Annotated in this window: 42 protein-coding genes and 2 pseudogenes; 11 read left to right on the top strand and 33 right to left on the bottom strand. The window is 62.7% G+C overall.

Features of this window, described 5'->3' with window-relative positions; all coding sequences use genetic code 11:
• Positions 1–156: 156 nt before the first annotated feature.
• From uraD to BGP02_RS01610, 8 genes are all read right to left on the bottom strand, one after another.
• Positions 157–678, bottom strand: a complete 522-nt coding sequence (uraD, locus tag BGP02_RS01575; RefSeq protein ID WP_026131624.1) for a 2-oxo-4-hydroxy-4-carboxy-5-ureidoimidazoline decarboxylase — start codon at positions 676–678, stop codon at positions 157–159.
• Between the two features lie 146 nt (positions 679–824).
• Positions 825–1769 carry an allantoinase PuuE gene (gene puuE / locus BGP02_RS01580; RefSeq protein ID WP_039829837.1) on the bottom strand — a complete coding sequence of 315 codons (945 nt, stop codon included), beginning with the start codon at positions 1767–1769 and terminating at the stop codon, positions 825–827.
• A 367-nt stretch (positions 1770–2136) separates the two neighbouring features.
• The gene (gene ldcA, locus BGP02_RS01585) at positions 2137–3069 is read right to left on the bottom strand and encodes a muramoyltetrapeptide carboxypeptidase (protein ID WP_268567671.1); all 933 of its coding nucleotides are present in this window, start codon (positions 3067–3069) and stop codon (positions 2137–2139) included.
• Complete coding sequence (tadA, locus tag BGP02_RS01590; RefSeq protein WP_261938675.1) at positions 3066–3611, bottom strand: tRNA adenosine(34) deaminase TadA; 546 nt, start codon at positions 3609–3611, stop codon at positions 3066–3068. The genes ldcA and tadA overlap by 4 nt, the downstream gene beginning before the upstream one ends.
• A gap of 177 nt (positions 3612–3788) precedes the next feature.
• Positions 3789–4592, bottom strand: a complete 804-nt coding sequence (gene dkgB / locus BGP02_RS01595) for a 2,5-didehydrogluconate reductase DkgB (protein ID WP_150564798.1) — start codon at positions 4590–4592, stop codon at positions 3789–3791.
• 186 nt (positions 4593–4778) lie between these two features.
• Positions 4779–5450 (bottom strand): GntR family transcriptional regulator, encoded by a 672-nt coding sequence (locus tag BGP02_RS01600; RefSeq protein ID WP_026131622.1) that lies wholly within the window; start codon positions 5448–5450, stop codon positions 4779–4781.
• A 2-nt stretch (positions 5451–5452) separates the two neighbouring features.
• On the bottom strand, positions 5453–6322 hold the full coding sequence (locus BGP02_RS01605) for a ParB N-terminal domain-containing protein (protein WP_026131621.1): 870 nt from the start codon (positions 6320–6322) through the stop codon (positions 5453–5455).
• A 147-nt stretch (positions 6323–6469) separates the two neighbouring features.
• Complete coding sequence (locus tag BGP02_RS01610; RefSeq protein ID WP_286797461.1) at positions 6470–7084, bottom strand: LON peptidase substrate-binding domain-containing protein; 615 nt, start codon at positions 7082–7084, stop codon at positions 6470–6472.
• A 254-nt stretch (positions 7085–7338) separates the two neighbouring features.
• On the opposite strand from BGP02_RS01610, the gene BGP02_RS01615 reads away from it, so the two are divergent.
• Positions 7339–8043, top strand: a complete 705-nt coding sequence (locus tag BGP02_RS01615) for an SDR family oxidoreductase (protein WP_026131619.1) — start codon at positions 7339–7341, stop codon at positions 8041–8043.
• Between the two features lie 193 nt (positions 8044–8236).
• Here BGP02_RS01615 and BGP02_RS01620 read toward each other — a convergent pair whose 3' ends face one another.
• Positions 8237–9109, bottom strand: coding sequence for a LysR family transcriptional regulator (locus BGP02_RS01620; RefSeq protein ID WP_286797463.1), 873 nt, complete (start codon positions 9107–9109; stop codon positions 8237–8239).
• Between the two features lie 169 nt (positions 9110–9278).
• On the opposite strand from BGP02_RS01620, the gene BGP02_RS01625 reads away from it, so the two are divergent.
• The 4 genes from BGP02_RS01625 to BGP02_RS01640 all read left to right on the top strand — a co-directional run bounded on the left by BGP02_RS01625 (position 9279) and on the right by BGP02_RS01640 (position 13517).
• Positions 9279–10604 (top strand): MFS transporter, encoded by a 1326-nt coding sequence (locus BGP02_RS01625; RefSeq protein WP_017232069.1) that lies wholly within the window; start codon positions 9279–9281, stop codon positions 10602–10604.
• A gap of 156 nt (positions 10605–10760) precedes the next feature.
• Positions 10761–11951, top strand: a complete 1191-nt coding sequence (locus BGP02_RS01630; protein ID WP_286797466.1) for a M20 aminoacylase family protein — start codon at positions 10761–10763, stop codon at positions 11949–11951.
• Between the two features lie 6 nt (positions 11952–11957).
• Positions 11958–13052 carry a M14 family metallopeptidase gene (locus tag BGP02_RS01635; protein WP_286797468.1) on the top strand — a complete coding sequence of 365 codons (1095 nt, stop codon included), beginning with the start codon at positions 11958–11960 and terminating at the stop codon, positions 13050–13052.
• Between the two features lie 234 nt (positions 13053–13286).
• Positions 13287–13517 (top strand): PhzF family phenazine biosynthesis protein, encoded by a 231-nt coding sequence (locus BGP02_RS01640; protein WP_286797618.1) that lies wholly within the window; start codon positions 13287–13289, stop codon positions 13515–13517.
• A 122-nt stretch (positions 13518–13639) separates the two neighbouring features.
• Here BGP02_RS01640 and guaA read toward each other — a convergent pair whose 3' ends face one another.
• From guaA to guaB, 3 genes are read right to left on the bottom strand one after another with little or no spacing between them, the layout of a single operon-like run.
• Entirely contained in the window at positions 13640–15223 is a 1584-nt protein-coding gene (gene guaA, locus BGP02_RS01645; protein ID WP_261938679.1) for a glutamine-hydrolyzing GMP synthase, read from the bottom strand.
• Positions 15198–15890, bottom strand: coding sequence for a hypothetical protein (locus tag BGP02_RS01650; RefSeq protein WP_017234117.1), 693 nt, complete (start codon positions 15888–15890; stop codon positions 15198–15200). The genes guaA and BGP02_RS01650 overlap by 26 nt, the downstream gene beginning before the upstream one ends.
• A gap of 6 nt (positions 15891–15896) precedes the next feature.
• Positions 15897–17357, bottom strand: coding sequence for an IMP dehydrogenase (guaB, locus tag BGP02_RS01655; RefSeq protein WP_017234118.1), 1461 nt, complete (start codon positions 17355–17357; stop codon positions 15897–15899).
• A 286-nt stretch (positions 17358–17643) separates the two neighbouring features.
• Here guaB and BGP02_RS01660 point away from each other — a divergent pair, with 286 nt between their 5' ends.
• Positions 17644–18573, top strand: a complete 930-nt coding sequence (locus BGP02_RS01660) for a DMT family transporter (RefSeq protein ID WP_017234119.1) — start codon at positions 17644–17646, stop codon at positions 18571–18573.
• Between the two features lie 139 nt (positions 18574–18712).
• Here BGP02_RS01660 and BGP02_RS01665 read toward each other — a convergent pair whose 3' ends face one another.
• Together BGP02_RS01665 and BGP02_RS01670 are read right to left on the bottom strand one after the other, a co-directional pair.
• Positions 18713–19048 (bottom strand): RnfH family protein, encoded by a 336-nt coding sequence (locus BGP02_RS01665; protein ID WP_150564788.1) that lies wholly within the window; start codon positions 19046–19048, stop codon positions 18713–18715.
• A complete protein-coding gene (locus BGP02_RS01670) occupies positions 19038–19472 on the bottom strand; it encodes a type II toxin-antitoxin system RatA family toxin (protein ID WP_026131979.1) in 435 nt (144 codons plus the stop codon). Before BGP02_RS01670 ends, BGP02_RS01665 begins: the two co-directional genes overlap by 11 nt.
• Positions 19473–19626: 154 nt before the next feature.
• Here BGP02_RS01670 and smpB point away from each other — a divergent pair.
• Positions 19627–20076, top strand: a pseudogene (gene smpB, locus BGP02_RS01675) (SsrA-binding protein SmpB); the annotation flags it as partial.
• A gap of 140 nt (positions 20077–20216) precedes the next feature.
• Here smpB and BGP02_RS01680 read toward each other — a convergent pair.
• The 3 genes from BGP02_RS01680 to ppsA form a co-directional block, all read right to left on the bottom strand.
• Positions 20217–21203: an SPFH domain-containing protein gene (locus BGP02_RS01680; RefSeq protein WP_017234123.1), complete on the bottom strand. Its 987-nt coding sequence runs from the start codon at positions 21201–21203 to the stop codon at positions 20217–20219.
• Between the two features lie 138 nt (positions 21204–21341).
• Positions 21342–21776, bottom strand: a complete 435-nt coding sequence (locus BGP02_RS01685) for an NfeD family protein (protein ID WP_017234124.1) — start codon at positions 21774–21776, stop codon at positions 21342–21344.
• Between the two features lie 166 nt (positions 21777–21942).
• Positions 21943–24333 (bottom strand): phosphoenolpyruvate synthase, encoded by a 2391-nt coding sequence (ppsA, locus tag BGP02_RS01690; RefSeq protein WP_017234125.1) that lies wholly within the window; start codon positions 24331–24333, stop codon positions 21943–21945.
• A 265-nt stretch (positions 24334–24598) separates the two neighbouring features.
• Here ppsA and ppsR point away from each other — a divergent pair, with 265 nt between their 5' ends.
• The gene (gene ppsR, locus BGP02_RS01695; protein WP_150564786.1) at positions 24599–25477 is read left to right on the top strand and encodes a posphoenolpyruvate synthetase regulatory kinase/phosphorylase PpsR; all 879 of its coding nucleotides are present in this window, start codon (positions 24599–24601) and stop codon (positions 25475–25477) included.
• Between the two features lie 109 nt (positions 25478–25586).
• Here the strand turns inward: ppsR and BGP02_RS01700 are convergent, their stop codons facing one another.
• From BGP02_RS01700 to rpsB, 16 genes are all read right to left on the bottom strand, one after another.
• Complete coding sequence (locus BGP02_RS01700; RefSeq protein ID WP_017234126.1) at positions 25587–26366, bottom strand: TrmH family RNA methyltransferase; 780 nt, start codon at positions 26364–26366, stop codon at positions 25587–25589.
• On the bottom strand, positions 26363–26998 hold the full coding sequence (rnhB, locus tag BGP02_RS01705; protein WP_051060196.1) for a ribonuclease HII: 636 nt from the start codon (positions 26996–26998) through the stop codon (positions 26363–26365). Before rnhB ends, BGP02_RS01700 begins: the two co-directional genes overlap by 4 nt.
• Positions 26999–27102: 104 nt before the next feature.
• Entirely contained in the window at positions 27103–28278 is a 1176-nt protein-coding gene (lpxB, locus tag BGP02_RS01710) for a lipid-A-disaccharide synthase (RefSeq protein ID WP_026131980.1), read from the bottom strand.
• 3 nt (positions 28279–28281) lie between these two features.
• Entirely contained in the window at positions 28282–29073 is a 792-nt protein-coding gene (gene lpxA, locus BGP02_RS01715) for an acyl-ACP--UDP-N-acetylglucosamine O-acyltransferase (RefSeq protein ID WP_017234129.1), read from the bottom strand.
• 17 nt (positions 29074–29090) lie between these two features.
• Complete coding sequence (gene fabZ / locus BGP02_RS01720; RefSeq protein ID WP_017234130.1) at positions 29091–29549, bottom strand: 3-hydroxyacyl-ACP dehydratase FabZ; 459 nt, start codon at positions 29547–29549, stop codon at positions 29091–29093.
• Positions 29546–30616, bottom strand: coding sequence for a UDP-3-O-(3-hydroxymyristoyl)glucosamine N-acyltransferase (lpxD, locus tag BGP02_RS01725; RefSeq protein ID WP_017234131.1), 1071 nt, complete (start codon positions 30614–30616; stop codon positions 29546–29548). The genes fabZ and lpxD overlap by 4 nt, the downstream gene beginning before the upstream one ends.
• 14 nt (positions 30617–30630) lie before the next feature.
• Positions 30631–31173 (bottom strand): OmpH/Skp family outer membrane protein, encoded by a 543-nt coding sequence (locus BGP02_RS01730; protein WP_017234132.1) that lies wholly within the window; start codon positions 31171–31173, stop codon positions 30631–30633.
• A 47-nt stretch (positions 31174–31220) separates the two neighbouring features.
• Positions 31221–33524 (bottom strand): outer membrane protein assembly factor BamA, encoded by a 2304-nt coding sequence (gene bamA, locus BGP02_RS01735; protein ID WP_026131982.1) that lies wholly within the window; start codon positions 33522–33524, stop codon positions 31221–31223.
• A gap of 71 nt (positions 33525–33595) precedes the next feature.
• Positions 33596–34987, bottom strand: coding sequence for an RIP metalloprotease RseP (gene rseP, locus BGP02_RS01740; protein WP_286797476.1), 1392 nt, complete (start codon positions 34985–34987; stop codon positions 33596–33598).
• Between the two features lie 43 nt (positions 34988–35030).
• Positions 35031–36230, bottom strand: coding sequence for a 1-deoxy-D-xylulose-5-phosphate reductoisomerase (gene ispC, locus BGP02_RS01745; RefSeq protein ID WP_017234134.1), 1200 nt, complete (start codon positions 36228–36230; stop codon positions 35031–35033).
• Positions 36231–36232: 2 nt separating this feature from the next.
• A complete protein-coding gene (locus BGP02_RS01750; protein WP_286797480.1) occupies positions 36233–37042 on the bottom strand; it encodes a phosphatidate cytidylyltransferase in 810 nt (269 codons plus the stop codon).
• Positions 37042–37824, bottom strand: a complete 783-nt coding sequence (gene uppS, locus BGP02_RS01755; protein ID WP_150553422.1) for a polyprenyl diphosphate synthase — start codon at positions 37822–37824, stop codon at positions 37042–37044. Before uppS ends, BGP02_RS01750 begins: the two co-directional genes overlap by 1 nt.
• 64 nt (positions 37825–37888) lie before the next feature.
• The gene (gene frr, locus BGP02_RS01760) at positions 37889–38449 is read right to left on the bottom strand and encodes a ribosome recycling factor (protein WP_017234137.1); all 561 of its coding nucleotides are present in this window, start codon (positions 38447–38449) and stop codon (positions 37889–37891) included.
• An 85-nt stretch (positions 38450–38534) separates the two neighbouring features.
• Complete coding sequence (gene pyrH / locus BGP02_RS01765; RefSeq protein WP_026131984.1) at positions 38535–39248, bottom strand: UMP kinase; 714 nt, start codon at positions 39246–39248, stop codon at positions 38535–38537.
• Between the two features lie 97 nt (positions 39249–39345).
• Positions 39346–40227, bottom strand: a complete 882-nt coding sequence (tsf, locus tag BGP02_RS01770; protein ID WP_026131985.1) for a translation elongation factor Ts — start codon at positions 40225–40227, stop codon at positions 39346–39348.
• Positions 40228–40382: 155 nt separating this feature from the next.
• Positions 40383–41135, bottom strand: a complete 753-nt coding sequence (gene rpsB, locus BGP02_RS01775) for a 30S ribosomal protein S2 (protein WP_020372913.1) — start codon at positions 41133–41135, stop codon at positions 40383–40385.
• A gap of 484 nt (positions 41136–41619) precedes the next feature.
• Between rpsB and map the strand changes: the two genes are divergently transcribed.
• The 3 genes and pseudogenes from map to BGP02_RS01790 all read left to right on the top strand — a co-directional run.
• Positions 41620–42483, top strand: coding sequence for a type I methionyl aminopeptidase (map, locus tag BGP02_RS01780; protein ID WP_150563521.1), 864 nt, complete (start codon positions 41620–41622; stop codon positions 42481–42483).
• 76 nt (positions 42484–42559) lie between these two features.
• A complete protein-coding gene (locus tag BGP02_RS01785; RefSeq protein ID WP_017234142.1) occupies positions 42560–45124 on the top strand; it encodes a [protein-PII] uridylyltransferase in 2565 nt (854 codons plus the stop codon).
• Positions 45121–45568: pseudogene (locus BGP02_RS01790) on the top strand (hypothetical protein); the annotation flags it as partial. The gene BGP02_RS01785 and the pseudogene BGP02_RS01790, both read left to right, overlap by 4 nt.

Below are 45568 nucleotides of genomic sequence, written 5' to 3' on the forward strand. Positions count from 1 at the left end.
TGACGTAACGGCGCACAAATTCCGGTGCGTTCGGGTCTTGCGGGGCGAGGGCCATGCCAACTCCTTGATGCTGGGTAATGTCTGAAACGGGACGAATCGGGTTGCAACGGACGGAATCCACTCGGGCCGACACTATCCGCCCAGTCTCCTTACGGTTCAGTCGCGAACCAGATCCTGCAGACGGAATCCGGCGATACGGAAGATCTGTCGCAAGCATTCGTCGATCTCGTCCGCCCGGCTGTTTGCAACGCGCGCCGCGAAGTTTTCGATGATGCTGGCACGCGTATGCCCACGCACCGCCAGGATGTAAGGGAACCCGAACTTGGCTTTGTACGCATCGTTGAGTTCGGTCAGCCGCGCAAATTCATCGGCACTGCACTGGTCCAGCCCCGCCCCCGCTTGCTCACGCGTGGACTCGGCCGTCAGTTCGCCTCGCACGGCCGCTTTGCCCGCCAATTCGGGGTGAGCACGGATGAGGTCGAGCTGAGGGCCTTCGCCAGCATCGATGACGGCCTGACACATGGCGTCCTGCAACGCCTCGACGGTGGCAAACGGACGGTCGTCCCAAGCCGCTTCGGCCACCCAAGGCGAATGCTCGAAGATGCCGTCGAGCGCCGCAACGAACTCGGCACGGGGCAACGCCGACAGTTCGGCAACGGTACGTTGGGTCATAGACAACGGGGCGTTCATTCACTGCTCTCCCGGAGAACAAAGGTGGCGCCCCGCCATGCTTTTCGCACAGCCGAGTGACGCCTTTCGGATTCAAATTTCTACCAGTGACCACGCCGGTTCCCAACGTAGCCGCCTCACCCAAATCTGCTCGCTCACGCCGCCACGTACGGATGGCGCGTCTGCCAGTGACGTGCCACGTCGATACGACGACACACCCACACACGATCATGTTTCTCAATGTGATCGAGGAATCGCTGCAACGCCGCAAATCGCCCTGGGCGACCCAGCAAGCGGCAATGCATGCCCACCGACAACATCTTCGGTGCCTCGTCCCCTTCCGCATACAAGACGTCAAACGCATCGCGCAGATAATGGAAGAAGTGATCCGCCGTATTGAAGCCCTGCGGTGCCGCGAAGCGCATGTCGTTGGAATCGAGGGTGTAAGGCACGACAAGGTGAGGCTTGACGTCGCCCGTGCCGGTCCGCACCTGTGTCCAGAATGGCAGGTCGTCGCCATAGTTGTCGGAGTCGTACACGAACCCGCCCTGCTCGACCACCAGACGCCGCGTATTCGGGCTGTCACGACCCGTGTACCAGCCAAGCGGCGCGCTACCCGTCATTGCCTTGAAGAGGTCGATCGCGATGCGCATGTGCTCGCGCTCGGTCGCCTCGTCCATGTTCTGGTAGTGAATCCAGCGCCACCCGTGACACGCGATTTCATGCCCCAATTCCTGAAAAGCGGCTGTCACCTCAGGATGACGCTGCATGGCCATCGCCACGCCAAACACGGTCAACGGAAGCCCGCGGCGCTCGAATTCGCGCAAGATGCGCCACACGCCCGCCCGCGACCCATATTCGTAAATAGACTCCATGCTCATGTGACGCGCTTCGTACGCCGCCGCGCCAATGATCTCGGACAGGAATTGCTCGGACGCGCGATCGCCGTGCAATACACAGTTCTCGCCGCCTTCTTCGTAATTCAGAACGAACTGAACGGCAATGCGCGCACGCCCCGGCCAGTCGGCAAACGGTACGTGACGGCCATAACCGATGAGGTCGCGCGGATAGTCGCTGGAACTTGCAATGTGGCTGGCCATGGTGTCCTGGCATTCGGGGAATGGCGAAATGATCGAAGCAGTGTAGCCAAATCCATCCCGCGGAAACATAGCCAGATTCGGATATTCAGGCTGTGCTTAAACGTATAGTCGCCCCCGCACGGCCCCGCCCGTTCACGCGCGCTCCTTCGCCCGCGCTCATTCGGCACCCTCCCCGCCCGTGGATCTTGGTTGTCGACAAATCCACCAAAAACACCCTCAAATAACGCAAAAAATCACGCAACCTCGCCCAATAGACGTCAATCGACGCAACAACAAAAAAGCACGCCGGGCCGTTGTTTCGACCCGGCGTGCTTTCGCTTGCCGCTATGCCGCTTTACCGAACGCTCAGTCGGCGCTCGCTTGGAAATTACGCGTACAGATAGGGATATCCCGTAAGCGTCAGCGTGACCTGCGCCCCGGATGTCTGCAGTCTGGCCTGTCCGCCCACCGGCAAGGTCAGTTTGTCGGGACAGTGACCAAACGGCATATCGGTCACGATCGGAATGCCGATCACTTTACGCACGCTTTCGATCATCGCCGGCATGTCGTATCCGTTGTCATATTCGGTCACTCGGTACTGTGAGAAATCCCCAAGCACCAACGCACGTTGACGCGCCAGAATGCCGGACTGATGCAACTGGTACAGCATCCGCTCAACGCGATACGGCGGCTCGTTGACATCTTCGACGAACAACACGCCCCCCTCGATCTGCGGCAGGTACCGGGTACCGATCAGGCTGCAGACCATCGCCAGGTTGCCGCCCCACAAGGTGCCCGACACGTCGATATCGCCGCTCGCCCCATCCCCCAGCCACTGGGCCACGTGACTCGGCGAACGCAATACGGATTGGAATTGCGTCAGGGTGAAATCGCTCAGCGGATCGGCCCCGAAGTCCGCCAGCAACATCGGCCCCGCAAACGTGGTGAGCTGGGCCTGCGCCAACAGTGCCAACTGCACGGCCGTGAAGTCGCTATGACCGATGATGGCGACCGGTGCTCCCGATAACCGGCGATGCAGGCCTTCGTAGTCAAGCTGGTCGAGCAGATGCACGGCGCCATATCCGCCACGCACCGCGAGCACGATCTCGGGCACGGGATGCTCACGCCCCGCCAGCTGGTTGATTTCGGCAACGCGCTCGGCATCGGTTCCCGCAAAGCGCAAGTACCGACGCGCAAGCGCCTCGCGATTGCTGACGGTGTAGCCGAGTCGCTCCAATGTCTCGATGCCGCGCAAGGCGACGTCGGGGTCGGGGGCGTAGCCCGACGGGGCAATCAGTTCGAGAAGCCTGGTCTGCGTCAATTGAGGGATCCCGGTGTTGGGGTTGGGGTCTCGCCCACCGCCTCGGCGGACGCCGACGAGCGACGCGCCTTCGCAGCGGCACGTCGTTCACTGAAGAAGGTCTGGAGAATGTCGACGCACTCGTCGCGCATGACGCCGCCGAGCACTTCGGCATGATGATTGAGCCGAGGTTCCGCGAACAGGTCGACCACGCTGCCGCACGCCCCGGTCTTGGGATCCGCTGCCCCATAAACGACGCGCTTCACGCGCGCATGCATGATCGCACCCGCACACATGACGCACGGCTCGAGCGTCACATACAGTTCGCATTCCGGCAGACGATAGTTGCCCAACGCCTGTGCCGCCGCGCGCAGCGCCTGCATTTCGGCATGAGCCGACGGGTCGTGGCCGCCGACTGGACAGTTGTGCCCAACGGCAATCACCTGTCCGTCGCAAACGACGACGGCACCCACCGGCACCTCTCCCTGCACCATCGCGGCACGGGCCTGCTGCAGCGCCAGGCCCATGTAGGTCTCGTCGGTGGCGGGTAAATCTCGATTCATGAAACGTTGACGAAAAGCCGCCGCACGTCGCCCGCCCCATTTCGGACGCGCTACGCACAGCGCAATTGGCCGCTATCGGCAATGCGCTATTCTCGCACACGCCCCGCCACCGTCACACATCGGGCGCGCGCTCCGCAAGCCCCCGCCGCACCCGCAATCCCCCGACTCGCGCGTATTTCAGTCCCAAGCGGGCGCGAGCGACGCCGGATTGGCCTGACGCTCGTTGCGATCGAGCGTGGCGATCCGTGCCATGTCGTCATTGCTTAGCCTCAGGTCGCACGCCTTCATGTTGCTCGCCAGATTCTCGCGCTTGGTGGACGACGGAATGACGGCGTATCCCTGCTGCATCGCCCAGGCAAGCGCGACTTGCGCCGTGGTAGCCTCGTGCGCCTCGGCAATTTTCACGAGCACCGGATCGTTCAAAACTTTTCCGTACGCCAGCGTCATGTATGACGTGACGTGAACGCCCTGCGAACGCGCAAATTCCGCCAGTTTGCGGTTCTGCAAGTATGGACTCAGCTCGATCTGCAAGGTCGCCAACTCGCCCGGCCCAACAATGCCAATGGCCTGCTGCAGCAGCGCAATGGTGAAGTTGGACACGCCGATGGCACGGGTCAAGCCCTGCTCGCGGGCTTCGCGCAACGCGCCAAGATATTCCGCCATCGGCACTGCATTGGCCGGCGACGGCCAGTGAATCAGCGTGAGATCGACCCGGTCGGTGCCGAGCTTCGAGAGACTGTCCTTCAGGCTCGGAATCAACTTGTCACGGGAAAAGTTGTCGACCCAGATCTTGGTGGTCAGATGCAACGCGTCACGCTTGACGCCCGATGCCGTCAGTGCGTGCCCGATGTCGGCTTCGTTCTCGTAGATCTGCGCGGTGTCGATCGCGCGGTATCCCAGCGCGAGCGCCTGGGTAACGGTATCGACGACGGTTTGCCCCTTCAAACGGAACGTGCCGAGGCCAAAGGCGGGAAGACTCATGAGTGCAACTCCTGTCAGATGCGTCGCGCCAAGGAAATCAACGCCCGTTGAACGGCGCGACGGAAGCGCACAGTGTCCCGGATTCGCGCACGCACAAGAAGCCCCCTCAGACGAACAAGATTCGTGCACTGAATTCACAAATAAGCGCGAATCGGGGCGTCGACCGCTGTGATCGACAGGGGCGACTCAGACAGCAGCCTGCGGGAGGAAGCTGGCGTCTTCGCGCGCCATCGCCTTGATTTCGTTACGGGTGGCGAGGATATGCGCCTCGAGCAGGGACACGACTGCCCCCACGTCGCGACGCCGGCATGCCGCGAGAATTTCGTAGTGATCGTGCTGCGGGTTCTCTTTGCCGGTCGCCTGCGACATCGCCAGATGCGAGTAGCGGTCGGTGTTCAGGCAGTAGGCTTCGACGAGCATCCGCAAACGGCGGTTGTTGGCGGGCGCCGACAGCGCAAGATGGAAACGTCGGTTGTATTCGGCCCATTCCGAGACGGCTTCGGACGCCGAGTAGTCCGCCAGGATCTGTTCCATCCCCTGGAAGTCGCGCTCCGCCATGTTGGGCACGGCAAGCTTCGCGGCATGGCATTCGAGCGCGACACGAATGTCGAGCAACTCGCACAATAGCTCGAGGTTCATGCTCGTCACGGTCGCGCCACGGTTCAGAGGGTGGGTAACCAACCCCTCCGCTTCCAATTGCCGCAACGCTTCGCGCACCGGCACCCGGCTTGCGTTGAAACGCTCAGCCAGGGCTTCCTGACGCAGTTGATACCCACCCGGGAGCACGCCGCGCAAGATTTCGTCTCGCAGCGTGTCGCGGATGGCCTCATGAAGGGCTTGGGATCTGGGTGTTCGCATACTTACTTGCCCGCTCGCGCCTCCGCCAGCGCAATGGTCAGATGGGCCACCCGCTTCTTGAGCGCATCGCGCTCGGCGGTCATGGCTTTGAGTTCCTTTGACAGACGCGTGAGTTCGTCGGTCGGCTCCGCAGTGGTATCCCACGGCGGCGTGCCGTCGTCTTCGTCAGCGATCTCGTCGTCCTTCCGCTTGCGTGGCTTGACGGGACGCGCCTCACGCACCTGACGCGCCAGCTCACGCAACTCCTGCTTGCCAGCGACCACCGCGGCCACCTGTGCCGCCTGCGGCAAGGTCGAGACGGCCGCGGCCGCGTTGATCGACACCTCCCCACGTTTGACGGCATCCACCAGCTCCGGCGCCGCCGCCGTGTGGATCTGCTCGATCTGCCCCAGCGTATTGCTCGACAATCGCGCCGCACGCGCCAACGCCGCGCGCGTGAGCGCCATCGTATGCGCGGGGATCGACGCATTGGTCCCCATTGCCTCAGCCGCATCGCTCGCCGAAGCGGCCGGCGGCGCCTCGGCTTGCGCCGGATTGTCGCTACCGGTGCGGGCTTCGAGAATGGTCTTCTTGCGCAACGCCAGCACGCCGCGCTGGTAATCGGACACGCTGCGCCGGCCCAGGTGATTGTCAATCATCCACAGGCGCACGTCGTCCATGGACTTGAACGAGAGGTTCTGCACCGTACGGAATTCGATGTTGTGCTTGCGGCAAATCGCGTAGCGATTGTGGCCGTCGACCAGCACGTCGCCCCACAGTACAAGGGCGTCGCGGCATCCCTCGGCCAGCAGGCTCTGTTCGAGCGCCGCATATTCATCAGGCGTGAGCGGATCGATGTACGCCTTGAGTTCTTCGTTGATCTGGACTGTCATGGATTTCTGTGACGATGCCGCCGCCCCCGGCGCCGCTGGCTGCGGCACGACGCGGAACGTCGGCATGGAAAGACGTTGCAGGCGGCATTATCGCCTGTCTGGCCGGCTTTGACGAAACGAACGCCCGGACCCTGCCCGGGTCGGCGCTCAGGACAGCACGCCGTGATCGGTCAGGAACGCCTGAATGCGCGACAGACGCGCCGCCGGATCGACGATGCCCAGCAGGGCCTCTTTCTCGTGCGGCGGCAGCGGCAACAACTCGGCCCATCGATCCGCGACCCAGCCGCACTCGTCCAGACGGTACGGCAGTGCGAGCGGCAATTTTGCCGCGCGTGCCGGGTCGCGCTGCAAACCGGCAATCAGCTTGCCCAGTGTGTCGGCACTGATCTGCAAGTTATCGGGGATGGCGATGTTGACATCGTCCGGCAGCATTTGCGCTTCGCCCGTCCAAAGCCCGTACTTCCCCTGCTCGACGGACGCGAGCCGAAACTTGGTCGTGCCACGGCACACGAGCTCGAGCAGCGACGGCATGGTCGCGCGCCAGTCGTCGATGCGCGCCATCGTGCCGATCATGGCGGGCTCCTCGACGCCGTCGGGCAAGCGTACCTCGCTGCCCTTGCGCAGGACGACCACACCAAATTCGGTGCCATCGGCGAGACATCGCTTGATCATGTCGAGATAGCGCACCTCGAAGATGCGCAGATGCAACACCCCAGCAGGAAACAGGGCGTTGCCAAGCGGGAAGAGTGGGATCTGGACCATGCCATATGATGACACGAAGTCACTCGCGGTATGCGCCATTGTCTTGCCAGGGCGCATAGCGCCTACCCGCTCGCAAGCGACGCAACACGATGACCGTTTGTCGCAATCCCCTGTGGCCGAGCGCGCGGCCAGCGCCTCATCGAACTAGCGAGACGGTGTGTCATCGGGGATGCGCCGAGATGTTACGCTTTCAGACGCGAATCGTAATGCGGGCTGCCGTTGTGGGCATGCCGGCGTCTCTGGAGGTTATCGGTATGACAGTGGAAAAAGTGGCGTTGATTACGGCGGGCGGCAGTGGCATGGGCGCTGCCGCGGCGCGGCGTCTCGCGGCAGATGGCTTCAAAGTCGGCATCCTGTCGTCGTCGGGCAAGGGCGAGGCCCTGGCCACGGCGCTGGGTGGCGTGGGCGTGACGGGGTCGAATCAATCGAACGAAGCGCTGGCGACGCTGGTCGAGTTGGCCGTCGAACGCTGGGGACGTATCGATGTGCTGGTCAATAGCGCAGGTCACGGTCCGAGAGCGCCGATTCTGGAGATTACCGACGACGACTGGCATCGCGGCATGGACACCTATCTGATGAACGTGATCCGCCCGACGCGGCTGGTGACACCGATCATGCAGAAGCAAGGCGCGGGCGCGATCATCAACATCTCGACAGCGTGGGCGTTCGAGCCGAGCGACATGTTTCCGACTTCCGCGGTGTTTCGCGCCGGTCTGGCATCGTTCACGAAGCTGTTTGCGGACAAGTACGCGAAGGACAACGTCCGAATGAACAATGTGCTGCCGGGCTGGATCGACAGTCTGCCGCAGCAAGAAACACGCCGTGAGAGCGTGCCGATGCAGCGCTACGGCACGGCGGAAGAGATCGCTGCGACCGTGGCGTTCCTCGCGTCGGAAGGCGGTGGGTATATCACCGGCCAGAACATTCGCGTTGATGGCGGACTGACGCGCTCGGTGTGAGCGTCGCGCGCCTGCCTTCACCGGACCCATTCGGTCTGGCCGCCTCCCTCACCCATCGCGCACAAGATTGGAGCGGCCCTCCCCCTCGGGTCCTATCGGTTCAGGCACGGCCACGATCATCAGGCCGACATTCCGATCGATGCCCCTTCGTCCGGGGCTTGCTTGACAACGCGACTCGTGGTCGCCCGCAAACTCACGCCTGTGCGAGAACCTGCTGGGCGATGACGCTCGTAATACCGGTCTTGTCGTCGCGGGCGCGCGCCAGCAGACCAATGCTACGTTGCTCGGCCACGTCGGGCAGCGCGACGACGCGCAGGGTGTCTTCTTGCGCCCACGTGGCGTTGCGCAGCATTGGCACGACGGTGACGCCGAGCCCCTGGCGCACCAGTCCCACAATGCCTTCAATGGAACTCAACTCCAGGAATTCATTGACCTTGATGCGCTGACGCCGCAAAGCGCGATCGATCAGCGCCCCCGTGCGTTGTGTGTGGTCGAATCGCAGGAAGGGTTCCGTCGCCAGCAGCCGCGCGCTCAACGCCTGCTTCATCCCGGAAGGGGCAAGCATCACCAGAGGCTCGCGATACAGGGGCGTCCAGCGCACCCCAGCGGACCGACGCCCCGGCGGCTCGACCAGCACCGCGCAATCAATATCACCGGCGTCGAGCTGGGCCGTCAGTTCCATCGAGCGCGCGGTCACGATCGAGACCTCCAGGCCCGGGCGCGCCTGCTTGATTTGCAGCACGGCGGGCGCCAACGCGCTCACCGCAGACTCGATCGCACCAATCGCGACAGGGCCGACGGGCGACTCGATGCCGGACGCCAATATGCGCATGTTCTGGTATTGCGCCAGCAACAACTGCGCGTGCGGCAGCAACGCCCGGCCCATGGCGTTGAGTGCAATCGAACGCCCCACCCGATCGAATATTGCGTGACCGAACTCCTCTTCCAGCGCGCGCATTTGCATGCTCACCGCCGACTGCGTCATCGCCAGACGTTCGGCCGCCGAAGCGAACGAGCCGTACCGCGCCACCGCTATGAAAGTGCGCATGAATCGCAGGTTGCTCACGGGTTTCCTCGCAGGTCGTGTCGAGATCCCGTCGACCGCGAATTCATCAAAATATTTGCGATGACGGATCACAAATTCTAGCTTTTATTGCTTTTTTTACACAAGCAGAATCAGCCGGAGCAAGTAAATCCGGCTTGCCACGGTCAAACTTCGAAACAGGAGCCTCTCCATGGAAGTTTCAGTTGAGCGCGACAGCGCCGCTACCCCGACAGCCCCGGAACGATCGGGCAAACGTATCGACGTAGGCGTGATTGCGGTATCTACGATCGGCAATGCGCTCGAATGGTTCGATTTCACTGTTTTCACGTTTTTCGCGGCGAACATCGCCCGCCAGTTCTTTCCCAGCGATAACCCGACCGCCGCCTTGCTCGCCACCTGGACGACGTTTGGCGTGGGGTTCCTCACGCGGCCGCTGGGCGGCATCGTTTTGGGTAACGTCGCCGACAGGCATGGCCGCAAGTCAGCCCTGCTGCTGACCATCTCTGTCATGGCGGTCGGTGTCGCGGTCATCGCCTTTGCGCCAACCTATGCGTCAATCGGCATGGCCGCGCCGGTACTGATGTTGATCGGCCGTTTCCTGCAAGGCTTTTCCGCCGGCGGCGAAGTGGGCAGCGCCACCGCCTTCCTGGTCGAGCATGCCCCTGTCGAACGACGCGGCGTGTACGGCAGCTTCCAGATGATCGCTCAGGCCTGCAGCATGTTGCTCGGGGCCATCGTATCGGTAGGTATCACCCAAACCCTGACCCCGGAGCAGATCGACGCATTCGGATGGCGCATTCCCTTCGCGATCGGCCTGCTGATCGTGCCAGTCGGCCTGTATGTGCGCTCGCGCCTGGACGAATCCCCGGTATTCAAGCACGCCACCCAGCATGCCGAGCCCCGGCGCTCGCCTTTCATCGAATCGGTGACCACGCACTGGCGACAGGTGCTGGCCGGCTTCGGCCTGACGGTGTACGGCACCATTGGCACGTACATCTTTTATTACTACATGCCGAGTTACGCCACGAAGTCGCTGGGCATTCCGTTCAAGAGCAGCGTGATCGCGTCGCTGTGCGCGGCCGTCGCGTACATCGTCGGCACCTTTGCATCGGGCCGGATTTCAGACGTCATCGGCCGCAAGAAGCCAATGGTAGCGTCCGGCGTGATCAGCCTGGTCATCACGTATCCGCTGTTCCTGGCCGTGAGTCACACGCCGACACTGCCGATGCTGATCCTCGTGCAGTGTTGCCTGATGCTCTCGCTGGGCTTGTTCCAGGGCTCGTATTGCGCCTTCGTCTGTGAACTCTTCCCATCGCGGGTACGTGCCACGTCGATGGCGATTGGCTATAACTTCGCGGTCATGATCTTCGGCGGCTTCGCCGGCGCCATTGCCACGCTACTCATCAGCTGGACGGGGGACAAGCTCGCTGTCGTGTACTACGGAATGTTTGGCGCGGCGGTGGGCCTCATCACGATCCTGATGCTGCAAGACCGCTCGCGCATGCCGCTGCAGTAACAATTCGCGCATCGCTCCCCATGCGCGGGACGTCTTCTCGCGCATGTCTAACTCACTTCAGTCCCACAACACGCCCCATGGCCAATGTCGCGCCCCGGCTTTCTTGACGATCGCCGGCGGCGGCGCCATCGGGGCCTCCATGGAGAACCCGCTTACATGTCCATCATTCCCGAAATCGCTGAACGCACCACCGAGTTGCAGGCCATTCGCCGCGACCTCCACGCCCACCCGGAGCTGCGTTATGAGGAAGCGCGAACGTCCGACATCGTTGCGCGTCTGCTCGAATCCTGGGGTATCGAGGTCACCCGCGGCCTCGGCAAGACAGGGGTCGTCGGCGTGTTGCGCAACGGCACCGGCAAGAAGACCATCGGTCTGCGTGCCGACATGGATGCCCTGCCCATCCAGGAACTCAACAGCTTTGCGCACGCCTCGCAATATGCCGGCAAGATGCATGCGTGCGGTCACGATGGTCATACCGCCATGCTGCTGGGCGCTGCGCAGCAACTTGCCACGCATCGCACGTTCGACGGCACGATCGTGTTCATCTTCCAGCCCGCGGAAGAAGGCGGTGGCGGCGCCAAGGCCATGCTTCAGGACGGCCTGTTCGAGCAATTCCCGGTCGACGCAGTGTTCGCGCTGCACAACTGGCCGGGACTCGCCGCAGGTAGTTTCGGTGCGCGCGTGGGTGCGACGCAGGCGTCGAGCAATGAGTTCCGGATCGTCGTCAAGGGGACGGGGGCGCACGCCGCCATGCCGCACGATGGCATCGACCCGGTCCTGACGGCCATGCAGATCGGTACCGGCTTGCAGAGCATCATGACGCGCAACAAACGTCCGATCGACGCCGCCGTGCTATCCATCACACAAATGCAGGCCGGCGAAGCGATCAACGTCATCCCCAACACCGCCACGTTGGCCGGCACCGTGCGTACGTTCTCGATCGAAGTGCTCGATCTGGTGGAGACTCGCATGCGCGAGTTCTGCACATCCACGGCGGCCGCCTATGGCTGTACGGCGGAATTCACATTCGTGCGCAATTACCCACCGACCGTCAACACGGCGACCGAGACGCAGTTCGCCGTCGATGTCATGCGAGAGATCGTCGGGCGCGACCACGTTGTCTACCCGATCGACCCGACCATGGGGGCGGAGGACTTTTCATTTTTCCTGCAGGAACGTCCGGGATGCTATGCGTATATCGGCAACGGACTGGGCGATCACCGCGCACACGGACACGGGCTCGGCCCGTGCATGCTGCACAACACGAGCTATGACTTCAACGACGATGTGCTGACGCTGGGCGCCACGTATTGGGTTCGTCTGGCTGAGGCCTTCCTGGTCGCGTAACGCATCATGGCCAACAAGTTCTTTTCCGCGACCTATGCCCAGGCACGCGCGCGCTTTGCCGCCGCTGCGCGGGCTGCTGGGGCCGCCGTGACAAGCCATCTCCTTCCCGGCATCGCGGGGCGTGAAGGCGAGGAGCTGGCGACCGACGTTGTGCGGCTCGGGGCACCGCGCACCCGTCGGCTATTGATCCTGACGTCGGGCACCCATGGCGTGGAGGGCTTTTGCGGCAGTGCGGCGCAAGTCGCACTGCTGGGCGATGCAGGGCTACAGGCACGCCTGGCGGCGGCTGATGTGGCGATCCTTGTCGTGCATGCCATCAATCCTTACGGCTTCTCGTGGCTGTCGCGAACCAACGAGGACAACGTGGACTTGAACCGCAACAGCATCGACTTCACGCAACCGCTGCCGGCCAACGATGCCTATGCCGATCTGCACGCCTTGCTGGTGCCACCGACGTGGCCGCCCTCGGACGACAATGTCGCGGCGATCACGCACTATATCGCCGCGCACGGTGAACCCGCGTATCAGCGCGCGCTGACCCTTGGGCAATATCGATTTGCAGACGGGTTGTTCTATGGCGGGCGTGCTCCGGTGGCAAGCACCCGACTGATGGACACGCTCATTCACGACCATGCGCAGGCGTGCGACGCGGTGGGGTGGATCGACTTTCATACCGGGCTCGGTCCACCCGGTCATGGAGAGAAGATCAGCGTGGGACGAGTCGACGCCGCCGAACTCAGGCGCGCTCGTGCCTGGTGGGGTGCCGATCTGGCCAGCCCGGTCGACGGAACGACGGTGGCATCCAACGTTGGCGGGCCATTGCTCGACACGTTGCGGTTTGCGTGTCCGGATGCGCAGGTGACCGCCATGGCCATCGAATATGGCACGGTACCGCTCATCGACATGCTGCACATGCTGCGGGCGGATGCCTGGCTGCGCCAGCATCCGGACGCGCCGGCGGCGCAGGCGGCGGCGATTCGAGCAGCGGTGCGCGCGGCGTTCTGCTTCGAGGACCCGATTTGGCAAGGGCAGATTCTGGGCCAGGCGCGTGTGGCAATCCTGCAAGCCGTAACGGGGTTGGGGCGCGGTGCTGTCGACTGAGCGCCGGGGTGAGCGTCGGCGTCGCCCGTTCCAGCGCGTTCTGCCAGTCGATTGAAGTAAAGATGCTGATCAAAGATTGACGGCCTCACTACGACGAAGTGCATCCGCATTCTGGTTTTCAGTCCTTGGTTCCTCGGATTTTCGCTGCGTTACCGAACGTATTTCAACCACTGGGGTAGTGAGTCTTTGAACACGATTGGCACGAGAAAACCAGTCGTGTCATTCACGCCACGCATGACAGAAGACCTCGCGACAGGCAGCGCAACAACAGCGACTGCAGCGCTCATCGCACACGTGCGCGGGGTGCTAGAGTTGGCATTATGCGTTGCTCAAGGCGTTGACATGGGCCGACCCAGCATTCTCAGGGCCAGAATTGACTTGCATGACGGGCCGACACGGATTCGTGTTGGCGGGAAATGGGTCAGCGACACGGAGGGATCGTTTCAACTTGAAGGCGATGATTGACGTTCGTGAGTGAATGCCCGGGACACCAGCCATTACCGGACAGGAATACAAAAAAGCCCGCAAAATCGCGGGCTTAGATGTGTTTTACTGCCAGTCGATGCCGGCCGGTGCCGGACGTCAATTCACTCCCACTCGATCGTCGCAGGCGGCTTGCCCGAGATGTCATACACGACCCGGTTCAAACCACGCACTTCGTTAATGATGCGGTTCGACACCTTGCCGAGCAGATCATGCGGCAGGTGTGCCCAGTGCGCCGTCATGAAGTCTTGCGTCTGCACGGCGCGCAGCGCCACCACCCACTCATACGTGCGGCCATCTCCCATCACGCCCACACTCTTGACCGGCAGGAACACCGCGAAGGCCTGGCTCGTCAGCTCGTACCACGTCTTGCCGCTGTTCGGCTCAACCGTGTTGCGCAGCTCTTCGATGAAGATCGCATCGGCGCGACGCAGCAGATCGGCGTAATCGCGCTTCACTTCGCCCAGAATGCGCACACCCAGACCCGGGCCCGGGAACGGGTGACGATAAACCATGTCGTGCGGCAGACCCAGCGCCACGCCCAGCTCGCGCACTTCATCCTTGAACAGGTCGCGCAGCGGCTCCAGCAGCTTCAGACCCAGCGTCTCCGGCAAGCCACCCACGTTGTGGTGGCTCTTGATCGTCGTCGCCTTCTTCGTCTTCGCCCCGCCCGACTCGATCACGTCCGGATAGATCGTGCCTTGCGCCAGCCACTTCGCATTCTTCAGCTTCTTCGCTTCCGCCTGGAACACTTCAACGAACTCACGGCCGATGATCTTGCGCTTCTGCTCCGGATCGGTCACGCCCTTCAAATGCCCCATGAACTGCTCGGCGGCATCCACGTGCACAACCTTCGCATGCAGTCGGCCTTCGAACATCTCCATCACCATTTGGCCTTCGTTCAAACGCAGCAGACCGTGATCGACGAACACGCACGTCAGTTGGTCGCCAATGGCGCGATGAATCAGCGCCGCCGCAACACTCGAATCGACACCGCCCGACAAGCCCAGAATCACTTCCTCGTCGCCCACCTGCTCGCGAATCGCCTTGACGGCTTCCTCGATGTGGTCGCGCATGATCCAGTCCGGCTTCGCCCCGGCAATCTCCAGCACGAAACGCTCGAGCAACTCACGTCCCTTCACGGTGTGCGTGACTTCCGGGTGGAACTGCACCGCATAGTAGTGACGCGACACGTCCGCCATGCCGGCGATCGGGCAGCTCGGCGTTGACGCCATCAGCACAAAACCCGGCGGCAAATGCGTGACCTTGTCACCGTGGCTCATCCACACCTTCAGCATGCCGTGGCCTTCAGCCGTACGGAAATCCTCGATACCGTCGAGCAGCGGCGTATGGCCCTGCGCACGCACTTCGGCGTAACCGAACTCGCGATGATGGCTAGCCTCGACCTGACCGCCCAACTGAACCGTCATCGCGAACATACCGTAGCAAATGCCCAGCACCGGCACGCCCAGATCCCAGACGGCCTGCGGGGCACGCAGATCCTGATCCTCATACGTGCTCGCATGGCTACCCGACAGAATGATCGCCTTCGGATTGAATTCACGAATGAACTCGTCCGACACGTCGTTCGGGTGGATCTCGCAGTAAACGTGCGCTTCGCGAACGCGGCGGCCGATGAGCTGGGTGACTTGCGAACCGAAGTCAAGAATGAGGATTTTGTCGTGCATCGTGAGGTACGGAGGAAGTGGATTCGTTGGACGTCGGCGCCGTGGCGGAAGGCACGGGCGTGACAATGCCGGTGGTGCCCGCAGGCGCGACCGGCGTGGTATTGACGGAAGCGGAGCCGCCGCGAGGCGCCTCCATGCGCGGCTCAGCGCGCTTGCCTCGGGCCTCGTCGCCGGCCCGGGCATCGGGATCATCGTACGGTGCGTCGCGCCGGGTGTCGCTCACGACCCCGCCACGCCCGCGACCGGCCGCCTGCTGTGCCGCCTGCACGCGCTCTTTCGTACGCACGCTCGACGCCAGCTTGACGAGAATGGCACCCACCACCAGCAAGACGGCCCCGAGCGCCGGCATCAACCACTTGCCGCCCCCCGTCACCGCCAACTGGCCGGAAATCAGCCACCCCAGCACGAAAGCACCGATCACCCAGTTGATATGCCCCGTCACTTTCGCGACGGTCGCCGTCAACTGGCCGTTCACGGTGGCGTGCCATTGCAGCCAGGCCACGCCGACGAAGGCCACGCCAAGCGCCTGCGCATACAGCACGGGCGATGGCGCGGGCACTTCAATGGCCGCATACAGCGATGACCAGAACGACGCGATCAACAGCACACCGAGTGCCAGATTCAACGCCGCATCGAGGAACAGTACCGTACGCAACATGGCCTTCATGGGTGATTACTCCACGTGGTAGTTGGGGGCTTCCTTCATGATCTGGACGTCGTGCACATGCGATTCGCGCATGCCGGCGGCCGTGATTTGTACAAACTCCGCCTTCTCGTGCAGGTCCTGGATCGTCGGGCAACCCAGATACCCCATCGACGAACGGATACCGCCCGTCAACTGATGCAGGATGGCCATCACGCTGCCCTTGTAGGCCACACGGCCTTCAATGCCTTCCGGCACCAGCTTGTCGGCGTTGTTGGCCGGATCCTGGAAGTAACGGTCGGCGGCGCCATCCTTCATTGCCCCCACCGAACCCATGCCGCGATAGCTCTTGTACGAACGGCCCTGGTACAGGAACACCTCGCCCGGCGCTTCTTCCGTGCCCGAGAACATGCTGCCCATCATCACCGTGTGCGCGCCAGCGGCCAGCGCCTTGGAGATGTCGCCCGAGTAACGAATACCACCGTCCGCGATGAGCGGAACACCCGTGTCCTTGAGCGCTTCGGCGACGTTGGCAATTGCCGTGATTTGCGGCACACCCACGCCCGCCACAATACGCGTCGTGCAGATCGAGCCCGGGCCGATACCGACCTTGACGGCGTCCGCCCCATGTTCGACCAGCGCCACGGCGGCACTCGCCGTCGCGATGTTGCCGCCGACCACTTCGATCTGCGGGAAATGCTTCTTGACCCACTGCACGCGATCCAGCACACCCTGGCTGTGGCCGTGCGCCGTGTCGACCACGATCACGTCGACACCCGCCGCCACCAGCAGCTCGACACGCTCTTCATTGTCCGCGCCCACGCCAACGGCGGCGCCGACACGCAGCTTGCCGTGCTCGTCCTTGTTCGCGAGCGGGTGCTCGGTCGCCTTCATGATGTCCTTGACGGTCATCAGGCCGCGCAGTTCGAAGGCGTCATTGACGACCAGCACGCGCTCCAGGCGGTGGCTGTGCATCAAGTGCTCGGCATCGGCCGGCGACGCGCCTTCGCGCACGGTGATGAGCTTTTCCTTGGGCGTCATGATCGCGCGCACCGGCTCGTCCAGGCGGCTCTCGAAACGCAGGTCACGGTTCGTCACGATACCGATGAGCTGAGCGCCCTCGACGACCGGGAAACCGGAAATGCCATGCTGGCGCGACAACGCGATCACATCGCGCACCTTCATGTGCGGCGGAATCGTGATCGGATCGCGCAGAACGCCTGATTCAAAGCGCTTGACCTTCGACACTTCACGCGCCTGCTCGGCCGGCTTCAGATTCTTGTGAATAATGCCGATGCCGCCCTGTTGTGCCATGGCGATAGCCAGACGCGCTTCGGTCACCGTATCCATGGCGGCCGACAGCAAAGGCATGTTCAAGGTGATGTTGCGCGTGAGCTTGGTTTTCAGGCTGGTGTCGCGCGGAAGAACGGCAGAGTAAGCCGGGACGAGGAGCACGTCATCGAAAGTGAGTGCTTTTTGGATCAGACGCATGGCAAATCCTATAGGCGCAAAACCGAATTATACAGAAATCGCAGGACGCATGGCACGTCTGCCCCACATGTCAAGGGGCTTTTTCCCCGAGGGCCGGAACGAACGCGCATCCGCGCCTCGCGGCGACCGATTTGCCAACCCAGCCGACTGCCGGATTTCACAAGAGCGGCGCCCTGGGCCCATGCTATTCTTCGGCCCTTCCTGCACCGCCCCGGCCGGTATAACGAGGCGATGTCCGGCGCGGATCATCGGCATCTCGCCAACACGAACCACGGGTACGAATTTCATGGGGCAAGGCATTTCTTTCGGACTGGCTGCGGGCGCCTTGTGGGGCCTGGTCTTCCTGGCCCCTCGCCTGCTGCCCGGGTTCTCGCCGCTGGAACTGTCGGCCGCCCGTTACGTCCTGTATGGACTGGTATCCGCCGTGCTGCTCGCTCCCCTCTGGGCGCGTCTACGGCATACCGTCACTGGCAGTGACTGGCGGGCGCTGTTCCGGCTGAGTCTTGTCGGCAATCTCATCTACTACCTGTTTCTCGCGGGCGCGGTCCAGATGGCGGGGATTGCGCCGGCCTCGTTGATCGTAGGCGTGCTGCCCGTAACGGTCACACTGGTCGGCAGCCGTGACCACGGCGCCCTCCCCCTGTCGCGGCTGGCGGGGCCCCTGGTACTGGTCGCGGCGGGCATCGTCTGCATCAACGTCGACGTGTTCGCCCACGCCTCGGCAAGCGGCGGAGACTGGCGGCTCACCCTCGCCGGCATTGGCTGCGCAGTCGGCGCGCTCGTGAGTTGGACATGGTATGCGGTAGCCAACGCCCGCTATCTGGCGCGATTCGGACACTTCACGAGTCAGGAATGGTCGCTGCTGACGGGCGTCGCCACGGGCGTGCTCGCGCTCATGCTGGCGATTCCGGCCGTGTGGCTCCCGCACCCGGTCGTGCTCGACGCGCCGCGCGACTGGCAGATGTTTCTGATCGTGAACATCGCCGTAGCGGTGGGCGCATCGACCATTGGCAATGCGTTCTGGAATGCGGCAAGCCGACGGCTACCGCTCACCCTGTCGGGACAGATGATCGTGTTTGAAACGCTCTTCGCGCTGATTTACGGCTTTGTCTACGAACAGCGCTTGCCACGCCTGCTGGAACTCGCCGCCATCGCGTTGCTGCTAGCGGGTGTCAGCGCTTCGGTAAGATTGCATGCACGGAAATCGGCGCACTGATTCGCGCCCCGTGATTCGAATAAAGACGCTAATCGGCGCCCCCCCCGCTAGCGCAACACTTAACACTCCACTCAGCGCCCACGCGAGCGTTTTGGTTAGCTTGCCGGTCAGCGCGGCACCGGGTCACACACCGCAGACGTCAACTGCCGCGACGGCTACCGAGCCATTTCTGCCCTTCTCGGCTCCCTTCGTTGCGTACCTTTTCCACGCGTCGCTGACGCGCGAGCTTGGGATCGGCCTTCAACGCCCGGTAGATTTCGATGCGATCCCCGTCCTCCACGGCGGCGTCAAGCGCGCGCAGCTTACCGAAGACGCCGGCTTTCATGCGCGACATGTCCAACTCCGGAAACCGCTGCAGCAGCCCGCTGCGCTCGATCGCCTCGCGCATTGTGGCGCCTTGCGGCAACGTCAGCGCGACGATCGTCTGCTCTGCGGGCAATGCGTAGCAAACCTCGACATTCACCTCACCCGGCATAAACGGTCTCCGCACGTTTGACAAAGGCGTCGACGAACGTATTGGCGATGTGGCTGAATACCGGGCCGATCACCTTCTCGAGCAGAAAACTCGCAAATTCGTAGTGAAGGCCGAACTCGATCTTGCAAGCGTTCTCGCGCAGCGGCGTGAACTTCCAGGTGCCGTGAAAACGTTTGAAAGGCCCTTCGACGAAGGTCATCTGAATGGAATGCGGGCGCTCCTGGAGATTGCGCGTCGCGAACGAGTGCTTCAGCCCTTTGAAGTCGATGATCAACGACGCCTCCATGCTGTGCTCGTCCTGGTGCCGAATATCGACACCACCGCACCAGGGCAGGAATTTGGGGTAATCGGCGACATTGGTCACCAGGTCGTACATTTGCTCAGCGGAGAAATGCACGAGAACGGTTTTACTGACTTCGGCCATCGTCTGTCGGTCGAGGTGCATGCAGGACGCGTCGGCCATCGAGGTCATATCGATGCGCGCGCGACGCAAGCCGCCTGTTGCCGAGACTCTTTGTTAAAATCGGTATTTTACCCGAGCCCGACTCACCGGGTCCGACCAAGTTACCCGCCAAGGATCCATGAGCATCATCGACAACAAGAAGGCCTTCTTCGATTACTTCATCGAGGAGCGATACGAAGCCGGGATCGCGCTCGAAGGGTGGGAAGTCAAGGCCATTCGCGCCGGGCGGGCGCAGATCAAGGAAGGCTATGTCGTCATCAAGCATGGCGAGATCTTTCTGATCGGCACACACATCAGCCCGCTGCAATCCGCATCGACGCACATCAACCCCGACCCCGTGCGCACCCGGAAGCTCTTGCTCAAGGCCGACGAAATCAAGAAGCTCATCGGCAAGGTGGAGCAACGCGGCTACACGCTCGTACCGCTGAACCTGCACTACAGCAAAGGCCTCGTGAAATGCGAGATAGGGCTGGCCAAGGGCAAGAAGCTGCACGATAAGCGGGAGACGGAAAAGGCGCGCGACTGGGAACGCGAGCGAGCGCGCCTGATGCGCACGCCGACGTAAGGCGCTGCATCAGGGGGCGTGTGCATCGAGGCAGACCACCGCCTCCGCCCGCTACCCAGCGAAAACGGCCCGCATTGCACTGAACCCCAGACGTTGGGTGGTTCAGTTCAGCGCGGGCCGTTTTTCTTTGCGCGGCCGGACTAACGTCGTGCCCCCGAATGGCCGAAGCCCCCCACATTGTCACCGCTCGCCGTCGACCCACCCGCCGTCGAACCGCCTTCGGTACCACGCACAATCTTGAGCGCCGAGGCGATCATGCTGCTCATGTCCGTCAGATTCCCCGGCACGATCAAGGTGTTATTGGTTCGGGCGATCTTGCTGAACGCTTCCACGTACTGCTCCGCGACCTTCAGGTTGACCGCTTCCATACCGCCCTGCGTCTGAATGGCCGTCGCAACCTTGTGGATGGCCTCGGCGTTGGCTTCCGCCACCGCCAGAATGGCCGAGGCCTGACCTTGCGCCTGGTTGATCGCGGCCTGACGCTCCCCTTCCGACTTCTGAATCGCCGCCTCCCTCGCACCGGACGCCAGGTTGATCTGTTCCTGCTTCTTGCCTTCCGACGCCGCGATCAACGCGCGCTTTTCGCGCTCGGCCGTGATCTGCGCCTGCATCGCATGCAGGATCTCCTTCGGCGGCGTGAGGTCCTTGATTTCATAGCGCAAGACCTTCACGCCCCAGTTCGACGCCGCCTCGTCGAGGGCATTCACCACACTGTGGTTGATGAATTCGCGCTCCTCGAACGTCTTGTCGAGTTCGAGCTTGCCGACCACGCTACGCAGCGTCGTTTGCGCCAGTTGCGTAATGGCGATGATGAAGTTGCTCGACCCATACGACGCCTTCATGGGATCCGTGACCTGGAAGTACAGAATTCCGTCGACCTGCAACTGCGTGTTGTCCTTCGTGATACAGACCTGGCTCGGCACGTCGAGCGGCACTTCCTTGAGCATATGTTTGTATGCCACGCGATCCACGAATGGCACAACGATGGACAGTCCCGGTGTGAGCGTCGCGTGATACTTGCCGAGACGCTCGACCACCCAGGCGTGCTGCTGCGGCACGATCTTGATCGAGCGTGCCGCAATGATCACGGCGATGATGAAGAGAATAAACGCGACGTTGGAAAACATGTTCCCCCCTTGAAGCGCCTGCCATGACGGCGGGCGAATTCCCCGTCACCCGCGACCACGGGCGATACGATGCAATGCATGCCATGCGACGACGCCGAAGCGAAAGCGAGACGCGCGTTTGCGCGCCGGTCCCGGCGACTATGCCGTCACGTGCGCGACGTACAGCCGGCTGCCGCGAACCTCGCAAATGACGAACCATCCTGCGCTGGGCAACTCGCCGGGCAAAAGTTCGACGTCCCATTCGGCACCGCGATACATCGCCCGCGCCTGACCGTCAGGACCCCAGACATCCACGCGCAGACGCTGCCCGATATCGAGGTTGGTATTGGGGTCGGCCGTCGCGTCGACCTTGATGCGCCGCTGACCGAAGCGGCTGCGGCGCAGAATCCAGACCGCCACGCCCGCGACCGCCGCCGCTGCCACCCACTGCAATGGCCAGTCGATACGCAACAGCGCCGCAATACCACCGGCCGTCATGCCGAGCGCCACCATCAGGAGATAGAACGTACCACTTGCCAGCTCCAGCACCACGGTCAATCCGGCAATGCCGAACCACAGCCAAGCCTGTTCCATTGCAACTCCCAGACACAAAAAAACCCCGGTGTGATACCGGGGTTTATAGCACGAAACCCACCGATCAGCGCGCGCATCCCAAGGGATGCGTCAGCCTTTCGGCAGCGTCCGAGGTGCCACTCGGACGCGTCCTAACCGAGGTCGATATCGTGACCGTCGGCGACGGTTACTTCGCCAGTTTGGCGAGTTGTTGCCACGTTTCCATCACCGTGTCCGGGTTCAACGACATCGATGCAATGCCTTCGTTCGCCAGCCACACGGCCAGATCCGGATGGTCCGACGGGCCCTGACCGCAGATGCCGACGTACTTGCCCTTGGACAGGCACGCCTTGATCGCACGACTGAGCATGAACCGCACCGCCGGGTCGCGCTCGTCGAAGTCCTTGGCCAGCAGCTCCATGCCCGAATCGCGGTCCAGACCCAGCGTGAGCTGCGTCAGGTCGTTCGAACCGATCGAGAATCCGTCGAAGTACTCGAGGAACTCATCGGCCAGAATGGCGTTCGACGGCACTTCGCACATCATCACCAGCTTCAGACCGTTCTCGCCACGCTTCAGGCCGTAACCGGCCAGCATGTTGACCACACGCTCCGCCTGGCCCAGCGTACGCACGAACGGCACCATGATCTCGACATTGGTCAGGCCCATTTCGTCGCGCACGCGCTTGAGCGCACGGCACTCCATTTCGAACGCTTCGGCGAAATCTTCCGAGATGTAACGCGACGCGCCACGGAAGCCCAGCATCGGGTTTTCTTCATCCGGCTCGTAGCGCGAACCGCCAATGAGCTTCTTGTACTCGTTCGACTTGAAGTCCGACAGACGCACGATCACGCTCTTCGGATAGAAGGCAGCGGCAATCGTGGCGATCCCTTCGGCCAGCTTGTCGACATAGAACGCGCGGGGCGATGCATGACCGCGAGCCACCGATTCGACCGCTTTCTTCAGGTCGGCGTCGATGTTCGGGTACTCGAGAATCGCGCGCGGGTGCACACCGATGTTGTTGTTGATGATGAATTCCAGACGCGCCAGACCCACGCCTTCGTTCGGCAGTTGCGCGAAGTCGAAGGCGAGTTGCGGGTTGCCCACGTTCATCATGATCTTCACCGGGATCTTCGGCATTTCGCCGCGGTGGATCTCGGTGATTTCGGTTTCGAGCAGCCCGTCGTAAATCTTGCCTTCGTCGCCCTCGGCGCACGAGACGGTCACGAGCGCGCCATCCTTCAGCACGTCGGTGGCGTCGCCGCAACCCACGACGGCCGGCACCCCCAGTTCGCGCGCGATGATCGCCGCGTGGCAGGTACGGCCGCCGCGGTTCGTCACGATGGCGGCGGCACGCTTCATCACCGGCTCCCAGTTCGGGTCGGTCATGTCGGCCACCAGCACGTCGCCCGGCTGCACGCGTTCCATCTCGCTCGGGTCCATGATCACGCGCACTGCGCCTGCACCGATCTTCTGGCCGATGGCACGGCCCGTGGCCAATACCGGCGCCTCGCCCTTGAGCTTGAAGCGCTGCTCGACCTTGCCGATCGCCTGGCTCTTCACGGTTTCCGGACGTGCCTGCAGAATGTAGATCTTGCCGTCCTTACCGTCCTTGCCCCACTCGATGTCCATCGGACGGCCGTAGTGCTTCTCAATGATCAGCGCGAACTTGGCCAGCTCGACGCAATCGTCGTCGGTGATCGAGTAACGGTTGCGCAGTTCCATCGGCACGTCGATGGTCTTCACGCGGCCCGGCTCGCCCGGTTGCGTGAATTCCATCTTGAGCAGCTTCGAGCCGAGCGTGCGGCGAATGATCGGGTACTTGCCGGCCTTGAGCGTCGGCTTGAAGACGTAGAACTCGTCCGGGTTCACGGCGCCCTGCACAACCGTTTCCCCCAGGCCGTAGCTGGCCGTGATGAAAACGACGTCCTGGAAGCCCGACTCAGTGTCGATCGTGAACATCACGCCCGACGCGCCGCAGTCCGAGCGCACCATACGCTGCACGCCGGCCGACAACGCCACTTCGGCGTGCGTGAAGCCCTTGTGAACGCGGTACGAAATGGCCCGGTCGTTGTACAGCGACGCGAACACGTGCTTCATGCGATCGAGCACGTCTTCGATGCCGACGACGTTCAGATAGCTTTCCTGCTGACCGGCGAACGATGCGTCGGGCAAGTCTTCCGCGGTAGCCGAGGAGCGCACGGCGAACGATGCGTCCGGCTGATCGGCCGTGATACGGGCAAACTGCTCGCGGATATCCTTCTCAAGCTGCGGCTGCAGCGGGGCGTCGACGATCCATTGACGGATTTCGGCACCGGCTTGCGCGAGCGCCTTGACGTCATCCACATCCAAACCCTCAAGGCGCTGGGCGACACGCTCGGTCAGGTTGTTGTGATGGAGGAATTCGCGGAAGGCGTAGGCCGTCGTGGCGAAACCACCCGGCACGCGCACGCCGGCACCGGCCAGTTGGCTGATCATTTCGCCAAGCGATGCATTCTTGCCGCCGACCGACTCGACGTCGGTCATGCGCAGATGCTCAAACGGCACCACGTAGGCGCCGTCGTGTGCTGCGTTAGTCATAAAAGCCCCTAAGGTAAGAAAAAAAATTCTCGGAGGATCGGCTGGGACTGACAGGGGCCGATCGACCTGTTGGATAAGAAATCGCGCATACGCGGCGTCATGAACCGGGGGCAAGGTCTCGACGACGAGCGACGCCCCCTCCAGACTTCCCGCGACGCCCCGCCCCACGGGCCTGAAGCCGGGCGGCGCGCGACGGTCGCACAATTGCTTATCCAACAAGTTGCCGCTATTCTACCGTGCAACGCACCATTTTGCGATTCTGCGCATGACCGACGCCACGACACCCGGAAACTCCCCGACATCCCCCGCCGCACCGACCCAACCGGTGGCTGCGCGCCCGGTCTTCATCGTGTCCGACGGCACGGGGATTACTGCCGAAACCTTCGCGCATTCGATCCTCGCGCAGTTCGAGATGCGTTTTCGTCAGATTCGCGTTCCTTTCGTGGATTCCGTCGATAAAGCCTATGAAACGGCGCAACGGATCAATGAAATGTATCGGACCGACAACATCCGCCCGATCATTTTCAGCACGCTCGTCGATGCCCGGGCCAATGAGATCCTGCGCAATTGCCAGGGCGTGATTCTCGACATGTTCCAGACGTTCATCGAACCGCTGGAACTGGAGCTGGGCCTCAAGTCGATGCACGCCATCGGCCGCGTCCACCAGAACGCCGACAGTGAGGCGTACAAGAACCGGATCGAGGCGGTGAATTTCTCGCTCGCGCATGACGACGGGCAGTCCAACAAGAACCTGCAAAGCGCGGATGTGATCCTCGTGGGCGTGTCGCGCAGCGGCAAGACACCCACGACGCTCTATCTCGCCATGCAATACGGCGTGAAGGCCGCGAACTATCCGTTGATTCCAGAAGACTTCGTGCGTGAGAAGCTGCCCTCCACGCTCGATCAGTACAAGGAAAAGATTTTCGGGCTTTCCATCGATCCGCAACGCCTCTCGGAGATTCGCAACGAACGTCGCCCCGGCAGCAAGTATGCGTCGCTGGAAAACTGCCGATACGAGGTCAACGAGGCCGAGGCGATGATGCGGCGCGAGGGCATCAAGTGGCTGTCCTCGACGCACAAGTCGATTGAAGAAATCGCCACGACCATACTGCAGGAAATCAAGCTGGAGCGTGACGTCTACTGACGTTGCCCGCCGCGCATGCATGCGCCATGCCGAATGCAGGAAGGGACGCCATGAGCGTCCCTTCTTGTTGATATCCCGGATCTCCCCGTGCGCCCCGCCGCGCGTCGCCTCAGGAGAGCCGCTGACGCACCGCTTCGAACAGGCAGATGGCTGCACAAGCCGCCACGTTAAGCGACTCCATGCCGCCCGGCTGCGGGATACGGATCGGCCGTTGCACGCGTTCGAGCCACTGCGGGGACACACCGGCCCCCTCGTTTCCGAACACCCACGCCACCGGCGCACGCAGATCCTGCGCATAGAGCGACGTGCTGGCCTGCAAGCTCGTCGCCAGCAACGGCACCGACAAGCGCGGCGCGAGCGAATCCGGCGTGCAATGCTCCACGATGTTCAGCGAGAAATGTGCCCCCATACCGGCACGTAGCACCTTGCTAGACCAAGCGAGCGCCGTGCCCGACATGCAATACACGTCGCGAACACCGGCCGCCGCCGCGCTACGCAGGATCGAACCGACATTGCCCGCGTCCTGCACGGCGTCGAGAATGACGCAATCCGTCGTTTGCGTTGCCGGCAGGTGCCCCGACGGCATCTCGATCACGAAAAGCAGCGGCACACCGTTGACGAGCGTCGACAACGGCTCGAACAGCGCATGCGGCAGACACACGCGCCGATCACCGTCTACGCGCGCCCAGATCTGTGCCACTTCGGGGTTCTCCAGCGCCGATTCCGCTGCCACGCAAACAAGCGGCTGTCCGAGCGCGTCGAGATAGGCGTCGGCCAGGTGCACGCCTTCGAGCAGCGTCTGGCCGAGTTTGCGCCGCTGCGGATTCGACTGCGCCAACTGTTTTAGCCGCTTGTAGAACGGGTTGTCTTTGGAACTGATCAGCTTCATGACGAATGGCCCACGCGGGCGACGGTAAGCCCGCCGAACAATGCAAAGGCCTCGCGCACCGGCGCGAACGATTGGCGATGATGCGGACTCGGTCCGTGCAGACGCAGCGCGGCGAGATGGCGCGGCGTGCCGTAACCGACATGCTCATCGAAACCGTACTGCGGGAATGCCTCGTGCATCGCGACCAGTTGGCGGTCGCGTGTGACCTTCGCGAGAATCGACGCGGCTGAAATCGCAGGCACCTTGTCGTCGCCCTTGACGATGGCCTCCGCGCGCATCGGCAACGCGGGGCAGCGATTGCCATCGATGAGCGCCAGCGTCGGAACACGCGGGAGTCCGTTCACCGCGCGCTGCATCGCGAGCATCGTCGCGTGGAGAATGTTCAGTGAATCGATCTCCGCCACACTTGCCTCGGCAATGCAATAGGCGAGCGAACGTTCAACGATCTCCTCGTAAAGCGCCTCGCGACGCTGCGCCGTGAGCTTCTTGGAGTCGGCCAGCCCCTTGATCGGACGCGCCGGGTCGAGAATCACTGCCGCCGTCACGACAGGCCCTGCGAGCGGGCCGCGCCCCACTTCATCCACGCCGCAAGTCAGTTCGGCAGCCACGTCGGCGAACAGATCGAGCGCCATTTGCGGTAGCGTCGCCTTGGGCGCGCGGGGACGCGGCTTTGCGGCCGGTACGTCGTCGCCCGAGGTCCCCTTGCGCGCACCGCGACGCCCCTTCACTTCCTCGCTCATAACCGCCCCTTCTCACGCAGCACGCGCTCGATCACTTCTGCCGCGCGCGCGGCCGTATTTTGGCGCAGTTGCTCGTGGATCTTCGTGAAGCGCACCTGCAAGGACGCGCGCAACGCCGGGTCGGTCAATTGCTTCCAGACGGCGTCAGCGAGTGCTTCCGGGGTCGCGAACTGCTGCAACAACTCCGGCACGACGAACTCGCCCGACAGAATGTTCGGCAAACCTACGTACGGCAGATAACCCTGACGCTTCATGATCTGCGCCGTCAACCAAGGCACCTTGTAGGAGATGACCATCGGCTTCTTGTAAAGGGCCGCTTCCAGCGTGGCGGTACCGCTCGCCAGAAGCACGCTGTCCGCCGCCTCCAATGCGAGCGGTGCTCGGCCGTCGATCACGGTCAGGTTGAGATCGCTATGCGCGTCCACGATCGGTTGCATCAACGTGCGCAGCCGCGGCGTCGCCGCCGGGAGCACGAACTGAATCGACGGCTCGCGCTCGGCCAGCAGGCGCATGGCCGCGAAGAACACGGGCGTGAGCCGTTGCACTTCCGACGTCCGGCTACCCGGCAAAATAGCGACGACCGGGCCAGTGCCTTGCAGCGCCAGCCTGGCGCGCGCGCCTGCGACATCGGGCACCATCGGAATCTTGTCGGCCATCGGATGGCCGACAAACGTCGCGTCGATGCCTGCCCGACGGTAAATCTCCGGCTCGAACGGGAACAGGCACAACATGTGATCGACGGCGCGCTTGATCTTCTTGATGCGCCCCCCGCGCCACGCCCAGATCGACGGGCTCACGAAATGAATCGTGGGAATGCCCGCCTCACGCAGCTTGATTTCGAGATCGAAGTTGAAGTCGGGGGCATCGAAGCCGACGAACGCGAGCGGCTTCTCGGCCAGCCAGCGCTCGCGAAGTTGCTTGCGAATCGAGAGAATCTCGCGCAAATGCTTAATGACTTCGACATAGCCCATGACGGAGAGCTTGTCGATGGGCCAATAAGCATCGAAGCCCTCCTCCGCCATATGCGGACCGCCGACACCGGCGTAAGCGATGTCGGACGGAAGGCTCTGCTTGAGACCGGCAAGCACGTTGCCGGCAATGAGATCGCCGGACAGCTCCCCGGCCACCATCGCCAGGGTTCGCTGGCCGGCACCGGGAAGGGTCGGCGGCATGGGTCAGCGCACGATACCGCGCGTGCTGGCGTTGAGGAAGTCGAGCAGCGCGCGCACGGCATCGGACACGTCCGGGGCACCCGCGTTACCGAAGGCTTCGATCTGCACCTTCGCTTCGTCGAGCGTCAGCCCACTCTTGTAGAGCAGCTTGTACGCGTGACGCAGCGCCGTGATCGCGTCAGCCGTGAAGTTGCGGCGACGCAGCCCCTCGACGTTGATGCCGTAAGGCACTGCACGGTCGCCCGAGGCGATGACGAACGGCGGCACGTCCTGCACGAGCACCGACGCGCCACCGATCATCGAGTGCGCGCCAATGCGCACGAACTGGTGCACCCCGGTCATGCCGCCAACGATCGCCCAGTCGCCAACAATGACGTGACCCGCCAATTGCGCGTTGCTCGAGAAGACCGTGTGGTTGCCCACGTGGCAATCGTGCGCGATGTGCACGTAAGCCATGATCCAGTTGTCGTTGCCGACGCCGGTCAGACCGCCGTCCTGCACCGTACCGGTGTGAATCGTCGTGAATTCGCGAATCGTATTGCGATCGCCGATGACGAGCCGCGTCGGCTCGCCGGCGTACTTCATATCCTGCGGACTGCCGCCGATCGAGGCGAACGGGCCAATCTTGTTGCCCTCGCCCAGCGTCGTATGACCGTCGACAATCGAGTGCGAGAGAATCTGCGTACCGGCGCCGACTGTGACATTCGGCCCGATGATCGCATAGGGACCGACGACGACGTCGTCGGCCAGTTGCGCCTTCGCATCGACGACTGCAGTGGGGTGAATATTCGTCATGAGCGTCTTAATTCCGGTTATTCGCCGTTCTTCTTGACCATGCACATGAACTCGGCTTCCGCCGCGATCTTGCCGTCTACCAGCGCCTTGCCCTTGAACTTGTAGAAGCCGCGACGCTCGCTCAGGAAATCGATGTCGAGCACGAGTTGGTCACCCGGTTCGACCGGACGCTTGAAGCGAACGTTCTCGATACCTACGAAATAGTAGAGCGTGTTCTCGTCGTGCACCGGCTCGTCGGAGAACGTCAGGAGTGCGGCGGCTTGCGCCAGCGCTTCGACGATCAGCACGCCCGGCATCACCGGACGCTGCGGATAATGCCCCGTGAAATACGGCTCATTGATCGTGACGTTCTTGATGACCTGGATGTTTTTGTGCGGCTCCAGCCCGATCACGCGATCCACCATCAGCATCGGGTACCGATGCGGCAGCAGCTTCATGATCTTGTGGATGTCGATATTGATTGTGGTCTCGCTCATTTGTCTTGCAGGTCTTTGACCTTCGCTTCAAGTTGACGCACGCGATCGCGCATCTTGTCCAGATTGCGCATGATGGCCGCGTTTTTGTTCCATTCGGCGTTCGGGATGGCCGGAAAGGCGCTTGTATAGGTACCCGGGCCGGGAATCGACTTCGACACCCCCGACTTGGCCGTCACGATGACGCGGTCGCCAATCGTGACATGCCCGGCCACGCCCACGGCGCCGCCGAGCATGCAGAATTTACCGATGGTACTGCTGCCGGCAATGCCCGTGCACGCGGCAATCACCGTGAAGGCGCCGACCCGCACGTTATGCGCGATCTGCACCTGGTTGTCGATCTTGCAACCGCGCTCGATCACCGTATCGGCCATCGCCCCGCGGTCGATGGAGGTCGACGCACCGATTTCGACGTCGTCTTCGATCACGGCGCGCCCGACCTGCGGAATCTTCACCCATTCGCCGCCAGCGGCAGAGAAATCGGGTGCGAAACCGAAACCGTCCGAACCGATCACGGCGCCCGCGTGAATCACGCAACGCGCGCCGATCACACTCGCGTGGTACAGCGTGGCATTCGGATACACGAGCACGTCGTCGCCCAAGGTCGTGCCTCGACCGACGAACACGTTCGCCACCAGACGCACCCGCTCGCCCAGTCGAGCACCTGCCTCGATCACGACGTTCGGGCCAATCACGCACGATGTGGGCACGACGGCCGTCGGATCGACGACCGCGCTCGGATGAATGCCTGCTGCGGGAACCGGCGCCGCGGCCTGCGCGAACATCTGCGCGACGCGCGCGAAGTACGCATAAGGATTCGGCGCGAGAATCCACGCCCGCCCCTCATGCGACGGCAGCTTGTCGAAGTCGGCCTTCGAGAGAATCACCGCCGCCGCGCCCGAGTTGGGCACTTCGGCGAGATACAGCGGATTGGACAGAAACGCGAGCTGATTCGCACCCGCATGATCAAGCGGCGCCAGACCGGCCACGGTGACTTCGCCATCGCCCACGAGGTCGCCGCCAAAGCGGGCGACCAGCTGTGCCAACGAAATCGACGGCGATCCCGGCATCAAAGGCGAGACCGTCACTTGCCGGCGGTGCCGCCGCCCGAACTTGCGTTCAGGGTCTTGAGCACCTTGTCAGTGATGTCGATACGCGGGCTCACGTAGACGGCTTCCTGCACGATCAGATCATACTTTTCCGTTTCGGCAATCTGCTTGATGACGCGATTGGCGCGATCGAGCACCGCGGCGAGTTCTTCGTTGCGGCGCTGATTCAGGTCTTCACGAAACTCGCGCTGCTTGCGCTGGAATTCCGTGTCGGCCGCGGCCAGATCGCGCTGACGCTTGGCGCGCTCGGCGTCGGACAACGTCGGGTTGTCCTTGTCGAGCTTGTCCGACATGGCTTTGAGGCGCTGGGCCATGGCCTGCAGATCCGAGTCCCGCTTGGAGAACTCGGCTTCGAGCTTGGCTTGTGCGGCCTTGGCCGGTGCCGAATCGCGCAAAATGCGATCCGAATTGACGGCGGCGATGCGCGCATCCTGAGCCATGGCAGCAAAGGCTGCCCCAGCCAGCAACGCTGCGGCGAAGCCGCGCAGGCAATGCTTACGGATACCGTTCAATGTCATACCCCTTTACAACGATAAAACGTTCGGAACCGATCGACTCGCCGTCGTTAGAACGACGTACCGACCTGGAACTGGAATTTCTGGTACTGATCGCCCACCTTCTTGACCAGCGGGAAGCCCATCGAGAGCTTGAGCGGGCCAATCGGTGAAATCCACGACAAACCGAAGCCGTAGGAATAACGCAGGTTATTGAAGGTAATCGCCTGGCCGTTATCGAACACGTTACCACCGTCCATGAACGTGAAGATACGCAGCGTACGGTCATACCCCGTACCCGGCAGCGGGAACGTCAGCTCGATGTTGCCGATCAGCTTCGACGCGCCCCCGAGCGGTTCGCCATTGGTGTCCTTCGGACCCAGCGAACTCGGCTCATAGCCGCGCACCGAACCGATACCGCCGGCAAAGTAGTTCTTGAAGATCGGGAACGGCTGACCGCCCATCCCGTGGCCGTAGCCGATTTCGCCGTTGAGTGCCAGCGTAAAGCCACGGCTCACCGGGTAGTAGTACTGGTGCTGATAGTAGGCACGGTAGTACTTGGTCGTGCCAATCGGCGTACCGATTTCGATATTGGCCTGCTGATAATGACCGCGGTTCGGGATCAGCGCGCTATCACGCGAATCGCGCGACCAACCGATGGTCAGCGGATAGTTGTTGCTGACGTAGCCGAATTGGTTGGCGTAGTCGATGTAGCGCTGCGGGGTCGAGCCGTCGCTCGTCAGATGCAGACGCGTCTGCTCGAAGCCCAGACCGAAGAACACCGTATCGACTTCCGAGAACGGCACGCCGAACTTCAGATTGCCGCCCAGCGTGTTGATACGGAAATCCGAATCGCTCGTGAGCAGCAGCGGCTGATACGTGCGGTAGTAGATGTCCGTGATACGGCTCACGCCATCGACCGTGAAGTACGGATCGACCTGCGTGACAGCCAACGTCCGGTACGTCTTACCGGTGTTCACGTTGACCGACAGCGACGTACCCGACCCGAACACGTTGTCCTGGCTGATACCGGCTTGCAGCACGACCTTGTCCGTCGACGAGAAGCCCGCACCGACGTTGATCGTGCCAGTCGGCTTTTCTTCGACCTTCACCTGGAGGTCGACCTGGTCGTTCGAACCGGCCACCGGCTCGGTCGTCACGTTCACGTCGGTAAAGTAGCCCAGGCGGTTGATACGATCCTGCGACAGCTTGAGTCGATCGGCGTCGTACCAGGAGCTTTCGAGCTGGCGCATTTCGCGGCGAATCACTTCGTCACGCGTACGCGAGTTGCCCACGATGTTGATCTTGCGAACGTACACGCGACGACCCGGATCGACGGTCAGCGTGAGCGCCACGGTGTGGTCCTTCCGATCGATCGTCGGCTGAGCGTTCACGTTCGCGAACGCGAAGCCGTAGTTGCCCAGCATGTCGGAAATTGCCTTCGTGCTGGCCTGCAGCTTGGCCGCCGAGAACGTGTCGCCGGCCTTGAGTTGCACGAGCTTGCGCACGTCGTCCTGCTTGCCCAGCATCTCGCCGGTCAGCTTGACGTCCGACACTTTGTACGGATCGCCTTCGTGCAAGTTGATCGTCAGGAACATCTCGTCCTTGTCCGGCGTAATGGAAACGTCGGTGGAGTCGATGTTGAATTCCAGATAACCACGGTTCAGATAGAACGAACGCACCTTTTCCAGATCGCCCGTCAGCTTGTCCTTGGAGTACAAGTCGTTCTTCGAATACCACGACAGCCAATTCGGCGTGCCAAGTTGCATCTCGGCCGTCAGATCCGACGACGAGAATGCCTTGTTACCAACGAAGTTGATCTGCTGGATCGTGGCCTTCGGGCCTTCCGTCACGGCGAACTGGATCCCCACGCGATTACGTTCGAGCGGCGTGATCGTCGTCTTCACCTCGGCAGCGTAGTAACCGCGCGTAAGGTATTGACGCTTGAGTTCCTGTTCCGATTTCTCGAGCAGATTTCGGTCGAAGCTGCGACCCTCGGTCAGGCCGACCGAACGCAAGGCCTTTTTCAAACCGTCCTTGTCGAATTCCTTGATGCCGAGGAAGTCGATGGAAGCAATCGCGGGACGCTCGTTGACGTGCACCACCAGCACGTTACCTTGCGCTTCGACGCTCACGTCCGAGAACAAGCCCGTTGCATAAAGGGCACGAATTGCTTCGGTGCCCTTATCGTCGTTGAACTTGTCGCCCGGCTTGACCGGCAAGTACGAAAACACCGTACCGGGTTCAATGCGCTGCAAGCCCTCCACTCGGATATCCTTGACCACGAACGGCTCGACGGCCCGCGCCAGGAAACTGTGTGCCGCCAGAACCGCAATCACCAGGGTCTTCGGAACAAGGTGGTATTTATTCGACAACTTGCTTCCCCAAGAAACAATTGAATCGTAACAACTCGGATTTGCCTGCGACGGCAGGCGCGTGACGCCGTCTAGTGCAGCAATTTCGACAGGTCATTGAATAGGGCTACGGCAGACAGCGCGAGGATGCAAACGATGCCCACTCGTTGCAGTGCGCCCTGCCACCGCTCGGAGACTGCCCGACCGGTAATCGCTTCGACCGCATAATATAACAGATAGCCACCGTCCAGAACCGGAATCGGCAACAGATTCAATACGCCAAGACTAATGCTGACAAGCGCGAGAAAGGCGACGAAATAATCCAGGCCGAGTCGGGCCGAACGCCCCGCATAGTCCGCAATCGTCACCGGTCCACTCAGATTCTTGAGCGATGCCTGCCCGGTGATCATCTTCCCGAACATTCGTACGCTGAACGAAGTGACATCCCAGGTGCGCTGCGCCCCCCTGCCGATGGCCTCGATCAGCCCATACCGGACCGTCACCGTATCGACCTGGGACGCCAGCGCCGCGCCGATCTTGCCCACGCGCGCACCGCCCGCCTCGGCCGGATCGACTTCCGCGCTTGGCGTCAGGGGCACGTTGTGCAACGCACCGTCGCGTCGCACGGTGAGCGTCATTGGCTTGCCCGGGTGAGCACGTACGGCGTCCACCAGCGCCTTGGCCGACGCGATGGGACTGCCGTCGACGGCCGTGATCTCGTCGCCGACACGTAGTCCAGCGGGCCCTGCCGCACCACCCGGCAGGAGCTGGCCCACCTTGACCCGCGCCGACGGCGTCAGACCGAGGCGCTGCATGAAGTCCTGCTCGCCATCGGCGTCGAAGTGCTGACCCGCCGCGTCCAGCATGTATTCAGCGCGCCCGTCGCGGGTACGCGCCACGAGCGTCACGCGCTGCCCTTCGATCATCGGATCGACCAGGCGCCAGCGAAGGTCTTCCCAGGACCGAACGGGCATCTCGTCTCCGACGGCTTCGTCAGGACTCTTCCCGTTCTCGCGAACGCCGGTAATCAACTCGCCACCGGACAGCCCCGCGCGAGCGGCCAGCGTACCGGCCGCCGGCGGTGCAATGCGCGCGACGGGTTCGGTCACGCCCGCGAGATTCAGGCCCGCATACAGGGCGATCGCCAGAAGGAAGTTCGCGACCGGACCGGCCGCCACAATGGCAAATCGCTTATAGACCGATTGGCGGTTGAAGGCCCGCGCGCGATCCTCCGGGGCGACGACCTGGGTTTCATCGCGCTCGTCGAGCATTCGGACGTACCCGCCCAGCGGCAGCGCGCAAACCGTCCACTCCGTACGATCGCGCCCCATCGTCCACTTGAGCAGCGGCGTGCCGAACCCGACCGAAAAACGCAGAACCTTGACGCCGCACAGCCGCGCGACCGAGTAGTGCCCCAACTCATGGAATACCACCAGCACGCCAATGGCGACGGCAAACGCAAGCAACGTGGTCAACAGAGTCATGAGCGAATGGGGGCGCGAAGGCGTTACGACATAGGGTCAGGCGTCAGGACGACGCCCGGGCCGGCAGTTTGGCGACGATGGCCGTCGCCAGTTCGCGCGCGCGGCGATCGGCGTCGAGCACGACGTCGAGCGACGTCGCCTCACCGACGGCAACCGCGTCGAGCACCTGCTCGACCACCTGGCCGATGGCCGTAAAGCGAATGCGGCCTTCAAGGAAGGCGGCCACGGCGATCTCGTTGGCCGCATTGAGCAGCGCGCCCGCCGTACCGCCGCGATGCAGCGCGTCGAATGCCAGACGCAGGCACGGAAAACGGCGCAAATCCGGCGCTTCGAAAGTCAGCTTGCCGATGTCGGCAAGATTGAGGCTCGCCACGCCCGACGTCACCCGATCCGGGAACGCCAGCGCGTGGGCGATGGGCGTACGCATGTCCGGGTTGCCGAGTTGGGCGAGCGTCGAGCCGTCCGTGTACGTCACCATCGAGTGAATCACGCTCTGCGGATGGATCAACACCTCGATCTTCTCGGGCGGCATATTGAACAGCCAATGCGCCTCGATGACTTCGAGGCCCTTGTTCATCATGCTGGCGGAGTCGACCGAAATCTTGCGGCCCATCACCCAGTTCGGGTGCGCGCACGCCTCGTCCGGCGTCACGTTCTCGAGCGACGCCAGCTCGCGCTCGCGGAATGGCCCGCCCGACGCGGTCAACACCAGTTTTTCAACGCCGCGCGTCGACACGCGGGTCTCGCCGGCCACTTGCGGCAGGCATTGGAAGATGGCGTTGTGCTCGCTGTCGAGCGGCAACAACGTCGCCCCGGCGCGTTCGGCCGTCGCCATGAACAGGGCACCGGAGAGCACCAGCGACTCCTTGTTCGCCAGCAGAATGCGCTTGCCGGCGCGCGCGGCGGCGAGTGTCGACTGCAGCCCCGCGGCACCGACGATCGCCGCAACGACCATCGTGGCCTCGGCCGCTTGCGCGATCTCGACCAGCGCCTGCGGACCGTAGGTCACGTCGATCTTCAGACCGGCGTCAGCCAGACGCGCCGCCAGCGAGCGGGCACCATCGGCGTCGGCCACCACCGCCACTGCTGGGCGATGCGTGACGCACTGCTCGAACAGGCGATCCAGGTTACGGTGCGCCGACAACGCGTAGACGGAGAAGCGGCCGGGATGACGCCCCACCACATCGAGCGTGCTAACGCCAATGGAACCGGTGGAGCCAAGAATGGAGAGTCGTTGCGACATGATCAGACGAGGAGCAAAGCCAGCGGGAGCACCGGGAGCAACGCGTCGATTCGATCGAGCACGCCCCCGTGGCCGGGAAGCAGCGCGCTGGAATCCTTCACGCCGGCCTGCCGTTTGAGTTGAGATTCGAACAGATCGCCCACGACGGAGAAAGCCACCAGCACCGTCAGCGCCAATGCGCCCAGTGCCAGACCTTGCGTGCCGGCGAAATGAGAAACGAGGGTTGGCGCCTGCAAGCCGCTCGCGAGAACCCCGGCAGCGACCACGAGCACCAGCAGCCACCCGCCGATCGCCCCTTCCCAGGACTTGCCGGGACTGATCGACGGCGCGAGCTTGCGACGGCCAAACGCACGGCCGGCGAAATACGCGCCCGTGTCGGCAAGCCAGACGATCACGAGCACCGAGAGCAGGAATGCCACGCCGCGATCACGCGCCAGACACAGCGCCTGCCATGCCGCGATCAGCAACACCGGGCCGGCGACCAGCAACAAACCGCGCCATGCCCCTCGCGTCGCCGGCTTGCGGGCGAGCGTGTAGGGTCCCGCGAGCACCCAAAAGATGGCCGCGGGCTTGAGCCAGATTGACGAGAGCATCCAGCCGCCCGCCCATGTCAGACCCACCCCCAGGAGGGCGAGCGCCCCATAGAAGACGGCGCCCGTGCCATTCAGACCGACGAGCCGCCCCCATTCCCAGCCGGCGGCGGCCACGATCACGGCGGCAAGTAATGCGAACTGCGCCGGCGTACCGACGAAGATCACAGGCAAAAGAATGGCGAGAAGTACGACAGCGGTAATGACGCGTGTCTTGAGCATCAGGCGGAATGTCCCGGAGGGCTCTGGACTTGCGCGCTGGTACGGCCGAAACGGCGCTCGCGCTGCTGAAACTCGGCGACGGCCCGTTTGAGGGTATTGGCGTTGAAGTCCGGCCAGAATTCTTCGGTGAAATACAACTCAGTGTACGCCAGTTGCCACAACAGAAAATTACTGATGCGCTGATCGCCGCCGGTGCGAATGAAGAGATCCGGCTCCGGCGCGTAAGCCATGCTCAGGTAAGGCGCGAGATCGTCCTCGGTGAACGACGCGTCGAGCGCCGCGGCGCCACCGGCCGCCACACGCGCGGCGGCAAGCTTCTGGGCCGCCTGTAAAATGTCCCATCGCCCGCCGTAGTTGGCGGCAATGGTCAGCGTGAGGCCCGTGTTGTCCTGCGTGCGGGCTTCCGCACGCCTGACCAGTTCCTGAATGCGCGGCTCGAACGCGTCGAGCGCGCCAATGACGCGAAGGCGAATACCGTTGCTGTGCAGCTTCCCGACTTCACGCTCGAGCGCGAGAATGAAAAGCTGCATCAGCGTCGACACCTCGTCCTGCGGACGGCGCCAGTTCTCGGAACTGAACGCGAACAGCGTCAGATACTCGACGCCGATTTCGGCGCAGGCCGTCACTGCCTCTCGCACGGCATCGACGCCACGCTTGTGGCCTGCCACGCGAGGCAACTTGCGACGGGTAGCCCAACGCCCATTGCCATCCATGACGATAGCAACGTGGCGAGGAATGCTCTCTGTCTTGGGAACGGAGCGCGTAGAGCTGAGAAAACCCATTGAGGTACGGTGCGGGAGTCGAGCGCGAAAGTCAGCGGAGGTCTTGCGGTGAGTGCCGGGGCACTCAGACCGTCATGATCTCGGCATCCTTCTGCTTGACCAGTTCGTCGATCTCGGCGACAAACTTGTCCGTGAGCTTCTGCACTTCGTCGCTGCCACGGCGCTCGTCGTCTTCCGACGCTTCCTTGTCCTTGACCAGCTTCTTGAGCTGCTCGTTGGCATCGCGGCGCAGGTTACGCACGGCGACCTTGGCGGCTTCGCCTTCCGACTTGACCAGTTTGGTCAGCTCGCGACGGCGCTCTTCGGTCGGCATCGGCATCGGCACACGAATCAGATCGCCTTGCGTGGCCGGGTTCAGACCCAGATCCGATTCGCGGATGGCCTTCTCGACCACGCCAACCATCTTCTTTTCCCACGGCTGCACGCCGATCGTACGGCTATCCACGAGGTTCACGTTGGCGACCTGGGAGATGGGCACCATCGAGCCGTAGTAGTCCACCTGAACGTGATCGAGCAGGCCGACGTGCGCACGACCGGTACGAATCTTCGCCAGGTTGTTCTTGAACGACTCGATCGAGCTTTTCATCTTTTGCTCGACACTTTTCTTGACGTCAGCAACGCTCATGACAACCTCCAAACCTTGAATTGTTACGCAAACGTAAATAATACGGCGTCGGCGCGCCCATGCACGCCGACGCCGCAATTTGAACTCAAACGTGGACGAGCGTTCCCTCGTCTTCGCCGAGAATGACGTGCTTGAGCGCGCCCGGCTTCACAATCGAGAAGACTCGCACCGGCATCTTCTGGTCGCGGCACAGCGCGAAAGCCGTCGCGTCCATGACCTGCAGGTGCTTGGAGATCGCCTCGTCGAAGCTGATGGTCGAATACTTTACCGCGTTGGGATCTTTCTTGGGGTCTGCGGAGTATACGCCGTCGACCTTGGTCGCCTTGAGGACCACTTCGGCGCCGACTTCCGAACCGCGCAGCGCCGCTGCCGTGTCGGTCGTAAAGAACGGGTTGCCGGTACCCGCGGCGAAAATCACGACTTTGCCCTCTTCGAGCTGACGGATCGCACGCGGGCGGATGTAGGGCTCGACCACCTGATCCATGCGCAGCGCGGACTGCACACGCGCTTCGATACCCGCATGGCGCATGGCATCCTGCAGCGCCAGGGCATTCATCATCGTGGCCAGCATGCCCATGTAGTCGGCCGTTGCACGGTCCATACCCGCGGCACCGCCTGCCACGCCCCGGAAAATATTACCGCCGCCGATCACGACGGCCAGTTGCGTGCCCAGGCGAACGACCTCGGCAATGTCGTCAACCATCCGTTCGATGGTCGCGCGGTTGATGCCGAACGCATCGTCACCCATGAGGGCTTCACCAGAGAGCTTGAGAAGTACGCGTTTGTAAGGAGTAGACATGGCGGTCCTTAAGAAGTCTGGTCGGGCACTGTTGGGTATTCTGGATGAAACAACGGGGACGGCACCGCCGCCCCCGGATACTGCGGTACTGCGCGAATTACGACTGCTTGGCCGCAGCCACTTGCGCCGCCACTTCCGCCGCGAAGTCGTCCTGCTTCTTCTCGATGCCTTCGCCGACCACGAACATGGTGAAAGCCTTCACCGTGGTGTTGTTGGCCTTGAGCATCTGCTCGACGCTCGACTTGTCGTCCTTCACGTAAGCCTGGTTGAACAGCGAGACTTCCTTGAGGAACTTCTGCACGCTGCCTTCCACCATCTTGGCCACGATCTCGGCCGGCTTGCCCGACTCGGCAGCCTTCTCGGCAGCGACCTTGCGTTCCTTCTCGATCAGTTCCGGCGAGACCTGATCGCCCGACACGGCCACCGGCTTCATTGCGGCGATGTGCATGGCGACGTTCTTGCCGACTTCGGCGTCAGCGCCGTCATACTCGACGACCACACCGATACGCGTGCCGTGCAGGTAAGCCGCCAGCTTGCCCGCCGTGTCATAGCGCTGGAAGCGACGAATGGTCATGTTTTCGCCGATCTTGCCGATCAGGTCCGCGCGCACTTGCTCAACGGTCTTGCCGTCGAGCGGCAGCGCCGACAGTGCCGCCACGTCGGCCGGGTTGTGCTCGGCGACCAGCTTGGCCACGTCGTTCGCAAACTTCAGGAAGTCGTCGTTCTTCGAGACGAAGTCGGTTTCGCAGTTGATTTCGACCACGGCACCCTTGCCGCCGTCGATGTAGGCAGCGATCACGCCTTCGGCGGTGATACGGCTGGCGGCCTTGCTGGCCTTGCTGCCCAGCTTGACACGCAGGATTTCTTCAGCACGGACCATGTCGCCATCGGCTTCGGTCAGCGCCTTCTTGCATTCCATCATCGGCGCATCGGTCTTGGCGCGCAGTTCGCCCACCATTGCTGCAGTAATTGCCGGCATATCGTTACTCCTGTATATCGAATCAGTCGGGAGTGGATGGCGTCCGGACGGCCTCGCTGCCCGCCCCGTGGCGCCCCGCGCACCCGACGCGGGAAAATCGGACTAAAAAAAAGGGGCGCCACCAGCAGCCCCTTTTGTTACGCAGCGGCGGCCGCTTACGCCTCTTCGTTCACTTCGACGAACTCGTCGTTACCATCGCCGCGAACGGCTTCCACGACTTCCTTGACGGCGTTTGCACGACCTTCGAGGACGGCGTCGGCAACGCCTTGCACGTACAGCTCGACAGCCTTGCTCGAGTCGTCGTTACCCGGGATGATGTAATCCACACCTTCCGGCGAGTGGTTCGTGTCGACCACGGCGATCACCGGAATGCCCAGCTTGTTGGCTTCCGTGATGGCGATCTTGTGGTAGCCGACGTCGACGACGAAAATGGCGTCGGGCATGCCGCCCATATCCTTCACGCCACCGATCGACTTCTGCAGCTTGGCCATTTCGCGATCGAACAGCAGCGCTTCCTTCTTGCTCATGCGCTCTTGCTCGCCGGCTTCCAGGGCCTGCTCCATGTCCTTGAGCTTCTTGATCGACGACTTCAGCGTCTTGAAGTTCGTCAGCATGCCGCCCAGCCAACGGTTGTTGACGTAGGGCATGCCGGCGCGACCGGCGGCTTCCGCCACGATGTCACGCGCCTGACGCTTCGTACCCACGAACAGGATCGTGCCGCGATTTGCTGCCAGTTGACGCACGTACTTCAGTGCGTCCTGGTACATCGGCAACGTCTTTTCCAGGTTGATGATGTGAATCTTGTTGCGATGGCCGAAGATATAGGGGGCCATCTTGGGGTTCCAGAAACGGGTTTGGTGACCAAAGTGGACGCCCGCTTCCAGCATCTGACGCATAGTGACAGACATGTGATTCTCCGTGAGGGTTAGGTCTTAGACCGGCTGCCGTACCCGTTTCGCCAGACTGCCACACAGCTTTGCATGACCCGTCTGCGAAGATCGGGCACCCTGGGTGCGCCGGCCCGCGATTTCAAAATTTCCAAGCCGACGATCGACAATGCCACCCCGCAATCCGCCGGATGCGGCACCGATCGGCACCACACTGGGGCAAAAACACCCCTGAAAACCCGGCGAAGACCGTTGAAACACAAGGGAAAACCCTTGGGTTTATTAGCAATTCGTCCTCGACTTAGCCCGAGATTATAGCATCGGAGCCCACCTGCACTCAAGCGACGCGTGAACTTGTGATGACAAGTCGGAAACGCCCGATCTGCGCGGTGCTCCGGCCGGTTCACCGCGCGAGCGAGCGCTGCGCCAGGAACCTTGGAAATTCCTCGTCGGAACGCTCCGAAATCCAAGCCGGACGGGGCGAAAACCGTCCGTTGGTGCGATAATGCGGCACTGTTTACGCAATCTCTCCGATTCAGCAATGGCCATCACCCTCAAGAATGCCCACGATATTGAAATGATGCGCGTCGCCTGCCGACTGGCCAGCGAGGTGCTCGATTTCATTACGCCGCATGTGCGCGCCGGTGTCACGACCGGGGAGCTCGACCGGCTTTGCCACGAATACATGCTCAAGGAGCAGGGCACCGTGCCGGCACCGCTGAACTATCAACCGCCCGGTTATCCGCCCTACCCCAAGGCCACCTGCATCTCGGTCAACGACGTGATCTGTCACGGCATTCCCGGCGACAAAACGCTCAAGAACGGCGACGCCCTGAACATCGACATCACCGTCATCAAGGATGGCTACTTCGGCGATACCAGCCGCATGTTCATCGTCGGCGAAGGTTCGATCCTGGCGAAGCGTTTGGCTCAGGTGACGTATGAATGCATGTGGCTCGGCATCAACCAGGTGCGCCCGGGCGCGCATCTGGGCGATATCGGCCACGCCATCCAGACGCATGCCGAAGCCCAGGGATATAGCGTGGTTCGCGAATACTGTGGCCACGGCATCGGCCAGGTATTCCACGAGGACCCGCAGATCGTGCATTACGGTCGCCAGGGCACCGGCCTCGAGTTGCAGGCGGGCATGATCTTTACCATCGAGCCGATGATCAACGCGGGCAAGCGCGAGATTCGGACGATGCCCGATCAATGGACGGTCAAAACGCGCGATCGCAGTCTGTCGGCGCAATGGGAGCACACGGTGCTCGTGACGCCAACGGGCCACGAGGTGCTCACGCACTCCGCCCTGACGCCACCGCCGCCGCCCGGTTCGTCGTACGTGACATCGTTCGCCACCGCTACCTGAGCCACTGAAGTCCGGCCGCCTGTCACCGCGGCGGCCGCCCGGCCTGACTCGTTACTTTCACCACCAGGAAGCCGCCATGCACGCGCGTGCGCACGCCCCGTCTCCGCTACGTCAGGCCCTCAAGGACCGCAAAGCCGAACTCGTCGACCGCTTTTCCACACATGGCAAGATCGACGTGCTTCTGCATGGCTTATGCCAGGCGGTCGATCAAGCCATGCGCGACGCGTGGGACGAGTGCGAAATGCCCGATGGTTTCGCGCTCGTCGCCGTGGGCGGCTACGGGCGCGGCGAACTGTACCCGCACTCGGACGTCGACATTCTCCTGCTCCACGCGGACGCCGACGCGCAGGTGCTCACCTCGCACGTGGAGCCGTTTATCGGCTTCCTTTGGGATATCGGGCTCGAGATCGGATCGTCGGTCCGCACGGTCGACGAGTGCATCACCGAAGCCCATGCCGACGTCACGGTACAAACCAGCCTGCTCGAAGCCCGCCTGCTCACCGGCAATGCGGCGCTCTTCGACGACTTCGAGCGGCGCTTCTCCGCCGATCTCGATCCGCGAGCGTTTTTCCGCAGCAAACAGCTGGAGATCCGCCAGCGTCACGCCAAGTATCAGGACACCCCGTACAGCCTTGAACCCAACTGCAAGGAAAGCCCCGGCGGACTGCGCGACCTGCAGGTCATTCTCTGGATGACGAAGGCCGCCGGCCTCGGCAACAGCTGGGCGGAACTGTTCGCGCGGGAACTGCTGACCGATCGCGAGCTCAAGGAGCTGCGACGCAACGAGCAATTCCTCAAGGGCCTGCGCGCACGGCTGCACTTATTGGCGCGACGGCGTCAGGACGTGCTCGTATTCGACATGCAAACGTCGCTCGCGCAAAGTCTCGGCTTCGACGCCACCCCCACCAAGCGGGCCAGCGAGCAGCTCATGCGGCGCTACTACTGGGCCGCCAAAGCCGTCTCGCAACTCAATACGGTGCTGCTGCTCAACGTCGAAGCGCGCCTGTTCCCGCAAACCAGCGGGGTCACGCGGGTGATCAACGAGCGTTTCGTCGAGAAGCAAGGGATGATCGAAATCGTGGACGACGAGTTGTACCAGCGTCACCCGAACGCGATCCTCGAGACGTTCCTGCTTTACGAACAGGTCGTCGGTGTGAAGGGGCTCTCGGCGCGCACGCTGCGGGCGCTGTACAACGCTCGCGAACTGATGAACGCGCAGTGGCGCGCCGACCCCGAGAATCGCAGCACGTTTCTCGGCATTCTCCAGCAGCCACAGGGCATTACCCACGCCTTGCGCCTGATGAACCAGACGAGCGTGCTCGGCCGCTATCTGATCAACTTTCGTCGCGTGGTCGGCCAGATGCAGCACGACCTGTACCACGTCTACACCGTCGACCAGCACATCCTGATGGTCGTGCGCAACATCCGCCGTTTCGCCGTGGCGGAGCACGCGCACGAGTACCCGTTCTGCAGCCAGTTGATCGCGAACTTCGACCGACCTTGGGCGCTGACGGTCGCGGCCTTGTTTCACGACATTGCGAAGGGTCGCGGCGGCGATCACTCCACGCTCGGCATGGCCGATGCCCGACGTTTCTGCACCCGTCACGGCATCGACGAGGAGGACACGGATCTGATCGTCTGGCTGGTGGGTGAGCATCTGACGATGAGCACGGTGGCGCAGAAGCAGGACACCACCGACCCCGAGGTCATCCGCCGCTTTGCGGCGAAAGTGGGGAATGAGCGGCGCCTGACGGCACTGTATCTACTGACGGTCGCCGATATTCGCGGCACCAGCCCGAAGGTATGGAACGCCTGGAAGGGCAAGCTGCTGGAAGACCTGTACCGGCTGACGTTGCAGGTGCTGGGCGGCGCCAATCCGGATCCGCGTTCACAGCTCAAAACGCGCAAGGAAGAGGCCCTCGGGCTGCTGCGCCTTTACACCGTGCCGGAGCGCGCGCAGGAGGCGCTCTGGAGCACGCTGGACGTCGCCTACTTCCTGCGCAACGATCCGGCCGACGTCGCATGGCAGACGCGCCATCTTTGGCGGCACGTGGGCAGCGCGACCCCCATTGTCAAGGCACGTCCCTCACCGATCGGCGAAGGTCTGCAGGTGATGGTCTACGTGCGCGACCAGCTCGATCTGTTCGCGCGCATTTGCGGCTATTTCGAGCGCAAAGGGCTATCGATTCTCGACGCCAAGGTACATACGACCAGTCACGGCTTTGCCCTGGACAGCTTTCTGCTGACCGACCCGGGTCTGGACACGAGCTATCGCGACATCATCAATCTGGTGGAGAGCGAACTGGTGTCGCTGCTCACGCGTGTCGAGCCGCTGGCAGAGCCCAGCAAAGGCCGGCTGCCGCGACGCTCGCGCAGTTTCCCGGTCACGCCGCGCGTCGATTTGCGACCCGACGATCGCGGTCAGTACTACTTGCTATCGGTGTCGGCCAACGACCGCACCGGTCTGCTGTACGCGGTCGCTCGCGTGCTTGCGCGTCACGGCGTAAGCGTGCGTACCGCCCGCATCAACACCCTCGGCGAGCGTGTCGAAGACACGTTCCTGCTCGATGGCAGCCGTTTGCAGGACAGTCGTCTGCAAATCGCCGTCGAGACCGAATTACTCGAAGCATTGGAATCATGAGCGATACCCCGCGCACCAAACTGAGCGCCAAACATCCCCGCACTCTCGACAAGACTCGCGCTCCGGTGCGTTCGTCCGGCGCGCTGAGCCGTCCGACCAAAGCCGTGCCCGCGGCGATGCTCGACGCGAGCGGCGCTAAGAAGAAGCCGGCCGCGAAACCGGCACGACCGCGTCCGGTGGACAATGCGGCTACGCCGACGGGTACACGTCGCCCGGCCGGAAGTGCCGCCGCGCCACGCAAACCTGCGGCCGGCAGCACAACGCCGTACGAAAAGCGTTCGACGGGCGAACGTCCGCCCGCACGTGGCCAACGCGAGCGCGTTGCTGGCGCGCGTCCGGCACGACTTGACGACGAATCGCGTCCGCGTCGCGCTGCCGAAGGTGGCGCCCGTGGCGATTTCGCCCGCCCGGCCAAACGGGGACCCGACGACCGTGCCCCGCGCC

The organism is Pandoraea sp. 64-18 (genome assembly GCF_001899225.1).
GTDB classification, from domain to species: domain Bacteria; phylum Pseudomonadota; class Gammaproteobacteria; order Burkholderiales; family Burkholderiaceae; genus Pandoraea; species Pandoraea cepalis.

Excerpts from the sequence above, each read along its gene's own strand:
- puuE (WP_039829837.1), bottom strand. The coding sequence starts at position 1,769 with ATGGCCAGCCACATTGCAAGTTCCAGCGACTATCCGCGCGACCTCATC.
- tadA (WP_261938675.1), bottom strand. The coding sequence starts at position 3,611 with ATGAATCGAGATTTACCCGCCACCGACGAGACCTACATGGGCCTGGCG.
- dkgB (WP_150564798.1), bottom strand. The coding sequence starts at position 4,592 with ATGAGTCTTCCCGCCTTTGGCCTCGGCACGTTCCGTTTGAAGGGGCAA.
- BGP02_RS01600 (WP_026131622.1), bottom strand. The coding sequence starts at position 5,450 with ATGCGAACACCCAGATCCCAAGCCCTTCATGAGGCCATCCGCGACACG.
- BGP02_RS01605 (WP_026131621.1), bottom strand. The coding sequence starts at position 6,322 with ATGACAGTCCAGATCAACGAAGAACTCAAGGCGTACATCGATCCGCTC.
- BGP02_RS01610 (WP_286797461.1), bottom strand. The coding sequence starts at position 7,084 with ATGGTCCAGATCCCACTCTTCCCGCTTGGCAACGCCCTGTTTCCTGCT.
- BGP02_RS01615 (WP_026131619.1), top strand. The coding sequence starts at position 7,339 with ATGACAGTGGAAAAAGTGGCGTTGATTACGGCGGGCGGCAGTGGCATG.
- BGP02_RS01625 (WP_017232069.1), top strand. The coding sequence starts at position 9,279 with ATGGAAGTTTCAGTTGAGCGCGACAGCGCCGCTACCCCGACAGCCCCG.
- BGP02_RS01630 (WP_286797466.1), top strand. The coding sequence starts at position 10,761 with ATGTCCATCATTCCCGAAATCGCTGAACGCACCACCGAGTTGCAGGCC.
- BGP02_RS01635 (WP_286797468.1), top strand. The coding sequence starts at position 11,958 with ATGGCCAACAAGTTCTTTTCCGCGACCTATGCCCAGGCACGCGCGCGC.
- BGP02_RS01640 (WP_286797618.1), top strand. The coding sequence starts at position 13,287 with ATGACAGAAGACCTCGCGACAGGCAGCGCAACAACAGCGACTGCAGCG.
- guaA (WP_261938679.1), bottom strand. The coding sequence starts at position 15,223 with ATGCACGACAAAATCCTCATTCTTGACTTCGGTTCGCAAGTCACCCAG.
- BGP02_RS01650 (WP_017234117.1), bottom strand. The coding sequence starts at position 15,890 with ATGAAGGCCATGTTGCGTACGGTACTGTTCCTCGATGCGGCGTTGAAT.
- guaB (WP_017234118.1), bottom strand. The coding sequence starts at position 17,357 with ATGCGTCTGATCCAAAAAGCACTCACTTTCGATGACGTGCTCCTCGTC.
- BGP02_RS01660 (WP_017234119.1), top strand. The coding sequence starts at position 17,644 with ATGGGGCAAGGCATTTCTTTCGGACTGGCTGCGGGCGCCTTGTGGGGC.
- BGP02_RS01665 (WP_150564788.1), bottom strand. The coding sequence starts at position 19,048 with ATGCCGGGTGAGGTGAATGTCGAGGTTTGCTACGCATTGCCCGCAGAG.
- BGP02_RS01670 (WP_026131979.1), bottom strand. The coding sequence starts at position 19,472 with ATGGCCGAAGTCAGTAAAACCGTTCTCGTGCATTTCTCCGCTGAGCAA.
- BGP02_RS01680 (WP_017234123.1), bottom strand. The coding sequence starts at position 21,203 with ATGTTTTCCAACGTCGCGTTTATTCTCTTCATCATCGCCGTGATCATT.
- BGP02_RS01685 (WP_017234124.1), bottom strand. The coding sequence starts at position 21,776 with ATGGAACAGGCTTGGCTGTGGTTCGGCATTGCCGGATTGACCGTGGTG.
- ppsA (WP_017234125.1), bottom strand. The coding sequence starts at position 24,333 with ATGACTAACGCAGCACACGACGGCGCCTACGTGGTGCCGTTTGAGCAT.
- ppsR (WP_150564786.1), top strand. The coding sequence starts at position 24,599 with ATGACCGACGCCACGACACCCGGAAACTCCCCGACATCCCCCGCCGCA.
- BGP02_RS01700 (WP_017234126.1), bottom strand. The coding sequence starts at position 26,366 with ATGAAGCTGATCAGTTCCAAAGACAACCCGTTCTACAAGCGGCTAAAA.
- rnhB (WP_051060196.1), bottom strand. The coding sequence starts at position 26,998 with ATGGCGCTCGATCTGTTCGCCGACGTGGCTGCCGAACTGACTTGCGGC.
- lpxB (WP_026131980.1), bottom strand. The coding sequence starts at position 28,278 with ATGCCGCCGACCCTTCCCGGTGCCGGCCAGCGAACCCTGGCGATGGTG.
- lpxA (WP_017234129.1), bottom strand. The coding sequence starts at position 29,073 with ATGACGAATATTCACCCCACTGCAGTCGTCGATGCGAAGGCGCAACTG.
- fabZ (WP_017234130.1), bottom strand. The coding sequence starts at position 29,549 with ATGAGCGAGACCACAATCAATATCGACATCCACAAGATCATGAAGCTG.
- lpxD (WP_017234131.1), bottom strand. The coding sequence starts at position 30,616 with ATGCCGGGATCGCCGTCGATTTCGTTGGCACAGCTGGTCGCCCGCTTT.
- BGP02_RS01730 (WP_017234132.1), bottom strand. The coding sequence starts at position 31,173 with ATGACATTGAACGGTATCCGTAAGCATTGCCTGCGCGGCTTCGCCGCA.
- rseP (WP_286797476.1), bottom strand. The coding sequence starts at position 34,987 with ATGACTCTGTTGACCACGTTGCTTGCGTTTGCCGTCGCCATTGGCGTG.
- ispC (WP_017234134.1), bottom strand. The coding sequence starts at position 36,230 with ATGTCGCAACGACTCTCCATTCTTGGCTCCACCGGTTCCATTGGCGTT.
- BGP02_RS01750 (WP_286797480.1), bottom strand. The coding sequence starts at position 37,042 with ATGCTCAAGACACGCGTCATTACCGCTGTCGTACTTCTCGCCATTCTT.
- uppS (WP_150553422.1), bottom strand. The coding sequence starts at position 37,824 with ATGGGTTTTCTCAGCTCTACGCGCTCCGTTCCCAAGACAGAGAGCATT.
- frr (WP_017234137.1), bottom strand. The coding sequence starts at position 38,449 with ATGAGCGTTGCTGACGTCAAGAAAAGTGTCGAGCAAAAGATGAAAAGC.
- pyrH (WP_026131984.1), bottom strand. The coding sequence starts at position 39,248 with ATGTCTACTCCTTACAAACGCGTACTTCTCAAGCTCTCTGGTGAAGCC.
- tsf (WP_026131985.1), bottom strand. The coding sequence starts at position 40,227 with ATGCCGGCAATTACTGCAGCAATGGTGGGCGAACTGCGCGCCAAGACC.
- rpsB (WP_020372913.1), bottom strand. The coding sequence starts at position 41,135 with ATGTCTGTCACTATGCGTCAGATGCTGGAAGCGGGCGTCCACTTTGGT.
- map (WP_150563521.1), top strand. The coding sequence starts at position 41,620 with ATGCGGCACTGTTTACGCAATCTCTCCGATTCAGCAATGGCCATCACC.
- BGP02_RS01785 (WP_017234142.1), top strand. The coding sequence starts at position 42,560 with ATGCACGCGCGTGCGCACGCCCCGTCTCCGCTACGTCAGGCCCTCAAG.